The organism is Helcobacillus massiliensis (assembly GCF_033106145.1).
Lineage (GTDB): Bacteria > Actinomycetota > Actinomycetes > Actinomycetales > Dermabacteraceae > Helcobacillus > Helcobacillus massiliensis.
Genome location: NZ_CP136959.1, coordinates 1376206 through 1433876 on the forward strand (window position 1 = coordinate 1376206; position 57671 = coordinate 1433876).

51 protein-coding genes and 1 riboswitch (2 of these 52 only partly in view) are annotated in these 57671 nt (G+C 69.2%); of the genes, 25 read left to right on the forward strand and 26 right to left on the reverse strand.

Going from position 1 to position 57671, the window contains the following annotated elements; genetic code table 11:
- A protein-coding gene (deoD, locus tag R3I40_RS06370; protein WP_183374938.1) for a purine-nucleoside phosphorylase crosses the window boundary here: on the forward strand, positions 1-300 show its 3' end. Its footprint begins 423 nt before the window's first position; the window shows 300 of its 723 coding nt (coding positions 424-723); its start codon lies off the left edge, out of view; the stop codon is at positions 298-300.
- Between the two features lie 96 nt (positions 301-396).
- On the opposite strand, the gene R3I40_RS06375 is transcribed toward deoD, so the two are convergent.
- The 6 genes from R3I40_RS06375 to gcvT form a co-directional block, all read right to left on the reverse strand.
- The gene (locus R3I40_RS06375) at positions 397-681 is read right to left on the reverse strand and encodes a hypothetical protein (protein ID WP_221187102.1); all 285 of its coding nucleotides are present in this window, start codon (positions 679-681) and stop codon (positions 397-399) included.
- Positions 682-694: 13 nt separating this feature from the next.
- Positions 695-1543, reverse strand: coding sequence for a gamma-glutamyl-gamma-aminobutyrate hydrolase family protein (locus tag R3I40_RS06380; protein WP_239374182.1), 849 nt, complete (start codon positions 1541-1543; stop codon positions 695-697).
- A 193-nt stretch (positions 1544-1736) separates the two neighbouring features.
- Entirely contained in the window at positions 1737-2942 is a 1206-nt protein-coding gene (locus R3I40_RS06385; protein ID WP_285262166.1) for a cobalamin-independent methionine synthase II family protein, read from the reverse strand.
- Between the two features lie 92 nt (positions 2943-3034).
- Positions 3035-5995, reverse strand: a complete 2961-nt coding sequence (gcvP, locus tag R3I40_RS06390) for an aminomethyl-transferring glycine dehydrogenase (protein WP_285262165.1) — start codon at positions 5993-5995, stop codon at positions 3035-3037.
- Positions 5996-6014: 19 nt separating this feature from the next.
- Positions 6015-6380, reverse strand: coding sequence for a glycine cleavage system protein GcvH (gcvH, locus tag R3I40_RS06395; protein WP_221187103.1), 366 nt, complete (start codon positions 6378-6380; stop codon positions 6015-6017).
- A 47-nt stretch (positions 6381-6427) separates the two neighbouring features.
- Complete coding sequence (gcvT, locus tag R3I40_RS06400) at positions 6428-7555, reverse strand: glycine cleavage system aminomethyltransferase GcvT (RefSeq protein ID WP_183374948.1); 1128 nt, start codon at positions 7553-7555, stop codon at positions 6428-6430.
- A gap of 162 nt (positions 7556-7717) precedes the next feature.
- Between gcvT and R3I40_RS06405 the strand changes: the two genes are divergently transcribed.
- Positions 7718-8266: a GNAT family N-acetyltransferase gene (locus tag R3I40_RS06405; RefSeq protein WP_285262164.1), complete on the forward strand. Its 549-nt coding sequence runs from the start codon at positions 7718-7720 to the stop codon at positions 8264-8266.
- A gap of 6 nt (positions 8267-8272) precedes the next feature.
- Here the strand turns inward: R3I40_RS06405 and R3I40_RS06410 are convergent, their stop codons facing one another.
- The 5 genes from R3I40_RS06410 to R3I40_RS06430 form a co-directional block, all read right to left on the reverse strand.
- Positions 8273-9061 carry an SIR2 family NAD-dependent protein deacylase gene (locus R3I40_RS06410; protein ID WP_285262163.1) on the reverse strand — a complete coding sequence of 263 codons (789 nt, stop codon included), beginning with the start codon at positions 9059-9061 and terminating at the stop codon, positions 8273-8275.
- A 20-nt stretch (positions 9062-9081) separates the two neighbouring features.
- Positions 9082-9684, reverse strand: a complete 603-nt coding sequence (gene epsC / locus R3I40_RS06415) for a serine O-acetyltransferase EpsC (protein ID WP_183374954.1) — start codon at positions 9682-9684, stop codon at positions 9082-9084.
- Positions 9684-10613, reverse strand: a complete 930-nt coding sequence (gene cysK, locus R3I40_RS06420) for a cysteine synthase A (protein ID WP_183374956.1) — start codon at positions 10611-10613, stop codon at positions 9684-9686. The genes epsC and cysK overlap by 1 nt, the downstream gene beginning before the upstream one ends.
- Before the next feature lie 203 nt (positions 10614-10816).
- On the reverse strand, positions 10817-11917 hold the full coding sequence (gene trpS / locus R3I40_RS06425; RefSeq protein ID WP_396349463.1) for a tryptophan--tRNA ligase: 1101 nt from the start codon (positions 11915-11917) through the stop codon (positions 10817-10819).
- An 86-nt stretch (positions 11918-12003) separates the two neighbouring features.
- Complete coding sequence (locus tag R3I40_RS06430) at positions 12004-12999, reverse strand: LacI family DNA-binding transcriptional regulator (protein WP_285262162.1); 996 nt, start codon at positions 12997-12999, stop codon at positions 12004-12006.
- Positions 13000-13273: 274 nt separating this feature from the next.
- On the opposite strand from R3I40_RS06430, the gene R3I40_RS06435 reads away from it, so the two are divergent.
- The 10 genes from R3I40_RS06435 to R3I40_RS06480 all read left to right on the forward strand — a co-directional run bounded on the left by R3I40_RS06435 (position 13274) and on the right by R3I40_RS06480 (position 26579).
- A complete protein-coding gene (locus R3I40_RS06435; RefSeq protein ID WP_317699889.1) occupies positions 13274-14557 on the forward strand; it encodes a sugar ABC transporter substrate-binding protein in 1284 nt (427 codons plus the stop codon).
- Between the two features lie 100 nt (positions 14558-14657).
- Positions 14658-16235: an ABC transporter permease subunit gene (locus R3I40_RS06440; protein WP_259923438.1), complete on the forward strand. Its 1578-nt coding sequence runs from the start codon at positions 14658-14660 to the stop codon at positions 16233-16235.
- Positions 16236-16262: 27 nt separating this feature from the next.
- Complete coding sequence (locus R3I40_RS06445) at positions 16263-17168, forward strand: sugar ABC transporter permease (RefSeq protein ID WP_183374964.1); 906 nt, start codon at positions 16263-16265, stop codon at positions 17166-17168.
- Positions 17169-17175: 7 nt separating this feature from the next.
- On the forward strand, positions 17176-19125 hold the full coding sequence (locus R3I40_RS06450; protein WP_183374965.1) for a glycoside hydrolase family 13 protein: 1950 nt from the start codon (positions 17176-17178) through the stop codon (positions 19123-19125).
- Positions 19126-19165: 40 nt separating this feature from the next.
- A complete protein-coding gene (locus R3I40_RS06455) occupies positions 19166-20770 on the forward strand; it encodes a glycoside hydrolase family 13 protein (protein ID WP_259923439.1) in 1605 nt (534 codons plus the stop codon).
- A 24-nt stretch (positions 20771-20794) separates the two neighbouring features.
- Entirely contained in the window at positions 20795-22057 is a 1263-nt protein-coding gene (locus R3I40_RS06460; protein WP_259923440.1) for a carboxylate--amine ligase, read from the forward strand.
- A 54-nt stretch (positions 22058-22111) separates the two neighbouring features.
- On the forward strand, positions 22112-23413 hold the full coding sequence (locus tag R3I40_RS06465; protein ID WP_285262160.1) for a carboxylate--amine ligase: 1302 nt from the start codon (positions 22112-22114) through the stop codon (positions 23411-23413).
- A gap of 173 nt (positions 23414-23586) precedes the next feature.
- The gene (locus R3I40_RS06470) at positions 23587-24840 is read left to right on the forward strand and encodes a glycosyltransferase family 4 protein (RefSeq protein WP_285262159.1); all 1254 of its coding nucleotides are present in this window, start codon (positions 23587-23589) and stop codon (positions 24838-24840) included.
- Position 24841: 1 nt separating this feature from the next.
- Positions 24842-25498 (forward strand): TVP38/TMEM64 family protein, encoded by a 657-nt coding sequence (locus R3I40_RS06475; protein WP_285262158.1) that lies wholly within the window; start codon positions 24842-24844, stop codon positions 25496-25498.
- A gap of 25 nt (positions 25499-25523) precedes the next feature.
- A complete protein-coding gene (locus R3I40_RS06480) occupies positions 25524-26579 on the forward strand; it encodes a glycosyltransferase family 4 protein (protein ID WP_285262157.1) in 1056 nt (351 codons plus the stop codon).
- Positions 26580-26604: 25 nt separating this feature from the next.
- Here R3I40_RS06480 and R3I40_RS06485 read toward each other — a convergent pair whose 3' ends face one another.
- From R3I40_RS06485 to R3I40_RS06510, 6 genes are all read right to left on the reverse strand, one after another.
- Complete coding sequence (locus tag R3I40_RS06485) at positions 26605-27045, reverse strand: heat shock protein transcriptional repressor HspR (RefSeq protein WP_285262156.1); 441 nt, start codon at positions 27043-27045, stop codon at positions 26605-26607.
- An 11-nt stretch (positions 27046-27056) separates the two neighbouring features.
- Entirely contained in the window at positions 27057-28079 is a 1023-nt protein-coding gene (locus tag R3I40_RS06490) for a DnaJ C-terminal domain-containing protein (protein WP_285262155.1), read from the reverse strand.
- A 94-nt stretch (positions 28080-28173) separates the two neighbouring features.
- Positions 28174-28839, reverse strand: a complete 666-nt coding sequence (gene grpE / locus R3I40_RS06495) for a nucleotide exchange factor GrpE (protein WP_285262436.1) — start codon at positions 28837-28839, stop codon at positions 28174-28176.
- A complete protein-coding gene (gene dnaK, locus R3I40_RS06500) occupies positions 28836-30704 on the reverse strand; it encodes a molecular chaperone DnaK (protein ID WP_183374984.1) in 1869 nt (622 codons plus the stop codon). The genes grpE and dnaK overlap by 4 nt, the downstream gene beginning before the upstream one ends.
- Before the next feature lie 174 nt (positions 30705-30878).
- Entirely contained in the window at positions 30879-32168 is a 1290-nt protein-coding gene (locus R3I40_RS06505) for an APC family permease (RefSeq protein ID WP_285262435.1), read from the reverse strand.
- The gene (locus R3I40_RS06510; protein ID WP_183374988.1) at positions 32168-32626 is read right to left on the reverse strand and encodes a GNAT family N-acetyltransferase; all 459 of its coding nucleotides are present in this window, start codon (positions 32624-32626) and stop codon (positions 32168-32170) included. Before R3I40_RS06510 ends, R3I40_RS06505 begins: the two co-directional genes overlap by 1 nt.
- A gap of 60 nt (positions 32627-32686) precedes the next feature.
- On the opposite strand from R3I40_RS06510, the gene R3I40_RS06515 reads away from it, so the two are divergent.
- Positions 32687-33874 (forward strand): MFS transporter, encoded by a 1188-nt coding sequence (locus tag R3I40_RS06515; protein ID WP_285262434.1) that lies wholly within the window; start codon positions 32687-32689, stop codon positions 33872-33874.
- On the opposite strand, the gene R3I40_RS06520 is transcribed toward R3I40_RS06515, so the two are convergent.
- Positions 33867-35165, reverse strand: coding sequence for an MFS transporter (locus R3I40_RS06520; RefSeq protein WP_285262433.1), 1299 nt, complete (start codon positions 35163-35165; stop codon positions 33867-33869). The two genes, R3I40_RS06515 and R3I40_RS06520, sit on opposite strands and share 8 nt — an antisense overlap.
- A complete protein-coding gene (locus tag R3I40_RS06525; protein ID WP_285262432.1) occupies positions 35162-35623 on the reverse strand; it encodes a DUF1801 domain-containing protein in 462 nt (153 codons plus the stop codon). Before R3I40_RS06525 ends, R3I40_RS06520 begins: the two co-directional genes overlap by 4 nt.
- 133 nt (positions 35624-35756) lie before the next feature.
- On the opposite strand from R3I40_RS06525, the gene R3I40_RS06530 reads away from it, so the two are divergent.
- Positions 35757-36512 carry an ABC transporter ATP-binding protein gene (locus tag R3I40_RS06530; protein WP_183374996.1) on the forward strand — a complete coding sequence of 252 codons (756 nt, stop codon included), beginning with the start codon at positions 35757-35759 and terminating at the stop codon, positions 36510-36512.
- Between the two features lie 14 nt (positions 36513-36526).
- Positions 36527-39106: an FtsX-like permease family protein gene (locus R3I40_RS06535; protein WP_285262431.1), complete on the forward strand. Its 2580-nt coding sequence runs from the start codon at positions 36527-36529 to the stop codon at positions 39104-39106.
- A gap of 60 nt (positions 39107-39166) precedes the next feature.
- Here R3I40_RS06535 and R3I40_RS06540 read toward each other — a convergent pair whose 3' ends face one another.
- The gene (locus tag R3I40_RS06540; RefSeq protein WP_239374137.1) at positions 39167-40189 is read right to left on the reverse strand and encodes an ADP-ribosylglycohydrolase family protein; all 1023 of its coding nucleotides are present in this window, start codon (positions 40187-40189) and stop codon (positions 39167-39169) included.
- A 249-nt stretch (positions 40190-40438) separates the two neighbouring features.
- Between R3I40_RS06540 and R3I40_RS06545 the strand changes: the two genes are divergently transcribed.
- The 5 genes from R3I40_RS06545 (at position 40439) to R3I40_RS06565 (ending at position 46846) form a co-directional block, all read left to right on the forward strand.
- Positions 40439-41257, forward strand: a complete 819-nt coding sequence (locus tag R3I40_RS06545; RefSeq protein WP_183375002.1) for a hypothetical protein — start codon at positions 40439-40441, stop codon at positions 41255-41257.
- Positions 41258-41319: 62 nt separating this feature from the next.
- The gene (locus R3I40_RS06550) at positions 41320-43317 is read left to right on the forward strand and encodes a M13 family metallopeptidase (RefSeq protein ID WP_285262430.1); all 1998 of its coding nucleotides are present in this window, start codon (positions 41320-41322) and stop codon (positions 43315-43317) included.
- Complete coding sequence (locus R3I40_RS06555) at positions 43314-43886, forward strand: hypothetical protein (protein ID WP_239374134.1); 573 nt, start codon at positions 43314-43316, stop codon at positions 43884-43886. Before R3I40_RS06550 ends, R3I40_RS06555 begins: the two co-directional genes overlap by 4 nt.
- Before the next feature lie 59 nt (positions 43887-43945).
- Positions 43946-44050: riboswitch (TPP riboswitch) on the forward strand.
- Positions 44051-44103: 53 nt separating this feature from the next.
- Complete coding sequence (locus R3I40_RS06560) at positions 44104-44709, forward strand: ECF transporter S component (protein WP_183375008.1); 606 nt, start codon at positions 44104-44106, stop codon at positions 44707-44709.
- 13 nt (positions 44710-44722) lie between these two features.
- Complete coding sequence (locus R3I40_RS06565; RefSeq protein ID WP_285262429.1) at positions 44723-46846, forward strand: ATP-binding cassette domain-containing protein; 2124 nt, start codon at positions 44723-44725, stop codon at positions 46844-46846.
- Positions 46847-46867: 21 nt separating this feature from the next.
- Here the strand turns inward: R3I40_RS06565 and R3I40_RS06570 are convergent, their stop codons facing one another.
- A complete protein-coding gene (locus tag R3I40_RS06570; protein WP_285262428.1) occupies positions 46868-47479 on the reverse strand; it encodes a hypothetical protein in 612 nt (203 codons plus the stop codon).
- A 488-nt stretch (positions 47480-47967) separates the two neighbouring features.
- Positions 47968-48438 carry a DUF6318 family protein gene (locus R3I40_RS06575; protein ID WP_285262427.1) on the reverse strand — a complete coding sequence of 157 codons (471 nt, stop codon included), beginning with the start codon at positions 48436-48438 and terminating at the stop codon, positions 47968-47970.
- Between the two features lie 552 nt (positions 48439-48990).
- Here R3I40_RS06575 and R3I40_RS06580 point away from each other — a divergent pair.
- Both R3I40_RS06580 and R3I40_RS06585 read left to right on the forward strand, forming a co-directional pair.
- Positions 48991-50577 carry an HNH endonuclease gene (locus R3I40_RS06580; protein WP_285262426.1) on the forward strand — a complete coding sequence of 529 codons (1587 nt, stop codon included), beginning with the start codon at positions 48991-48993 and terminating at the stop codon, positions 50575-50577.
- Between the two features lie 97 nt (positions 50578-50674).
- Entirely contained in the window at positions 50675-51082 is a 408-nt protein-coding gene (locus R3I40_RS06585) for an ankyrin repeat domain-containing protein (protein ID WP_311199395.1), read from the forward strand.
- 22 nt (positions 51083-51104) lie between these two features.
- Here R3I40_RS06585 and R3I40_RS06590 read toward each other — a convergent pair whose 3' ends face one another.
- Genes R3I40_RS06590 through R3I40_RS06605 form a run of 4 tightly spaced genes read right to left on the reverse strand, consistent with a single transcriptional unit; the run spans position 51105 to position 53700 of the window.
- Positions 51105-51590 carry a GNAT family N-acetyltransferase gene (locus R3I40_RS06590; protein WP_285262425.1) on the reverse strand — a complete coding sequence of 162 codons (486 nt, stop codon included), beginning with the start codon at positions 51588-51590 and terminating at the stop codon, positions 51105-51107.
- Positions 51590-52594 (reverse strand): Fpg/Nei family DNA glycosylase, encoded by a 1005-nt coding sequence (locus R3I40_RS06595; RefSeq protein WP_285262424.1) that lies wholly within the window; start codon positions 52592-52594, stop codon positions 51590-51592. Before R3I40_RS06595 ends, R3I40_RS06590 begins: the two co-directional genes overlap by 1 nt.
- A 1-nt stretch (position 52595) precedes the next feature.
- Complete coding sequence (locus R3I40_RS06600; RefSeq protein WP_183375022.1) at positions 52596-53051, reverse strand: ribose-5-phosphate isomerase; 456 nt, start codon at positions 53049-53051, stop codon at positions 52596-52598.
- A gap of 43 nt (positions 53052-53094) precedes the next feature.
- Entirely contained in the window at positions 53095-53700 is a 606-nt protein-coding gene (locus R3I40_RS06605; protein WP_239374118.1) for a mycothiol-dependent nitroreductase Rv2466c family protein, read from the reverse strand.
- 107 nt (positions 53701-53807) lie between these two features.
- Here R3I40_RS06605 and R3I40_RS06610 point away from each other — a divergent pair, with 107 nt between their 5' ends.
- The 3 genes from R3I40_RS06610 to R3I40_RS06620 form a co-directional block, all read left to right on the forward strand.
- Entirely contained in the window at positions 53808-55565 is a 1758-nt protein-coding gene (locus R3I40_RS06610; protein ID WP_246370666.1) for an ABC transporter transmembrane domain-containing protein, read from the forward strand.
- Entirely contained in the window at positions 55562-57397 is a 1836-nt protein-coding gene (locus tag R3I40_RS06615; RefSeq protein ID WP_285262423.1) for an ABC transporter ATP-binding protein, read from the forward strand. Before R3I40_RS06610 ends, R3I40_RS06615 begins: the two co-directional genes overlap by 4 nt.
- Before the next feature lie 132 nt (positions 57398-57529).
- Positions 57530-57671, forward strand: partial view of a ribonuclease FAU-1 family protein gene (locus R3I40_RS06620; RefSeq protein ID WP_239374109.1) — the beginning only. The gene runs 527 nt beyond the window's last position; the window shows 142 of its 669 coding nt (coding positions 1-142); its start codon is at positions 57530-57532; its stop codon lies off the right edge, out of view.

Below are 57671 nucleotides of genomic sequence, written 5' to 3' on the forward strand. Positions count from 1 at the left end.
AATGAGCGCGGCCTGCCCGCGGTGGTGGGCGGCCTGTTCTCCTCCGACCAGTTCTACAACCCGCGCACCGACATCACCGCGACCCTCGCCGGCTACGGCGTGCTCGGCGTCGAGATGGAGGCATCGGCCCTGTACACCCTCGCCGCGCAGTTCGACCGCCGCGCCCTCTCCATCTGCACCGTGTCCGATCACCTCATCACCGGTGAGGAGACCAGTGCGCAGGAGCGGCAGGAGACCTTCTCCGACATGGTCGTCATGGCGCTGGATGCGCTGCACACCCTGGACGTCAGCACCCACTGAGCCGGTCGGGCACACGGAAGGGGCGGAGCCTCTTGGCTCCGCCCCTTCCGTCATCGAGGACTCAGCGCGGCGGCTGAGACAGCGCGCGACGCGTGGTCAGTCGAGCAGTTCCTCGGAATCGTTCTTGTGGCGCGGGATCACCGCGAAGGTGATGTACAGCGCGACCAGGCACATGGCCAGGCCGATGATGAAGTACCAGTTCCACACGGTGTAGAGGCTCAGCACCCACAGGCCGGCGGTGAACAGCAGGAACAGCGGGATGAACATCGCGAGCGACGAACCGAGGCTGTTGCCCTCACCGGTCTGGTTGGCTTCGCGCCTCTCGTCCACGGTGTGCGAGCCCTCGGCTCCCCGAACGTCCGAAGCGGCGTATGCGTTCATCGATCCTCCAAAATCACGGCTGTACCGTTACCATCTTAGGCGATGGAGCCACCGCGCGCGAACCTGACGTGATGCCCACGAAGCGAGCGAACAGTTCGGCGGCGTCCGCGCGCGTCTCCGGATGGAACTGGACGGCGAGGACCGGCGCACCGGAGGTCGACTGCACCGCATGCACAACCCCCGAGGCGTGGCGCGCCACCACGCGCAGCCCCCGCCCCAGGGCGTCGATCGCCTGGTGGTGGAACGCGCTGACGGTCGGTGCGGTGCCGAGCGCCAGCGCCACGTCGCTGTCCGCGTCGACCTCGATCGGCACCTCGGTGAGCTGCTGGTCACTGCGCGGGTACGCGAGATCCTCATCCGCGAGGTGCTGGATGAGGGTGCCGCCGCGCGCCACGTTGATGATCTGCAGGCCGCGGCAGATGCCGAGCACGGGGATGCCGTTCTCCTCGGCGGCCTGAGCGAGCTCGATCTCGAACGCGTCGCGCGCCTCGTCGGCGGCGAAGTCCGTCGGCAGAGCACCCGCGCCGTAGCGCGCGGGGTCGATGTCGGTGCCGCCGGTGATGACGATGCCGTCGAGGTCGGCGAGCTCGTCGGCGCTCCACACCTCACCGGGCGTCAGGATCACGGGCCGTCCGCCGGCTTCGCGGATGGCGGTGGTGTAGTTGGTGGTCACGGCGGTGGCCTCGTACCCGGCCCAGGCGCCGTCGGTGAGCGTGCGCGTGCCGGCGGTGATGCCGATGAGGGGCCGACGGGTGCGGCCGGTGGCGGTGTCCGCGCTGGGGGCGGCGGTGCTGCCGATGAAGGCGGACATGCGGATGGCGTCCTTGTGAGAAGCAGTGTCATGTGCAGCGATGTTGCTCATTGCGCCATCCTTTCCGTGTCATTCGGCGGTGCTCGGCGGCCCCGCAGTGGTGCTGTGCTCCCCCGCTGCCGCGAGGGTTCCCCCAGTTCACTGCACGGGACGGGTCCGTCACAATCTGCATGGCCGAATGTGAACACGTCGCGAACCGGGCCCGGGCGCGCCGTCAGCCGCACCCGGGCCGGGCTCGGTCTGCTCAGCCGCGGGAGGCGATCGCTGCGCCCTCGGTCAGCGACTCGAGCTTCGCCCAGGCGATGTCCGGGTGGATGCGGCCGCCGAACCCGCAGTCAGAGGATCCGATGACGCGCTCCGGTCCCACGATGTCGGCGAAGCGGCGCAGGCGCTGCGCCACGAGTTCCGGATGCTCCACCACGTTGGTGGCGTGCGAGACCACGCCGGGCATGATGACGCGGCCCGCGGGCAGCTCGATGTCCTTCCACACCACCCATTCGTGCTCATGGCGCACATTGCCGGCCTCGAAGCTGAAGTACTTCGCGTTGATCTGCAGCATCAGCTCCGCGATGTGGCGGAACTCGATGTCGGTGGTGTGGGGGCCGTGCCAGGAGCCCCAGCAGAGGTGGAAGCGCACCTGCTCCTGCGGGATCCCCTCCAGTGCCCGGTTGATCGCATCGACCCGCTTCTGGGTGAACGCGAGGTAGTCCTCGATGGTGGGTTCGGGGTTGATCTGGTCCCAGTTCTCCGCGATCGACGGATCATCGATCTGCAGCAGAAGTCCGGAGTCCGCGATCGCGCGGTACTCCTCGCGCATGACCTGCACCCACGCCTCGATGAACGCGTCCTCATCGCCGTAGTGGTCATCGGCGATGCGGGCACCGGAGCCCGGTGAGAGGGAGGAGAGGAAGCCCTGGTCGTACCCTGCGGCGTCGAGCGCGGAGCGGAAGTTGCGGGTGTCCGCCGCGGCGAACTCCCGGCCGAGGTCGGTGTAGCTGATGGCGGAGGTGGCGGCCGGGAACACCTTCTGTGCGCCGACCGTGATGCCGGACTCCGGGTCGTTGTAGGCGTCGGCGAAGCGGACCCAGTCGCGGCGGTCGGGGAACGAGGTGAGGCGGATGCGGCCCGGTTCGGAGCGCTTGGGCTCACTGTGCTGGTGGTCCTCGCCCGTGATCTCCAGGCCGGCGGTGCGGCCGAAGATGTACGACCACCAGGAGCCGTAGTTGACGCCGGTGGACATGTCCTTGCCGTATTCGCCGTCTCCGGGAATGGAGATGCCGATGTCCTTCTGGCGCTGCACCACCGAGGCGACGGCGTCGCGCAGCGTCTCGGCGAACTCGTCCGTGATGACGGGGGTGATCCCGTCGGCCTCGAGGGGCCGTTCAGCGTTGGCGGTGATCAGTTCGGGGGTGCGGGGAAGGGAGCCCGCGTGCGTTGTCTCGATGGTCATGTCGCCACAGTAGCGGGACGGCATGACGCCCCGTGAACCGGAGTTCACGGGGCGTCATGATCAGTCACATCTCAGCGGCTGAGCCGCGGCGATCACTCGCCGCCGACGGTGCCGGAGAAGTCACCCCAGGTGGGGACGAGGTTGCGGTCGCCGAAGGCCTGCTCGATGCGGCGCACAACCGGCCAGTACTTGGCCTGGATGCGCATGGCGCGGTTCGAGTGGCAGCCCTTGACGTCCTCGCTGTTGTCCACGCCCGGGTAGACGGCGACCTCGCGGGAGTACGGGTGCTCCCACTCGGATGCCGATGCGCACTCAGCGGTGTGCGGAGCGTTGACCAGCGGGTTGTCGTCCTTCGGCCACTCGCCGGAGAGGACCTTCTCAGCCTCGTCGTACATGGCGAGCATAGCGTCGGCGAAGCGATCGAGCTCCTGCAGGTCCTCGGACTCCGTCGGCTCCACCATGAACGTGCCCGCAACCGGGAAGCTCATGGTCGGAGCGTGGAAGCCGTAGTCGATGAGGCGCTTGGCCATATCGTCCACGGTGATGCCCGTGCGGGCGGTGAACGGACGCAGGTCCACGATGCACTCGTGGGCCACGAGGCCGTTCTCACCCGTGTACAGGATCTCGAACTTCTCGCTGAGGCGCTTCGCCAGGTAGTTCGCGCCGAGCACGGCGGAGCTGGTGGCGTGGCGGATGCCCTCGGCGCCCATCATGCGGATGTACGCCCAGGAGATCGGCAGGATCGACGCGGAGCCGTACGGTGCCTGCGACACCGGAGCGCCGCCGTGCACCTGCTCGCCTTCGCCCACCACCGGATGCTCCGGCTTCTGGATCTGCGGGTGACCCGGCAGGAACGGAGCGAGGTGCGCCTTGGCTGCGACCGGACCGACGCCCGGGCCGCCGCCGCCGTGCGGGATGCAGAAGGTCTTGTGCAGGTTCAGGTGCGAGACGTCGCCGCCGAACTCGCCCGGGCGGGCGACCTGCAGCAGCGCGGTTGCGTTCGCACCGTCGACGTACACCTGACCGCCGGCATCGTGCACCAGCTGGCAGATGGTGCGGACCTCGGACTCGTACACGCCGTGCGTGGACGGGTAGGTGATCATGATCGCGGCGAGCTCATCGCCGTGGTCCTTGATCTTCTGCTTGAGGTCGTCGACGTCGATGTTGCCGTTGGCGTCCGAGGCGACGACCACCACGCGCATGCCGACGATCGCAGCCGAAGCGGCGTTCGTGCCGTGCGCGGAGGACGGCACGACGCAGACGTCGCGCTGCGATTCGCCGCGCGAGTTGTGGTACGCCTTGATCGCCAGCAGACCGGCGACCTCACCCTGGGAGCCGGCGTTCGGCTGCAGGGAGACGGTGTCGTAGCCGGTGAGGTCGGCGAGCCACTCCTCCAGCTGAGTGATCATCTCGAGGTAGCCCTCCACGTCCTCGACGGGCGCGAACGGGTGGACGGAGTTGAACTCCGGCCAGGTGATCGCAGCCATCTCGGTGGCGGAGTTGAGCTTCATCGTGCAGGAGCCCAGCGGGATCATGCCGCGGTCCAGGCCGTAGTCGCGGTCCGAGAGACGACGCAGGTAGCGCATCATCGCGGTCTCGGAGTGGAACGACTGGAAGACCGGGTGCTGCAGGAAGGAGGTCTCGCGCACGAGGCCGCCCCATGCGTCGCCGCTCTTCACGGCGCCGTCCTCGATCTCGCCCTTGGCGGAGCCGAACTCGCCGAACACGCCGGCGATGGCCTTCAGGTCCTCGGCGGTGACGGTCTCGTCCAGCGACAGCTGCACGGTGTCATCGTCGACGACGTGGATGAGCATCTCGGCCTTCTTGAAGGCCTCGTAGATGTCCTTGGCCCTGCCCGGTGCCTCGATGCGCAGGGTGTCGAAGAACGCTTCGTGCTTCAGGGTGAAGCCGGCGTCCTTCAGCCATGCGGCGAGGGTCGCGGTGCGGTCGGCGGTCTGACGCGCCAGGGCGGTCAGGCCGTCCGGGCCGTGGTAGACGGCGTACATCGATGCCATCACCGCGAGGAGTACCTGCGCGGTGGTGATGTTCGAGGTCGCCTTCTCACGACGGATGTGCTGCTCGCGGGTCTGCAGGGACAGACGGTACGCGGGGTTGCCGTCGGCGTCCTTGGAGATGCCCACCAGGCGGCCCGGCAGCTGGCGCTTGAGGTCGTCGTTGACGGCCACGAACGCGGCGTGCGGACCACCGAAGCCGAGCGGAACACCGAAGCGCTGGGAGGTGCCCATGACGACATCGGCGCCCATCTCGCCCGGGGACTTCAGCAGCGTCAGAGCGAGCAGGTCCGCTGCCACGATGACAACGGCCTTGGACTTCTTGAGCTCGGCGATGACCTCGGTGGCGTCCCAGACCCGGCCGGAAGCGCCCGGGTACTGGATCAGGGCACCGAAGAAGTCGCCCTCGGGTGCACCGTCGTTCGCGAAGTCCACGTACTTGAGCTCGAAGCCGAGGATGTCGGCACGGCCCTCGAGGACGTAGCGGGTGGTCGGCAGGACGTCCGCGTCCACGAGGAACACGTTGGACTTCTGGCGACGGTTCTGACGACGGGCGAGCATCATGCTCTCAGCGGCCGCGGAGGCCTCGTCGAGCATCGATGCGTTGGACAGATCCATGCCGGTGAGGTCGGCGATCATCGTCTGGAAGTTCATCAGCGACTCCAGACGACCCTGGGAGATCTCCGGCTGGTACGGCGTGTAGGCCGTGTACCAGCCCGGGTTCTCCAGGATGTTGCGCTGGATGACCGACGGCGTGTGTGTGCCGTAGTAGCCCAGGCCGATCAGCGAGCGCTTCGCGTTGTTCTTCTTCGCGAAGCCGCGCAGCTCCTCGAGGGTCGCGGACTCGGTCGCTGCCTCCGGCAGGATCGAGTCGGGCTCCTCACCGAGGTAGATCGTGCTGGGCACGGCCTTCTCCATGAGCTCCGAGAGCGACGAGACGCCGAGCGCCTTGAGCATGTGCTCCTGGTCGTTCGCGGTGGTGCCCACGTGGCGGCGGACAAACGAATGCTGGCCGTAGATGGCCTCGTTCATATCAGACATCAGTTGAGAGTGGCCCCTATCAGGACTGGGTGAGCTTGTCGTACTCGTCCTTGGACATGAGGTCATCGGGAAGGGATTCGACCTTCACCTTGATGAGCCATGCCGCACCGAACGGATCTTCGTTGACCTTCTCGGGTTCGTCGACGACGTCCTCGTTGATCTCGATGACCTCACCGGTGACCGGGGAGAAGAGGTCGGAGACGCTCTTGGTGGACTCGATCTCGCCCATCTCGGTGTGCGCCTCGACGCTGTCGCCCACCTCGGGCAGGTCAACGTAGACGACGTCGCCCAGCTGGTCAGCGGCGAAATCGGTCACGCCGACGACGACGGTGTCGCCCTCTTCGCGAACCCATTCGTGGTCCTTGGAAAACTTGAGATCAGACATGGTCATTTCCTTTCAATTGTGGAAAAGAGTGGAAAGCTCTGGAGGGATTACTTCTCGCGGGAGTAGAACGGGAGGTTGACCACCGTGGCGGGCAGGGTCTTGCCGCGGACGTCGATCTCCAGCTTGGTGCCCGGCTCGGCGAACTTCGGATCCACGTAGCCCAGGGCGATCGGGTAGCCGAGGGTCGGCGAGAGTGCGCCGGAGCTCACGTGGCCGATCTCGGTGCCGGACTCGTCCTTGATGCTGTAGCCGGCGCGCGCTGCGCGACGGCCCTCAGCGGTCATGCCCACGAGGACGGGCATGTCGCTGAAGTCCTTGCCTTCGAGGGCCTCGCGGCCGACGAAGTCGTCCTTCGACTTGAACGCAACCACGCGACCGAGACCGGCCTGCGCGGGGAAGAGGTCCTCGGACAGCTCGTTGCCGTACAGCGGCATACCGGCCTCGAGGCGGAGGGAGTCGCGGCAGGCGAGACCGCACGGGAGGATGCCCTCGCCGCCGATGGTCTCCATGGCCTTCCACAGGTCCACGGCGCTCTCGTTCGGGACGTACAGCTCGAAGCCGTCCTCACCGGTGTAGCCGGTGCGGGCGATCAGCAGGCGCTTGCCCTGGTAGGTGCCCTCGAGGATGCGGTAGTACTTGAGCTCGGCGAGCTCGTCGAGGTCGACCTCGACCTCGTCGGACTTCGCAAACTCCTCGACGATGTCGGCGGACTTCGGGCCCTGCACGGCGACCAGTGCGGTCTGCTCGGACTGGTCCTCGACCTTGACGTCGAAGCCTTCTGCGCGCTTGACGAGCTGCTCGGCGTCCACGAGGCGGTTGCCGGCGTTGGGGACGGTCATGAACTCGTCCTCGCTGAGGCGGTAGACGATGAGGTCGTCGATGATGCCGCCCTGGTCATTGAGCAGCAGGGTGTACTTCGCGCGGCCGATCTGCATGCTGGAGAGCTTGCCGGCGAGGGCGTAGTCGAGGGCCTCCCCGGCCTGCGGGCCGGTGAAGAACACTTCGCCCATGTGGGAGAGGTCGAACTGACCGGCCGAGTCGCGGACCGCAGCGTGCTCCGCCTTGTCGGAGGTGTAGCGCACGGGCATGTTCCAGCCGGCGAAGTCGGTGAACGACGCTCCCAGCTCCTGGTGGACTTCCTGGAGGGGTGTGCGAAGAAGCTCATCAGCGGACATTAAGACTCCTAGATCTGCGCAATGCGCGTACAACACATTGTTCCATCGATCCCGGTCCCGAGAATTCGCACAACCTGCGACCAGCGCTGGACCGGGCTGCTGGCGCCACTCTACTAGGGATTCCTGGACCGGCCGTCCTGCCGCCTGGCCTAGGCTGACGGCGTGAAGACTGAGGGTACGAACGTATGGCCCGTCCGCTTGACAACGGACCGGCTGTCGATCAGGGAGCCGTCGGAGCGCGACCGCCCCGCCCTCATCGAGCTGATCACCGCTGATCGCGCCCGCGACTACCTCGGCGGCGCCGTCGGCTTCGCCTCCCGGCAGGCCCTGGAGCTCTCGCCTCTCGGCCTGACCTGGGGCCGATGGGTGATCGCGGCAACATCTGCCGACGGAGTCGAGGATCACACTGACGATGCACCGGCGGACCGCATGCTGGGCATCGTCACCCTCAGCTACGACCGCGAAGAGCTGGAGCTGACGTACGCGCTGCTGCCGAACTGCGTCGGGTTCGGATACGCCGCGGAGGCGTGCCGCGCTGTTCTCGACTGGGCGGCGGAGAACCTGCCGGATGAGCACGTGATCGCGGTGACCGCCTCGCGCAACAAACGCAGCGTGGCGCTGCTGAAGCGCCTCGGCTTCACGACCCGGAAGGGACTGACGGAGTTCGGCGAGCAGTGCCTGCTGATGGAGCGACCCCTGGCGCTGGACTGACCGGAATCAGAACGGCTCGAGGAAGGGGTTGCGCCGCTCCTTGTCGCGCAGCTGCGCCCAGCGCGGCAGCACCGTGTGGGCGTCCTCGGCGATGACGTGATCGAACACGGCGCTGACGCTGGAGGCCGTGGCGTGCGGGTCGATGCACACGGTGACGGCGCCGCAGGAGCGGGCCAGCGGAGCCAGCAGCGCGGCCGGCGCGACCGTGTGGGAGGTGCCGACGGCGAGGAACACATCACAGCTGCGCGCGGCGCGCTCGGCCGCCTCGATGACGGCGACGTCCAGCATTTCGCCGAACAGCACCACGTCCGGTCGGGTGCGCGCACCGCACAGGGGGCAGGCCGACGGGGCCCCGTACCGCTCGGGCAGATCCCGCGGGACGGCGCCCGCTTCCCCGGCGACGAGGTCGGCGCGCCACGGGCAGTCGTCGTTCAGGCAGCGGGCATGGGCGGCGCTGCCGTGGAGTTCGGCGACATCGCGGCTGCCGGCGACCTGATGGAGGCCGTCCACGTTCTGGGTGAGGACCTGCGCGCCGATCCGGGCGAGCGCCCGGTGGCCGGGCGTGGGGCCGATGACCGCGGCGGTCTCGAACACGCCGCCCCACACTTGCCACAGATGATCGAGGCTGTCCGGCAGGGCGGCGACGTCCATGGACGCCTCCAGCAGCGGGTCCTCCTCCCAGAGGCCGCCCGGGCCGCGGAATGTGCGCAGGCCGGCCGCCGCGCTGAGGCCCGCCCCGGTGAGGGCGACCACGCGGCGGTGATGGGGGCGGAGTTCGAAGGCACGCGTCTGCACACCCCCATGCTAGCGCCCGCTCAGATGAGGATCGCGGGATCGGTTCCGGCGGACTCCTCGCGGTGAACGGTCGGATCCAGCGGGCGTGAGCGGGCTGGGATTCCGACAGCGGAGGACTCCGTCGGCACGTCGCTGACCACCACGGCGTTCGCGCCGATCCGTGACCGCGCGCCGATCTCGACGGGGCCGAGGATGCGCGCACCCGCGCCGACGATCACGCCGTCCCCCACGGTGGGGTGGCGCTTGGTCTGCTCGAGGGAGCGCCCGCCGAGCGTGACCTGGTGGTAGAGCATGACGTCGTCGCCGACCTCGGCGGTCTCGCCGATGACGACCCCCATGCCGTGGTCGATGAAGAAGCGCCGCCCGATCCGCGCACCCGGGTGGATCTCCACACCGGTGGCGGCGCGGCTCACCTGCGACAGGGCGCGGGCGGCGAAGCGCAGGCGGGGCCGCTGCCAGAGCCGGTGGGAGATGCGGTGGGTCCAGACCGCGTGCAGCCCGGGGTACAGCAGGGCGATCTCGAGGTCGCTGCGTGCGGCGGGGTCGCGCTCGCGCGCGCCCTGCAGGTCCTCGCGGAGCTGCTCGCGCACGGCGGTCAGGGAGCGGGCGGCGCGGCGGATCATCAGTCGAGGTACTCCGAGAACAGCGGGGTGGACAGGTACCGCTCGCCGAAGCTGGGGATCATCACGACGATGAGCTTGCCGGCCATGTCATCGCGGGAGCCGAGCTCGATGGCCGCTTCGACGGCGGCGCCGGAGGAGATGCCGACGAGCAGGCCTTCGGAGCGGGCGACGCTGCGGGCGCGCTCCATGGCCTTCTCGCCTTCGACGGCGATGACCTCGTCGTACACCTCGGTGTCGAGCACCTCGGGCACGAAGTTCGCGCCGAGACCCTGGATCTTGTGGGGGCCGGCGCTGCCGCCGGACAGCAGCGGCGACTCGGCGGGCTCCACAGCGACGATGCGGACGTCCGGCTTGCGCTCCTTGAGCACCTGGCCGACGCCGGTGATGGTGCCGCCGGTGCCGACGCCGGCGACGAGCGCGTCCACGGTTCCGTCGGTGTCGCGCCAGATCTCCTCCGCCGTCGTGGCGCGATGGATCTCGCGGTTGGCCTGGTTGGCGAACTGGCGCACGAGGACGCCGCCGGTCTCCTCGGCGAGCTCTTCGGCCCTCTGAACGGCGCCCTTCATGCCGCCGGCGGGCTCGGTGAGTTCGATCTGGGCGCCGAAGGCACGCAGCAGCGCCCGGCGCTCCTTGGACATCGAGGCGGGCATGGTGAGGATGACGCGGTAGCCGCGGGAGGAGCCGATCATGGCCAGGGCGATGCCGGTGTTGCCGGAGGTGGCTTCGATGATGGTGCCGCCGGGCGTGAGCTGCCCGGACTCCTCCGCAGCGTTGATCATCGCCGCGCCGATGCGGTCCTTGACGGATGCGCCGGGGTTGGAGAACTCGATCTTGGCGACCACGGTGGCCCGGACGGCATCGGGCAGGTGGTTGAGGCGGACGAGCGGGGTGTTGCCGACGAGGTCGGAGACGCTGGAATGGATGCGCACGCGGATCAGCTCCTGTTCTGGGTGGGTGGGTGGATGAGTGCCGACGGATGCACCGCCTTCACTTTTGGTCACCCTAAGTTGCTCTTATGGCTCCATCCTATGCCGCCGTCCCTGAGCGACCAGCGCTGCACCCTCGGAAACGACGGCGGGGCGCCGCAGCGTCGATGCTGCAGCGCCCCACCACGGAGTTCGTCCTGGCTCGGTCAGTAGGCCATGCCCATGAAGTCCCGCACCCGATCCAGCGTGCGAACCGCCTGATCACGCGCCTTTTCATTACCGGCGCGCAGCACCTCGAGGAGGTAGTCGGGGCTCTGCTCGAGCTCTGCGCGGCGTGCCCGCAGCGGCGCCAGATGCTCGTTGAGAGCTTCGGCACACATGACCTTCAGCGTGCCGGCCCCCTTGTCGCCGATCTCGTCAGCGATCTCCTGGGGACTGCGCCCGGTGCACTCGCTGGTGATGGTCAGCAGGTTCGCCACCTCGGGGCGGGCGTCGGGGTCGTAGGTGATGGTGCGGTCCGAATCGGTCTTGGCGCGTTTGATCTGCTTCTCGGTCTCCTTGGCGGTCATCGAGAGCATGACGGTATTGCCGCGGGACTTCGACATCTTGTCGCCGTCGAGGCCGAGGATGATCGGCGCCTTGGAGAGCAGCGCGTCCGGTTCGGTGAAGAACTTCTCGCCGCCGGCGAAGCGCTCGTTGAAGCGACGGGCGATGACCCGGGTCTGTTCGATGTGGGGCAGCTGATCCTTGCCCACGGGCACGAGGTTGCCGTGGCAGAAGAGGATGTCGGCGGCCTGATGGACCGGATAGGTGAGCAGCAGTCCGCCCATGTGGCTCTTCCCTGCGGCGGCGAGCTCGGACTTCACGGTGGGGTTGCGCTCGAGCTCCGGCTGGGTGACCAGAGCGAGGAACGGCAGCACGAGCTGGTTGAGCTCGGGGATCGCGGAGTGGGCGAAGATCGTGGACTTCTCGGGGTCGATGCCGGCTGCGAGGTAGTCGGTCAGCAGCTGGGTGACGCTGCCGCGGATGTCGCCGACGAGGTCGCGATCGGTGATGACCTGCAGGTCCGCCACCAGGATCCAGGACTCCACACCGGCGTTCTGGAGCCGAACGCGGTTGCGCAGCGTGCCGAAGTAGTGGCCGATGTGCAGGGCGCCGGTGGGGCGGTCACCGGTCAGCATGCGGAAGACCGACGGGTCCTTCTCCAGCTGCTGCTCGATCTGCTCGTTGCGGCGCAGCGCAGCGGCGTAGGTGCCGCTGGGGATCTCGGCGATGGTCGGGGACGTAGAAGCGGTGTTCGTGTTCACCCCTCTACCGTACCGAATGCGCGCACCGGATCCGCCGCCCGCTCCCCCGCAGCGAGGCTGCCGGCGCACCGCTGAAGGATCGGCCGTCAGCGGGGCGCAGCGGTGGAGGCGCGGACCACGAGTTCGGGGCGGGCCGCGAAGGCGGAGGAAGGGGCCCGACGGGTGCGCCCCTCAGAGGCGAGGACGTGCCGCACGGCCGTGCGGACCATCAGGGCGACCGGCTGCCGGATGGTGGTGATCGCCGGGGCGTGCGTGCGGGCGGTGGGGATGTCGTCGTAGCCGACGACTGAGAGGTCCCGCGGGACGCTGAGGCCGCGGTCGGCGGCGGCGGCGACGGCACCGACGGCCATGACGTCCGAGCCGCAGATGATGGCCGTGCAGTCCTTGTCCAGCAGTTCGCTCGCGGACTGGTAGCCGCCGGCGTAGGAGAAGTCGGTGTAGGAGATGGGGCTGCGGCCGGAGCAGTCGGCCGTCTGCGCGCTGAAGGCGGCGGTCTTGCGGCGCACCGGCCAGGTGTGCTCATCGCCGACGGCGAGGCCGATGCGCTCATGGCCGAGCTCGCGCAGGTGGGTGAGCGCGAGGCTGATCGCGAATTCGTCATCCGCGGTGATGAAGGCGGCCTGCAGGTCCGGCAGTTCGCCGTTGACGAGGCTGAACGCGACGCCGCGCTCCATCGCTGCCCGGTAGTGGTCGTGGCTGTGCGCGGAGTCGGCATGCAGACCCGAGACCACGATGATGCCGCGGGAACCGGCGCGCACGAGGCGATCGAAGATCCGCTCCTCGTCCTCTGGGCTGCGGGCACCGGCGCCGATGAGGACGTCTGCGTCGGCGCGGGCGGCTTCCTGCTCGACTGCGTCGGCGAACATCGGGAAGATCGGATTGTCCAGCACGGGCAGCACCACGCCGATGAGCGGACGGGAGTCCTGCAGGGCCACATCGCTGTAGCGGCCGAGCTCGCGGGCGATCTGCAGCACCTTCTCGCGCGTGGCCGAGTTGACGCCGGGCTTTCCTGCAAGAACACGGGACACGGTTGCTTCACTGACGTGCGCTTGCGCTGCGATGTCGATCAGTCGCGCTTTCATTGCTGCTGCTTTCTTCGCCACCCGCGGCCCGATTCCCGTGCAGGAGCACGAGTGGGAACGGTCCAGAGGGGTGGACGAACGTCCTTGTTCGGGAGTCGGCGACTCCTCATTCAATGCAACTTTCTTGCATCTTGCAGTCTCATTCTTGCATACGCGGACCCCTCGGCCTACCGTGAAGCAACGGGAGTGGCCCGCCACCCCCGCGACGGATGCCCGCCACCACGGTTCCCCATCGGACCGCACAGCGAGCAGCCACCATTCGAAGGAGAACACGGTGCTGATCCGTCGTCATACATTCCTGGCCATGGGCGCCGCCACCCTCGGCGCCGCCACCCTCGCCGCCTGCGGCGGAGGCTCCACCGAGAAGAAGGGCGCCGACTCCGGCGCGTCCGATGCCGGCGGTGCCGAGGGCGCAGCCCCGGCCGTCCCCAAGAACGCCGACCTCGTCATCTGGGCGGACGAGAAGAAGGCCGCCGCCCTGCAGGAGCCCGCGAAGGCATGGGGCGAGTCCCAGGGCCTGAAGGTCGCCGTGCAGACCGTCGCCGACGAGCTGCAGAGCTCTTTCATCACCGCCAACCAGGCCGGCAACGGCCCGGACCTGCTGCTCGGCGCCCACGACTGGATCGGCAACCTCGTGCAGAACGGCGCGGTCTCCCCCGTTCAGCTGCCGGCAGAAGCCAAGAAGGCCCTGGCACCCGTCGGCCTCGACGCCGTCACCTACGACGGCCAGACCTACGGCATGCCGTACGCCGTGGAGTGCATTGCGCTGTTCGCCAACAAGAAGCTCACCGACAAGCCGAGCCCGGCCACGTTTGAGGAGCTCGTCGAGGCCGGCAAGGCCGGCGGCGCCGACACCCCGCTCTCCCTGCCCGTCGGCGAAGAGGGCGATCCCTACGCCATGCACCCGCTGTACACCTCCGCGGGCGGCTACCTGTTCGGAGAGAAGGCCGACGGCGGCCTCAACCCCGAGGACGTCGGCGTCGGCAAGGACGGCTCCGTCTCCGCCGGTGAGAAGATGCAGCAGCTCGGCAAGGAGGGCGTGCTGAAGACCTCCATCACCAACGACAACGCCATCTCGCTGTTCACCGACGGCAAGGCCGCCTACCTGATCTCCGGCCCGTGGGCGCTCGCGGACATCAAGAAGGCGAAGATCGACTTCGAGCTCTCCCCCATTCCCGGCTTCGAAGGCCTGGAGGAGGCCCGCCCGTTCGCCGGCGTGAACGCGTTCTACGTCGCCTCCAAGGGCAAGAACGCCGCGTTCGCCAGCCAGTTCGTCAACGCCGTCGCCGCCTCCCCGGACCTGGTGGAGCAGATGTTCGCGAAGAACGAGCTGCCGCCGGTGAACCTGGAGCTGCAGAAGAAGCTCGCTGATAAGCACCCGGAGGTCGTGAAGTTCGCGCAGTTCTCCGAGAAGGCTGAGCCGATGCCGTCGATCCCGCAGATGGCGGCCGTGTGGAAGCCGCTCGGCATCGCTGAGGCCAACATCATCGGCGGCGCCGACCCGAAGTCCTCCATGGAGGGCGCCGGCAAGGCCATCACCGATTCGATCAAGGGCTGATCCCTGACCGGCGGCTGATGGTCCCGTCCGCATCCGCGCGCGGGACCATCAGCCGTCCGACCGCCATCCGTCGTCCGAAGCATCAAGGAAGATCCGCGAGATGACCGACACCTCCGCCCCCGCCCACCGGCAGCGCACCACCTCCACCGCCGCCCTGGTGGTGAAGATCCTGTTCCTGGGCTCCGTCGCCGCCGCTGCCGTGTGGCTGATCCCCCTGCTGATCGGTCTGAAGGCCTGGCTGTGGCTGACCTTCACCGTGCTGACGGTGGCGGCGATCTTCGCGCTCTACACCACCAAGCGCTTCATCCCCGGCAAGTACATCTTCCCCGGCACCTTCTTCCTGGTGGTCTTCCTCATCACGCCGATCATCCTGACGGTCGGCTACTCGTTCACGAACTACGGCGACGGGTCCCGCGGCACCAAGCAGGAGGCCATCAACTCGATCACCGGCAACTCCGTGCAGCAGGTGGAGGGCGCGTCCCGCTATACGCTCACGGTCGGCACGAAGGGCGCCGCGGAGGGGCCGTACACGTTCTTCCTCGTGGACCAGAGCACCGGTGAGGCCTTCACCGGCAGCGCCGAGCAGCCGCTCGAGCCGGTCGAGGAGGACGCGGTCTCGATCTCCTCGGGCCGCGTCACGGAGGCCGACGGCTTCACCCTGCTGAAGCCGCGCGAGGTCAACGACCACTTCCGTGAGATCAGTGAGGTCGCCGTCACCGTTGACGACACCACCGCGGTGCGCATCCTCGACGCCGGCACTGCGTTCCAGGGCACGAAGGTGCTCCAGTACGACGAAGCGAAGGACCAGATCGTCAACACCGCCACCGGTGAGGTCTTCACCGTCGGGGAGGTGGGCGGCGAGCAGGTGTTCGTGGATGCCGACGGCAAGCGCGCCTTCTCCCAGTCCTGGCTGCAGGGCGTCGGGTTCGACAACTACACCCGCCTGTTCACCAACGGCAGCGTGGGCGCCCAGTTCCTCAAGGCGTTCGCATGGACCCTCGTGTTCGCCGCCGGCTCGGTCATCACCACGTTCGCGCTCGGCCTGGCCCTCGCACTCGCCCTCAACGACGAACGGATCCGGGGTCGCCGCCTGTACCGGTCGTTCCTGCTGCTGCCGTACGCGGTGCCCGGCTTCATCGCTCTGCTGATCTGGTCGAACTTCTACAACCAGGACTACGGGCTGATCAACCAGCTCACCGGCCTGCACATCAACTGGCTGGGCGACCCCACCTGGGCGAAGGTCGCGATCCTGCTGACCAACCTGTGGATGGGCTTCCCGTACATGTTCATCGTCTGCACCGGCGCGCTGCAGTCGATCCCGTCGGACGTGAAGGAGGCCGCCCGCATTGACGGCGCCTCCTCGCTGCAGACCACCGTCAAGGTGATCACCCCGCTGCTGCTGGTGTCGATCGCGCCGCTGCTGGTGGCCTCGTTCGCCTTCAACTTCAACAACTTCAACGCCATTGAGCTGCTCACCGGCGGCGGCCCGTTCCCCGACAACGAGTTCACCCGAGGCGGCACCGACATCCTGATCTCGATGGTGTACCGCATCGCCTTCGGCGGTTCCGGAGCGGACTTCGGCTTCGCCTCCGCCGTGTCCGTGGTCCTCTTCGCGATCACCGGTCTGCTGGCGGCGTTCCAGTTCCGGTTCACGAAGTTCCTCGAAGACGTCAACTGACCGGCCGCAGCACAAGGACTGACACCGATGAGCACCTCCATCACCACCCCCACCGACGACCCGGCTCCGCGCAACCGCATGAGCGCGGGCCGCTGGTTCCGCGAGGTCGGCTGGCGCCACCTGGTCGGCATCGCCGCCCTGGTCTTCGCCGCCATCCCGATCCTGTACGTCATCTCCGCGTCCCTGAACCCGCTGGGAACCGTGTCCTCCACGAACCTGATTCCGCGGGCGTTCAGCCTCGACCACTTCCGCGAGCTGCTGTCCGGTTCCCGCGGCCCGTTCCTGCGCTGGTACCTCAACACCGCAATCGTGTGCGGCGTGGTGGCCCTCACCCAGGTGAGCCTGTCGGTGCTGGCGAGCTATGCATTCTCCCGCCTGCGCTTCGCGGGCCGGCGCGGCGGCATGCTGGCGCTGCTGCTGATCATGATGTTCCCGGCGATCCTGTCGATGATCGCGATCTACACGATGATCTCCGACCTCGGCGAGGCGATCCCGTTCCTCGGCCTGGACTCCCTGCCCGGCTACATCGTGGTGCTGCTGGGCGGCTCCCTCGGGCAGGTGTGGCTGATCAAGGGCTTCTTCGACACCATCCCCCGGGAACTGGATGAGGCGGCGATCATCGACGGCGCCACCCACTGGCAGACCTTCACCCGCATCCTGCTGCCCACGCTGACCCCGATCCTGGCGACCACGTTCCTGCTGTCGCTGGTCGGCGTGATGAGCGACTTCCTCCTCGGGTCGATCTTCCTCACCAGTGACGAGAACAAGACCCTCGCCGTGGGTCTCTACGGCATGCTCGCCGGTGACCGCTCCAACAACCTGGGCGTGTTCGCCGCCGGCGCGGTGCTGACGATGATCCCGGTGATCGTCCTCTACCAGTTCCTGCAGAAGTACATCGTGGGCGGCTCCACCTCCGGCGCCGTCAAGGGCTGAGCACGCATTGACCGCACCGTTCACCCCCACGGCGCCCGGCCTCGACCTGTTCGCCGCCGAGCCGTTCCACGACTCCGGTCCGCTGTGCACCTCCGCGTCCGCCCCGGCGCTCGGCGACACCGTCGAGGTCCGTCTGTGGGTGCCGGACCTGTGGCATGCGAGCGCGGTCGCCCTGCGGCAGGTCCGCGACGGCGAACCCGTCGCCACCGCGCTCGAGCGGGGCCCCGCTGACGGCGCCGGGCACTGGTTCACCGGCGAGGTGCTCGTCCACAACCCGGTCACCCGCTACCGGTTCTGCGTGGTCGGCTCCCAGGACCCGTCGGCCCCCTCCCCGCTGCCGTACGCGTGGGTGACCGCCGCCGGGGTGCGCGACCACGACGTCACCGACGCCGAGGACTTCACCCTCATCGCCCACACCCCCGCTCCCGACTGGGTCGCCGACGCGATCGTCTACCAGATCTTCCCGGACCGCTTCGCCCGCGCCGCCCACTCCCCCACCACAGCCGACGGCCTCCCCGATCTCGACCTGCCCGACTGGGCGGAGCCGATGCGCTGGTCCGATCCCGCCTCGGAGGACGGCCACCGCAACGGCGTCCAGCTGTTCGGCGGTGACCTCGACGGCATCATCGAGCACCTCGACCACATCCAGGGCCTCGGCGCGGACACGGTCTACCTGACGCCGATCTTCCCCGCCGGCTCCGTGCACCGCTACGACGCCTCCGCGTTCGAGCGCGTCGACCCGCTGCTCGGCGGCGACGACGCCCTCGCACGGCTCAGCGCCGCCCTGCACGAGCGCGGCATGCGCCTCATCCTCGACCTCACCACGAACCACACGGGCGATCGGCACGCCTGGTTCCAGGCGGCGCTCGCCGACCCCACCGCCCCGGAGCGGGACTTCTACCTGTTCTCCGGCGACGGCGACGACTACGTCGGCTGGCTCGGCGTCCCCAGCCTGCCGAAGCTCGACCACCGCGCACCCGCGATGCGCCGCGCACTCTATGAGGGCGCCGACTCCGTCACCGCGCACTGGCTCGCCGAGCCGTTCAGCGCCGACGGGTGGCGCATCGACGTGGCGAACATGACCGGCCGCCACGGCGCCCAGGACCTCGCGCACGAGGTGGCCCGCACCATGCGCCGCACCCTCGGCCGGCAGCACTGGCTGATCGCCGAGCACGGCCACGACGCCACGCGCGACCTCGACGGCGACGGCTGGCACGGAACCATGAACTACGCCGGCTTCACCCGCCCCCTCTGGGCGTGGCTCGCCGACCCCGACTCGGACCTCAACTGGCTCGGTCTGCCGATGAGCATCCCCCGCCTGCCAGGCGGCGCAGCCACCCGCACGCTGCGCGGTGTGAACGCCCAGATGCCGTATCCGTCACGGCTGCATTCGCAGAACCTGCTGTCCAGCCACGACACGCCCCGCATCCGCACGGTCACCGGTGACGCCGGCCGCACCCGGGTGGCGCTCGGACTGCTCGCCTGCCTGCCCGGCGTCCCCACCCTGTTCGCCGGCGACGAGCTGGGCCTGCACGGGCTGAACGGCGAGCACTCCCGCACTCCGATGCCGTGGGACCTGATCGACGGCTCCGGGCCCGCGAGCGCCGTCACCGCGATCGACCACGACGCCCTCACCACCGTCCAGCGCTCCTTTGCGGCCCGCGCCGCCTCGCCCGCCCTGCGCCGCGGCGGCATCCGCTGGATCGCGGCCACCGCCGACGCGCTCGTGTTCGTCCGCACTCACCCGGAGGGCAGCGTGCTGATCCATGCGGCCCGCACCGCCCATGACGCGATCGAGGTCCCCACCGATCTGCTGCTGGGGACGGTGCGCGCCCAGAATCCGTCGGCCGCCCTCCTGCACGTGGGCGGAGCCGCCTGGGCCGACGGGGCCGGTGTCCTCCGCCTGAGCGCCGAGGGGCCCGGGCTGAGCGCGCTCCCCCTCACCGACCTGACCTGAACCGACGACCATCCACCCCCCCCAGAGAAGGAGGACTGCAATGTCGAACGAATGGTGGCGCAGCGCCGTGGTGTACCAGGTGTACCCGCGGTCGTTCGCCGACGGCAACGGCGACGGCATGGGCGACCTGCCCGGCATCACCGCGCGTCTGGAGCACATCCGGGACCTGGGCGCGGACGCGATCTGGCTGTCCCCGTTCTACACCTCGCCGCAGCACGACGCCGGCTATGACGTCGCGGACTTCACCGACGTCGACCCCCGCTTCGGTACCCTCGAGGACGCCGATGCCCTGATCGCCCGGGCCCATGAGCTCGGCATCCGGGTGATCGTGGACATCGTCCCCAACCACTCGTCCTCCGAGCACCCCCTGTTCAGGGCCGCGCTGGACGCGGAGCCCGGCTCCCCGGAGCGCGAGATGTACATCTTCCGCGACGGCAGGGGCGAGCATGGCGAGGAGCCGCCGAACAACTGGCAGTCGATCTTCCACGGCAGCGCCTGGACCCGCGAGGAGAAGCACGGCCAGTGGTACCTGCACCTGTTCGACACCTCCCAGCCGGACTTCAACTGGACCAACCGCGCCGTGCGCGACATGTTCGAAGGCGTTCTGCGGTTCTGGCTCGACCGGGGCGTCGACGGCTTCCGCGTGGACGTCGCCCACGGCATGATCAAGCCGGACGGCCTGCCGGACGAGTCCGAGGAGCACCGTCAGCTCATGGCCGGCGACCCCGACGTGGTCCCCGTCTACTTCGACCAGGACGGGGTCCACGAGATCTACCGCGAGTGGCGCCGTGTGCTCGACGAGTACGAGGGCGACCGCATGATGGTGGCGGAGGCATGGGTGCCGAAGAACCGTCAGCACCTGTACATCCGGCCCGACGAGATGCACCAGATCTTCAACTTCGGCTTCCTCGGCGCTGGCTGGAGCGTGGACACCATCACCGAGGCCATCATGACGCCGCTGACCTTCGCGAAGGAGGTCGGCTCCCCCAGCACCTGGGTGCTGTCCAACCATGACGTGATCCGTCACGCGACCCGCTACGGCTTCGAGCACGGCTACCGCTTCGGTGAGGGTCTGTCCCGCGAGGAGAAGCCGGACCTGGAGCTGGGTCTGCGTCGCGCCCGCGGCGCCACCGCCCTTATGCTGGCTCTGCCCGGCTCCGCCTACCTGTACCAGGGCGAGGAGATGGGGCTGCCGGAGGTCGCGGAGATCCCCGACGAGCTGCGCGAGGACCCTGCGCACAAGCGGGCCGGCGTGCCGGGCCGCGACGGCTGCCGTGTGCCACTGGCGTGGGAGAAGGACTCCCCCGCCTACGGCTTCTCCTCGACGGGGAAGGCGTGGCTGCCGCAGCCGGACTTCTACGGTGAGCGCGCCGCGGACCAGCAGGACGGGGTGGAGGGCTCCACACTGGAGTTCTACCGCACTGCGATCGCGCAGCGCCGCGCCCTGGGCCTGGCGACCGGTGACCTGGTGATGAACGAGAGCCCGCATGAGGGCGTGCTGTCGCTCACCAACGCTGGTGTCACGGTGCTGGTGAACACCACGGATCAGGACCATGACCTGCCGGAGGGTGCTGAGGTACTGCTGGCCTCCCACCCGGATGCGCAGACCCGGCTGGCGGCCAACAGCACCGTGTGGCTGCGTTGAGCGGCTGTTGGTAGTCTCCCGTTCATGCGCTCTCACACACCGGCGGAGCCGCGTGATGACTTCGATGTGGTCATCCTCGGCGCGGGCCTGAACTCCCTGAACCTTGCGATCGCCTTCCACGCCCAGTACGGGATGCGCTCCACCTTCGTGATGCGCTCCTCGGTGGCGATGAACGAGAAGACGGTCACAGCGGATGCGGTGGCGCTGCCGTTGGGGACATCGGATGAGGAGTTCGCTGAGGCGCTCGTCGAGCTGGCCCGCAGGCGTCCTGCGGGCCGGCCGGCCCTGCTGCTGACCAACGATGACACGCTGATCGCGTTCATCGACCGTTTCCGGGAACAGCTGGAGCCGCACTACCTGCTCACGCAGATCCCGCGGAGCCTGCTCGATCAGCTGGCGGACAAGGCGGAGTTCGCGGAGATCTGCGCGGGGCTGGACATCCCCACCCCGCCGACTGTGACCGTGGACTTCTCCCGCGCCGGTCAGGAGGGGTGGAACGGGCACGAGGAGCTGCCGTGGCAGTTCCCCGTGGTGGCGAAGCCCGCCCGCACCAGCGACTACGCCCACGTCGACTTCCCCGGGAAGCGCAAGGTGTTCATGCTGGAGTCCGAGCAGGAGCGCCGCGATCTCGTGGAGTCGCTGACGAACGCCGGATTCCGCGGCCGGTTCCTGTTCCAGGAGCTGATCGAGGGCGACGACACTACGCTGCGGTCGATCACGGCCTACCGGTCCACACGCGGCCGCGTCACGCTGCTGTGCGCGGCGCAGGTGCTGCTGGGGGAGCACACGCCGGAGGCGCTGGGCCGTCCCGCGGCGATGATCACCGGGTCGTTCCCGGAGCTGACGGCGCAGGCGGAGCGGTTCCTGGACCATGTGGACTACGTCGGGTTCGCGAACTTCGATCTGAAGGTGGATCCGCGCACCGGCGAGGCGTACTTCCTGGAGATCAACCCGCGCATCGGCCGCAACAACTACTACGTGACGGGCGCGGGCGAGCCGGTGTCGCGCCACATCGTGGCGGACCGCATCGACGGGGTCGACCTCGATCAGGTCGTCGTTGACCGCGAGGTGCTCTATTCGATCGTGCCGCGCCTGTGGGTGCGGCGCTACATCCGTGACCGCCACCTGCGGCGCCGCTTCGACCGCATTGCGCGGCGCGCTCTGCGCAACCCGTTCCGCTACGGCCCGGAGCGCCTGTGGATCAAGGCGTACTCAGTGGTGTCCGGGGCGAACTTCGTGCGCAAGTACCTGCGCGTGTATCCGCGGCCGACGGATTCCGGTTTCTGATCCCGCGCCGCCCTGTGCCACGCTTCTTCTCTCCGATCGAAAGCTTCGTCTGCCATGACCCGTTCCTCCGCCCTTCCGGCTTCGCCTTCGCCGGCTGACCACTCCGACACCGAGCATGTGCAGCTGGTGCTGCTGGGCGGTGACATCGGCGTCTACGCGATCGCGCGCGCGTTCCACGAAGCGTTCGGCACTCACGCCACGGTGATCACACGCAGCGTGGCGGGACCGGTCGCGGACTCCTCGATCCTGCAGGCCCGCAGTCTGGGTGCCGAGGCCGGAGAGTCGGAGCTGCTCGAAGCCGCTCTGGAGACCGGGCGCCTGGCCACCGCGCAGCGGGCGCGGACGGGAGGTCCGAAGCCGTTCCTGCTGGCGAACGCGGACTGGCTGATTGCGCTGATCGTCCGCAACCGGGAAGCGCTGAGTGAGCACTATCTGCTGCCGGTGCTGCCGGAGGACCTGCTGGAGCAGGTGGCGGATAAGGCTGAGTTCGCGAGGCTGTGCGCCGAGGTGGAGATGACCACTCCGACCACGGTGATCGTGGACTTCACCGACGGTGCTCTGCCGGCGGTGCCGGAAGTGGAGCATCTGGGCTGGCCGCTGGTGGCCAAGCCGTCCCGCTCCTCGGCGTATGCGCATGTGAAGTTCCCCGGGAAGCGGAAGGTGTTCGAGGTCGCCGACCTCGCGCAGCTGGAGGATCTGGTCCGTCGCCTGCATGAGGCGGGGTTCCGGGACCGCTTCGTGCTGCAGGAGATGATCCCGGGCGATGACACGGCGATGCGGTCGGTGACGGCGTATGTGGATCAGCGCGGGGCGGTCACGCTGATGGGCGGAGCGCATGTGCTGCTGGAGGAGCACACGCCGGGCGCCCTGGGGAATCCGGCGGCGATGATCACGCAGGACATGCCCGAGCTGTTCGCTCAGGCGGAGCGGTTCCTGACGCATGTGGGCTACCGCGGGTACGCGAACTTCGATGTGAAGGTGGATCCGCGCGATGGGCAGCCGAAGTTCTTCGAGGTGAACCCGCGGGTGGGCCGCAACAACGTCTACATGACGGCGGCGGGCGCCAATATTGCGCTGCCGGCTGTGGCGGACCATCTGCAGCAGCGCAGCATCGAGCAGATCCGCCCCACCCGGGAGATCCTCTACTCGATCATCCCGAGAACCCTGCTGTGGCGCTACGTCACGGACCCGTCTCTGCGGTCACGCGCGAAGGCGATCGCGAAGCGTGCCACGGTCCACCCGCTGCTGTACCGTCCCGAGGGCCTGAAGCGCCGCGCCTACGTCGCGGCGGCGATGGCGAACCAGGTGAAGAAGTTCGCCCAGCACTACCGGTCGCCGTCGGCCGACGGCTTCTGACCCCGTCCGGGCCACTCCGGGGAATCTCCGGGGCGTCGCACCGGCGCGCCGCCGACTGCTGCCCGTAGCCTGGCAGGGATGGAACCGAGCCGTGCTGCCGCCGTCCTCAAGTCGGATCAGCTCGCGACTTTCCGACGATGGTCGCGGCCGCGCGGATCAGTGACGATGGGGGCATGAGGATGGAACGACCGCTGAAGGTGCTGATCACCACCGACTGGTACGAGCCCGTGGTGAACGGAGTGGTGGCCAGTGTGCTCACCCTGAAGAAGCAGCTGGAGCTGCTGGGCTGCGATGTCCGCGTCCTCACGCTGTCCGGGTCCGTCCGCTCCACCATCGAGAACGGGGTGTACCGTCTCGGGTCCGTGTCCGCGTCCCTGTTCTACGACCATGCACGCCTGGCGGTCCGCTCGAACCGCAGGATTCGCCGCGAGCTCGAGCAGTGGCGTCCCGATGTCATCCATTCCCAGTGCGAGTTCTCCACGCACCTGTGGGCGAAGCGCCTGGCGAAGAGCCTCCGCATCCCCGTGGTGCACACCTACCACACGATCTACGAGGACTACACGCACTACTATTCGCCCTCGCGCACCATGGGCAAGAAGATGGTGTCCTCCTTCAGCCGCAAGGTGTGCACGGCGATGGACGCCGTCATCGTCCCGACCGGCAAGGTCGCCGATCTGCTGCAGGGCTACGGCATCACCACCCCGATCTCCGTGATCCCCACGGGCCTGGACCTCACGCACTTCCGTCCCGCCGCCACGATTGCGGAGCGGGAGCAGAGCGTGCGCCTGCGCGCTGAGCTCGGCATCCCCGCCCACCACCGCGTCCTCATCTCCGTGTGCCGCCTGGCGAAGGAGAAGAACGTGGACGAGGTCATCGCGTCCTTCGCCGCGTCCGGTGCAGAGAACACCACTCTCGTGCTCGTGGGCGATGGCCCGTACCGGCCGGAGCTCGAACGCCTTGTGGAGCGCCTGGATGTGCAGGAGTCGGTGCGATTCGCCGGCTTCGTGGCCCCGTCGGCCGTCCCCGAGTACTACCGGATGGCGGACGTCTTCGTCTCCGCCTCCCTCAGTGAGACGCAGGGGCTCACCTACATCGAGGCGCAGGCGTGCGGGCTGCCGCTGCTGTGCCGCGAGGATCCATCCCTGGAGCAGGTCGTCGTCCCCGGCCGGACAGGGTGGACGTTCACCTCGGCCGACGGGTTCCGCCGCGGGCTCGATGCCATCACCTCCAGCTCCGCCGTCATGCGGGCGATGGGTGATGAGGGCGCGTCCCATGCGGCTGCCGTGTTCAGTGCCCGGGCGTTCGGCCTCGCCGTGCTCGGCGTGTACCGCCGGGTGCTGGGCCTGCCGTCGGTGGAGCAGATCGCCGAGGAGATGCTTCTCACCGATCTCATGACCGGGCGCGAGCTCGAGCTGCAGGCCGCCTGACGTGTCGCACGCAGCCGAGACCGCAGCCGGTGGTCCCGCTGAACTGACGCGCGCTCAGCAGAGAGTGAAGGAGCACTCCGCTGCGATCCGGTGGGCCTCGCGCATCCTTCCGCTCATCGGCCTGGCGGTCTGCGCCGGCTTCGTCATCGCCGGGCTGAAGAGCGGGGTGCTGTCCTCGCAGGACGACCTGCGCGCCTTCATCTCTTCCCTCGGATTCTGGGGCCCGCTGGTGTTCGGCTTCGCGTCCTTCGCCTCCGTGGTGTTCCCCATCGTGCCCGGCGGCCTCCTCGTGCTCGCAGCCCCCGTGCTGTTCGGGCCGGTCACGGGCACCATCATCAACTGGGTCGCGGTGTGCGCCGGGTCGCTGCTGAACTTCATCATCGCCCGTCACATCGGCCTGGCCCTGATCGAGACGCTGTTCAGCGAGAAGCTGGTGGAGAAGTACCTCGGGTGGACCCGGCACCGGAACTTCGCTCGGGCCTTCGCGATCGCCATCGTGCTCCCCGTCGCCCCCGACGACCTGCTGTGCTATCTCGCCGGCACCACGAAGATGCGGTTCTCCGCGTACGCGATCATCATCCTGTTGGGCAAGATCCCCACCCTGCTCGCCTACGGCCTCGGCATCAGCGCGCTGCTCGCCACGGTCGTCCCCTGGTGACCCGCCCCTGACCGAAGGACCCTCAGTGAAGCCCACAATCCACGCCTTCTCCAAAGCCGATTCCGTTGCCGGCCAGGGAGTGGGCTCCGCCTACCTGGAGCAGGTGCAGCTGATCGAGCGGGAGCTGTCCGACCAGTTCGACATCCTCGGCCGGGCCCGGCTGCGCGGCGGCTTCGGCGACATCAACCACTTCCACTCCATCAACCCGGAGTACTTCGCGGCGATGATCCCGGCGGCGCGGCGCGGCGCAACGGTCGCGCACGTCCACTTCATCCCGGAGACCGTGAACGATTCGATCCGGATGCCGCGGCCTGCCCGCGCCGTGTTCGACCGGTACATGCTCGCGTTCTACCGGCGCGCCCAGCACCTGGTGACCGTGAACCCCTGGTTCATCACGAAGCTCGCCGACGACTACGGCATGGACCCGCAGGGGATCACGTTCATCCCGAACTTCGTCTCCGCGGATGACTTCCACCCCCTCGCGGCGGACGATCCCCGCATTGCCGCGATGCGCACGCGCTTCGGGGTGCCGACGGGCCGGCCCGTGGTGCTGTGCGCGGGCCAGCTGCAGGTCCGCAAGGGCTTCTTCGACTTCCTCGCCGTGGCGCGCGCCCTGCCGCACGTGCAGTTCCTGTGGGCCGGTGATTTCTCCTTCGGCCGCATCACCGCCGGGCACTCGGAGATCACCCGGGCGATGCGCGAGCTGCCAGCGAACGTGAACCTGGTGGGGCTGGTGCCGCGGGGCGAGATGAACGTCCTGTTCAACCTGGCCGACGCCTTCTTCCTGCCGTCCTTCGAGGAACTGTTCCCGATGACGATCCTGGAGGCGATGGCGGCGCACACGCCCGTGGTGGTGCGCGACCTCGTCTACTACGACGGCGTCCTGCACGACTATGCGGCGCGGATCGACGCCGCGCCCGGTGAGATCGACCGGTTCGTTCAGCAGCTGCAGCGCATCCTCGAACCAGGCGCGGTTCGCGATGCCGCCGTGGCGGATGCGCGCCGCGGCGCCGAGTTCTACAACCGCGACTCCGTGGCCCGCCAGTGGCGGGACTTCTACACGGCGCTGCTGCCCGCCTGAGGCGCGGTCCCCGTCGGCCCCGGTGTCATACCCGCGGGCCGCGCTGGCCGCGGTAGAGCACGAGCGCTCCCCCGCGTCGACGCTCCGGCGGACGCTCACCACGGCGGATCGGCGTCACCTCACCGTCGGCGGAGCCGGTGAACACGCGCGACTTCTGCCCCTGCAGGCGCATGATCGCCTCCGCGGCGCGCTCCAACTGGCCCTGCAGCTCCTCCACCTGGCGCTCCAGCTCCATGATCCGCTTGATGCCGGCGAGGTTGATGCCCTCCTCCTGGCTGAGCCGCTGCACTTCGCGCAGCTGGGCGATGTTCCAGGCGGAGTAGCGGCGGCCCCGGCCCCGCGTCCGCTGCGGGGACACGATGCCGAGGCGATCGTAGGTCCGCAGCGTCTGCGGGTGCATGCCGGACAGTTCAGCGGCCACGGAGATGACGAACACTCCCTTGTGCTGATCCAGTCCCTGCGGCATGGTCCGTCACCTCATTCCGCGGCGGCGTCGAACAGGCCGGCGCGGGGGTTCTGCTCCTCCGTCGCCTTCCCGAACAGACGCAGCGCCTTCTCGGCGTCGTCGCTGAGCTCGATGGGCACGGCGATGCTGAGGGTGACGAGCAGGTCGCCGGTGCCGGACTTCGTGGTGATGCCCTTGCCCTTGGCGCGCAGCACGCGTCCGCTCGGGGTGTTCTGCGGGACGCGCAGCTTCACCGAGCCGCCCTCGAGCAGCGGCACCTCGATGGTGGTGCCGAACACCGCCTCCGGCAGCGTCACCGGCACGGTGACGCGCAGGTTCGAGCCGTCCATCGTGAACAGAGGATGGGCGGCGACGTCCGCGATGATGATGAGGTCACCGCTCTCACCGCCGTAGGGGCTGGGGTGGCCCTTGCCGCGCAGGCGGATCTTCTGGCCGTCCCGCACCCCCGCGGGGATGCGGGTCTTCACGGTGCGGCCGCCGACGGGGATCGAGATCTGCGTGCCGAGCGCGGCATCGCGGAACGACAGGCGCGCCCGCGCCTGCTGGTCCTCGCCCTTCGGCGCCTGCTGACCGTGGCCTCCACCGAATCCGCCGCTGAAGCCTCCGCCGCCGAAGGGGCTGAAGCCTCCCTGCCCGCCGGCCTGGGCGCCACCGAACGCACCGAGGATGTCCTCGATGTTGATGCCGCCGGCCTGCCCACCGCCGGGTCGGCCGCCGCCGGCGAAGGCGGAGAAGATGTCTTCGAAGCCGCCCGCTCCGCCGGCGCCGCCGGGCCCGGATGCGAAGCGGGCTCCGCCGGCTCCCATGGCGCGGATGGCGTCGTACTGCTTGCGCTGTTCAGGATCGTTGAGGATCGAATAGGCCTCGCCGATCTCCTTGAACTTCGCCTCGGTCTGCTTGTCGCCCGGGTTGCGGTCCGGGTGGTACTTCTTGGCGAGCTTGCGGTAGGCCTTCTTGATGTCGGACGCACTGGCGTCCTGCGACACACCGAGGACCTTGTAGAAGTCCTTGCTCAGCCAGTCCTGCTGGGACACTGTGCCTCCTGAAGAGTGGAAAGTCGTGGAATGGGAAGCGGGCGGCGGGAATCCGGTGGGACTCCCGCCGCCCGCTCCTGTGGGGACTCGGGGCTCAGCCCTGAGTTCCGACGCGTGCGGGTCGCAGCACGCGCTCGTTCATCCGGTAGCCCGGCTGCATGACGACCTTCAGCGTGGTGCTCTCAGCACCCTCCTGATCCTCATGCATGAGTGCCTCGTGCATCTGCGGGTCGAACTCCTCGCCCTCCTTGCCGAACCGCTGCAGACCGTGCTGGGCCAGTGCGGACTCGAGCTTGGCGGCGATGGAGGCGAACGGCGTGCCCTCCGGGAGATCACCGTGCTGGCGGGCCAGCTCGATGTCGTCCATGACGCCGAGGACGGAGTTCAGCACGTTCGCCACGGCGTTCTGCTTGGACACCTCGGCGTTCTGCTGGATGCGGCGGCGCGAGTTGACGTACTCGGCCTGTTCGCGCTTCAGCTCCTCCTCCAGTTCGGCGACGCGTTCGCGCAGCTGGTCCGCTTCTGCGACGGACGACTCGTAGAGCCGCCCCGCCTCGGCGGAGAGGTCGTCGACCTCGCCGTCGCCGGCAGCGCCCTGCTCGTCGGCGGCGTCCGGCTGGGCGGTGGGGGCCTCGGCGGCACCGTCCTGCGGGGCAGTGGAGGTGCCGTCCGAGGTCACCTTGCGCTTGTCAGTGAAGCTGAAGGGCGCGTTCTGGCGCTCGGGCTCGTCGCCTGCGCGCTGGTCGTCCTGCTGGCTCACTTGTTCTCCTCGTCCTCATCGTCGACGATCTCGGCGTCCACGACGTCCTCATCGGAGGACTCGCCTGCGGCATCGGCACCGGCAGCGCCCTCGGCGCCGTCGGCCGCCTGGGCCTGGCTGTAGATCGCGGTGCCCACGGCCTGCAGAGCCTCGTTCAGCTTCGTCTGCGCGGCCTCGAGCTCGTCAGCCTTGGCGTCCTCCTTGGCGAGGACCTCCTTGGCCTCCTTGATCGCGTCCTCAGCGGCGGTCTTGTCCGCATCGGAGACCTTGTCGCCGTTGTCCTTGAGCAGCTTCTCGCCCTGGTAGGCGGTCTGCTCGAGGCCGTTGCGGGCGTCGGCGGTCTTGCGGCGCTCGGCGTCCTCCGCGGCGTGTGCCTCGGCGTCCTTCACCATGCGGTCGATCTCCTCATCGGAGAGGCCGGAGCCGCCGGTGATCTGGATGGACTGCTCGTTGCCCGTGCCGCGGTCCTTGGCGGTCACGTGGACGATGCCGTTGGAGTCGATGTCGAAGGTGACTTCGATCTGCGGCATGCCGCGCGGCGCCGGTGCGATGCCGGTCAGCTCGAAGGTGCCGAGCAGCTTGTTGTCGCGGGTGAACTGGCGCTCGCCCTGGAACACCTGGATGGCCACGGACGGCTGGTTGTCCTCAGCGGTGGAGAACACCTCGGAGGTCTTCGTCGGGATCGCGGAGTTGCGCTCGATGAGCTTGGTCATCACACCGCCCTTGGTCTCGATGCCGAGGGACAGCGGGGTGACGTCCATGAGCAGGACGTCCTTGCGGTCGCCCTTGATGACGCCGGCCTGCAGGGCTGCGCCCATCGCCACAACCTCATCAGGGTTGACGCCCTTGTTCGGCTCCTTGCCGCCGGTGAGCTCCTTGACGACCTCGGTCACGGCCGGCATGCGGGTGGAGCCGCCGACCAGGACCACGTGGTCGATATCGGAGACGGACACGCCGGCGTCCTTGATGACCTGGTGGAACGGTGCCTTGGTGCGGTCGAGCAGGTCCGAGGTCATGTCCTCGAACTGTGCGCGGGAGAGGGTCTCGTCCAGGTGGACGGGGCCGTTCTCACTCATCGACACGTACTGCAGGGAGATGTTGGTCGAGGAGGAGGAGCTCAGCTCCTTCTTCGCCTGCTCCGCTGCTTCCTTCAGGCGCTGCAGGGCGATGCGGTCCTTGGAGAGGTCCACACCCTCCTTGTTCTTCACCTGCTGGGTCAGCCAGTCGACGATCTTCTGGTCCCAGTCGTCGCCGCCGAGGCGGTTGTCACCGGCGGTGGCGACCACCTGGATGGCGGAGCCGTCCTCGTCCTTGGAGATCTCGAGGAGGGAGACGTCGAAGGTGCCGCCGCCGAGGTCGAACACGAGGATGCGCTCGTCGTCCTTGCCCTTCTCGAGGCCGTAGGTGAGGGCCGCGGCCGTGGGCTCGTTGATGATGCGCAGAACGTTCAGGCCGGCGATCTGACCGGCGTCCTTCGTGGCCTGGCGCTCGGAGTCGTTGAAGTACGCGGGGACGGTGATGACCGCGTCGGTCACCTGGTCACCGAGGTAGGACTCGGCGTCGCGCTTGAGCTTGCCGAGGATGCGCGCGGAGATCTCCTGCGCGGTGTACTTCTTGTCGTCGACCTCCGTGCTCCAGTCGGTGCCCATGTGGCGCTTCACAGAGGCGATGGTGCGGTCCACGTTGGTGACCGCCTGGCGCTTGGCCAGCTCGCCGACGAGGACTTCGCCCTGCTTGGAGAACGCGACCACCGACGGGGTGGTGCGGGCGCCTTCGGCGTTCGCGATGACCTGGGGCTCGCCGCCCTCGAGGACTGCGACGCAGGAGTTCGTGGTTCCGAGGTCGATACCAACAACACGTGACATAAGTTCTGATCCTTCTTCCTGCCGGACCTGCCGGCCATTGAGTCACTGCGGCTCAAGAACAGTCCCAGTCAAACGACCCGCTTCTCGGGTTGTCAATCAGCGTGGCACTGAAGTTGAGTTCACTAGGCTCAACCTTCGCCGATCGGCTTTCATTCCCGGCCCGATCCGACTGTGTCAGCGATCACAGGGCCGGCGCTTCCGAGCGCCGATCGCGAACACGACCACCCCGACCGCGATCAGCAGCAGCGCCGCGATGATCGAGGTCAGCGGCAGGAACACGACCAGCAGAACGCACCCCACCAGCCCGATCGCCGGAATCGCCTTCGTGCCCGCCGCCTCCCGCTTCGTCAGCGTCAGCGCTGACGCATTCGCCACCGCGTAGTACAGCAGCACTCCGAATGAGGAGAACCCGATCGCGTGGCGCAGATCCGCCACCAGCAGCGCTGCGCACACCACGACGCCCACCGCGATCTCCGCGCGGTGGGGCACCCCGAAGCGCGGATGCACCGCCGCCAGCGCGCCCGGCAGGCGGCCGTCGCGGGCCATGGCGAACGCGGTGCGGGAGATCCCGAGGATCAGGCCCAGCAGGGAGCCGACGGATCCCACCACCATCGCCGCCGCCATCACCCACACCAGCCAGGTGCCTCCGAGTGCCCGCGCCGCATCGACCAGCGGCGCCGGCGACTGCGCGAGGGGCTCCGCCCCCAGCGCCCGCAGCACCGTCACCGCAACCAGGGCGTACACGAGAAGTGCGATCCCCAGCGCCGTGATGATGGCCCGCGGGATCGTCGACTCCGGTTCGCGGACCTCCTCGCCGAGCGTCGCAATGCGCGCGTACCCGGCGAACGCGAAGAACAGCAGACCGGCCGCACCGAGGATCCCGACGACGCCGCCTGCGCCCTCAGGAGCGTCGGAGCCGAGGGACAGCAGGGCCCCGTCGGCCCCGCCCCCGCCGAGCGCCGCCAGCAGCCCGGCGGCGACCAGCGCCGCAAGCGCCGCCAGCACGACGGCGACGATGGCACGGGTCAGCAGGGCGGACTTCTGCACGCCCCGCGTGTTCAGAACCGTCAGCGCGATGACCGCCGCGGCCGCGATGGGCCGGGCGGCATCGGGAGCGATGGCCGAGCCGATGGTGAGGGCCATCGCGGCGGCCGAGGCGCTCTTGCCGATGAGGAAGCACCAGCCGGCGAGGAAGCCGGGCAGTGCTCCGAGCCGCTCAGTGCCGTACACGTAGGCGCCGCCCGCACGCGGGTGGAGCGCGGCGAGGCGCGCTGTTGAGGTGGCATTGGCGTAGGCGATGACGGCCGCGATCGCCAGCGCGATCAGCAGGCCGCTCCCGGCGCTGGCGGCGGCCGGAGCGAGCGCGGCGAAGATCCCCGCACCGATCATGGAGCCGAGGCCGATGGTGACGGCGTCGACCATGCCGAGGCGCCGCCGAAGATCAGAGGATTCCACGGCCGCCATCACGGCACCGCCGGGTGGGCGCTCGGCTTCTCCAGGATCAGCTGCTGCTCTCCCTCCGCCGCGGTCCTCCTGCCCGTGTCCACGTATCCGCAGCGCTGGTACAGCGCGGCGGCGCTCAGGTTGTCCGCGGCGACCTGCAGGCGGATCGCACCGGCGGCGGCGAGCTCGGCCTCCGCAGCGATCGCGGCCTCCGCAGCGGCGAGCAGCTGCGTGCCGATGCCGCGGCCCTGGTGCGCCGCCAGCACCTCCAGGTGGCGGAGGAGCGGCACCGCCCCCGCGGTCACGATCTCCACCATGCCGACGGGTCCCGGGTCGTGCGCCACGAGGACGCGGGAGCGCCCGGCGTCCTGCAGCAGAATCCAGTACGGGGCCGCCTCGGCCCAGTCGGGGTGCGCGGCGGCGAACGGGAGGAGGGTGTCGATGCTCAGCGGAGCGATGGTGACGGGGCTGATCAGCACAGTGTGATCCTACGTGGACGGGGATGGCTGAGTCGCACGGTTCCGTGGGAGCGTGGCGGGATGTTCACCCCCTCGCCGTCTCTGGCCCGCCTGGGCATCTCCGCTCAGTTCCTCACCAACGGGGCGCTGCTCGCCTCGCTGATGCCGCGCCTGCCGGAGGTGAAGGACCGCTTCGCCCTCGATGACGACGCGTTCGGCTTCCTCGTCATCGCCGTCGCCGTCGGCGCCCTCATCGCCGCCCCAGCCGCCGGCGCAGTGATCCGGCGCGCAGGCGCCCTGCCGACCATGGTGGTCGGGTCGGTGCTGGTGGGGGTCCTGGTGACAGCGGCGGCGGGTGCGCCCACGGCGATGCTGTTCGTCCTCGCGATGATGGCCGCTGGCGCCGCCGACGCCGTCGTCGACACGGCGCAGAACCTGCAGGGCCTCGCCGTGCAGCGCTGGAAGGACTCCACCATCCTCGGCTCCCTGCACGCCGCCTGGTCGATCGGTGCGACGCTCGGCGGCGCGATCGGCACCTGGGCCGCCGCAGCCTCCGTGCCCCTCATGATCCACATGGGCATCAACTCGTGCATCTGGGTGCTCGTGGTGGTGGCGGCCGCGGCCGCAGCCCGCACACCTGAGCGCTTCGTGCGCGACGCCGACGCCGAGGACGCGCCGGCCGGTGCCGCATCGACGCGCCGTCCTGCGGGGCCCGCGGTGATCACCCTGCTGGCCCTGTCGCTGCTGGCGATCGCCGGCACCATGGTGGAGGACGTCGCGAACAACTGGTCCGCCCTGTTCACCGGACGCGAGCTCGGCGCCTCCCCCGGGCTCGCCGGCCTCGCGTTCACCCTGACGCTCACCGCGCAGGTCGTGGGGCGCTTCGCCACCGACCCGATCAGCAACCGGGTCGGCATGCACATGGCGGCCGTGGGCGGTGGTGTCCTCATCGCCGCGGGCGGGCTCACCGCCGCCCTCGCCCCCTCCCCCGCCGTCGGCATCGCCGGATTCATGCTGATGGGGCTGGGCTGCGGCCCGCTCGTGCCGGCGGCGCTCGCCGGCGCCGACGCGATCCCCGGCCTCCGGCACGGCACCGGTGTCACGGTGCTGTCGTGGTCGATGCGGATCGGGATGCTCGCGACGTCGCCGATCATCGGCCTGGTGTCCGTGTCGGCGGGTCTGAGGATCGGTCTGCTGGTCACCGTCGCGGGCGGCCTCGTGGGTGCGGCGGTCGCGTTCCACCAGGGCCGACGGGTGCGCCTCAGCTGAGCGGCTCCTCCTCCCGGCGGGCGGCCGGTCCGGCGAGCGCGGCGGCCGCCACCAGCAGTCCGGCCGCGCCGAGCACGACGGCCGGCGCCACCAGTGGCCCCAGAGCGCGGTCGAGCAGCGGCATGTACAGCATCGTCAGGGACGGCAGCACGATCGAAGCGGAGTAGGCCGTGCCGTAGCCGCGGGAGCGGACCGCTGCGGAGAACGATTCGGAGATGTAGGCGCCCATCGGGCCGTACACCGGGACCGTCACCATCTGCAGCAGGACCACCGGCGCCAGCGCCGCGCCCAGCGTGCCCGTGCCCATTGCCCACATCCACACGGCCGGTGCCAGCACCGCCGAACCGACGCCCCACAGCGTCAGGAAGCGGCGGCGCCCCAGCAGCGTGGAGGCGTGCCCCGCGAACGCCATCGCCACGGCCTGGCCGAGGGAGGCGGCGAGCATGATCAGGGCGATGTCATCCGCCTCGAGGCCCGGCCCGCCCTCGGCCGAGAGGCGGCCCACGATCACGATCACGGTCATCTGGGTCATCAGCCACAGGCCGCTCATGAGGACGAACAGCTGCCAGAACGGCTTCGCCCACCGGCCGGCCACCACGTCCCAGAGCCGCAGGCGCGCCGCCGCCGTCGACGACGCGGCGCCCGTCGCATCGACCACGAACCTGCGGTAGAACAGCAGCATGCCGACGCTGAGGGCGGAGGCGAGCAGGAAGATGATGCGCCAGCCCCACTGCGCGTAGGCGGCCGGGCCGAGGCCCTGCAGCGCGAGCGCCGTGAACGCCGCGATCGACGCCTGCGCCAGCGGCGCCATCGCCATGATCAGCCCGGAGTTCAGGCCGCGGCGGCGCGGCGCCGACCATTCCATCGCCAGTGGGATCGCGGCGCTGTACTCGCCGGCGATGGCGATGCCGAGCAGGAAGCGCAGCGCGATCAGCGCGACCAGTGTCCCCACCCCGAGGGTGGCGTGTCCGGGCACGAGGGCGATCAGCAGCGAGCAGAGCGCGGTGCCGCCGATCGCGATCTGGGTGGTGGCGGTGCGGGAGACGCGGTCGGCGATGCTGCCGAACACGGCGGCGCCGACGGGGCGGCCGATCAGTGTGGCGGCCATGACGAGCGCGGCGGCGAGCTCGATGCGGTCCGACCCAATCAGGGTGGGCAGCGCCGGGGCGAGCGCCACCACCGGCACGAAGATGTGCAGCTGGTCGATGAGGTTGCCGACGATGCCGCCGGCGACGGCCCGCCGTGCGCGCTCGGCCGCCGTCCCGGCGGGCCGCGTGGGGGTCTCGGTCACTGGGCGAAAGCGGTGCGGACCAGCTCGGCGATGCGTGCGCGCACGTCCTCGGTGACCTCGCTGATCGCGTAGACGGTGGGCCACATCGCGCCCTCGTCGAGCTGCGCGCCGTCGTTGAAGCCGAGCGTGCAGTAGCGGGTGCCGAACTTCGAGGCGGGCTGCACGAACGCGATCACGGGCCCGTCGAGGTGGTAGGCGGGGAACCCGTACCAGGTCTTGGCGCGCACGTCCTCGACCTCGGCGAACACGATCTCGTGGACGGCTTCGGCGATGGCGCGGTCGCTCTCCGGCAGGGCGGCGATCGCGTCGGTGCAGGCGGTCAGCTCCGCGGCGCGCTTCGCCGCGGCCCTCTCCGCGCGGGTCCCGCCCTTCTTCGCGGCGGCCGCAAAAGCCTTCCGCTCGGCGTCTGCTTGCGTCATGGCTGCGCGCTCGGCGGCGCTGAACGTTTCGTCCGCCATGCTCCCAGCGTATCTGACAGCTACAACCATCGGATGACCGGGCATCGTCGGGTCGCTCCCAGCGATTGATGCCGCAGGGAACCGCCGCGGCGGATGATCGTGGTGAACCGATTCCCCGAGCGAAGGAAACGCCATGTCCTCGACTGCACCAGTGAACGCGCCGGACCCGTCGGCCGATGCCTCCCCCACCGCTCAGGTGACCGCCACCGGACTGCGGAAGTCCTACGGCGAGGGCGATGCCGAGGTCCGCGCCCTCGACGACGTCACCCTCCGGATCGAGCGGGGGTGCTTCACCGCCATCATGGGCGCGTCCGGCTCCGGCAAGTCGACCCTGCTGCACATGCTCGCCGGACTCGACCGCCTCGACACCGGCAGCGTCGTCATCGACGGCATCGACATCACCGGCCTCAGCGACTCGCAGCTCACGAAGCTGCGCCGCGAGCGCGTCGGCTTCGTGTTCCAGTCGTTCAACCTGCTGCCGATGCTGACCTGTGAGCAGAACATCCTGCTGCCGCTGGAGCTGGCGGGGCAGAAGCCGGACCGCGCCTGGATGGACACCGTGGTGGACCGGTTCGGTCTGCGCGAGCGCCTCACCCACCTGCCGAGCCAGATGTCCGGCGGTCAGGTGCAGCGCACCGCGATCGCCCGCGCACTGGTGACCCGCCCGTCGGTGCTGTTCGCCGATGAGCCCACCGGCAACCTCGACTCCGCCACCACCGATGAGGTGCTGGACTTCCTGCGCACCAGCGTGGAGGAGTTCGGCCAGACCGTCGTCATGGTCACGCATGAGCGCGACGCCGCTGAGCGCGCCGACCGCATCATCACCCTGGCCGACGGCCGCATCATCGCCGACGAGGCCGTGCCGCACGCATCGGCCGCGACGAAGTGAGAGGAGCCGCCGTCATGAAGCGCAGTCGTCTGCGTCTGCAGCCCGCGCACCGGCAGGCCGCAGCAGTCGTCACCGTCACCCTCGCCACCGCGTTCGTGTCCCTTGTGATCCTCGCGATCACGTTCGTGTCCGGCATCATCACCGCTCAGGTGGAGGGCCAGTACGCCGGCACCGACGTGATCGTCCAGCCCACGGTCGACGACGAGACCGGCGTGGCCGGCCAGATCGCGCCCGCCGATGTCGAGAAGACCGATGGGGTCAGGGCCGCCTGGCCGGTGCCGGAGAACCTGCTGGGCAAGCTCGTCGCCGATGAGTCGAAGATCGACGATCAGAACCCGTTCGCCACTCCCGGGGCGTTCGTCGATGTGCAGGTCGCGCCTCCCGGCGCCGACAGCGACACGCGCCTGAACTCCGGGTCGATGCCGTCCTCGCCGTCCGAGGTCCTCATCGACACCGCCATCGCCGAGGACAACGACCTCGCGGTGGGCGATGAGCTGGTGCTGCAGAAGGTGACCGACGGCAAGCCGGTCCGCCTCACGGTCGCCGGTATCCAGGACACCCCCAAGAGCGCCCTGCTCGGCGCCTCCCCGCTGGTGATGACCAGCGAGGGCGCAGCGACCCTCGCCGGGGACCCCGTGGAGTTCGGCGGCCCCGCGATCTACGCCCAGGTCGAGGACGGCACCGACCCGGCCCAGGTGGTGAAGCAGCTGCAGGCCGACGGGTTCGACGCCACCACCACCGAGCAGGTCATCAAGGACATGAACTCCGCCGTGCTCGTCATGGTCGCGTCCCTGACCGTGGCGCTCGGCTCGTTCGTCGCGATCGCCGTGGTGACCGCCGCTCTGGTGGTGGCGAATACGTTCGCCGTGACCGTTGCGCAGCGCCGCCGTTCCTTCGCGCTGCTGCGCGCACTCGGCGCCACCCGCGGCCAGGTGGTGCGGCTCGTGCTGAAGGACTCCGCCCTCGTCGGCCTGGTCGGTGCCGTCATCGGCGTGGTGCTCGCGTACCTGGCCGGCACCGGTGTGCTGAACCTGCTGCGCATCACCTCCTCCACCGCGTTCCCGCCGCTGCCGCCCCTGTCCATCCTCGCGATCATCGTCCCGATCGTGCTGGGCGTTCTGCTGACGGTGGCCGCGGGGCTCGTTCCGGCGATCTCCGCCACGAAGGTGCGCCCCGTGGAGGCGCTGCGCCCGATCGAAGCGGCGGCCGGCAAGGGCGCGGGGGTGATCCGCACGTTCGTCGCCGTGCTGCTCGTCGCAGCGGGCGCGGCTCTGCTCGCCGCAGGCTGGTTCCTGGCCCTGCGCAACGATTCGCCCGATGCGGCTGTCACCGCGGTGCCGATGCTCGTGGCGATCCTCGGCACCATCGTCATGATGATCGGCGTCATCGCCGGTGTGCTGGTCGTGGTGCCCGCCATCATGCGCCTGTTCCGCGCAGTGCTCGGTCGCATCGGCGGCGTTCCCGGGCGGTTCGCCGCTCTGAACGCCGGCCGGCACCCGCGCCGCAGCGCCGCCACCATCACCGCCCTGGTCATCGGCACCACGCTGATGGCGACGATGAGCGTGGGCGCGAACACCGCGGAGCGCACCCTGATCACCGAGCTGAACTCCTCCTCCCCGTTCGACGTGATCGCCTCCTCGGCCGCCTTCACGGACTCCAGTGCGAAGCGGACGCAGGCGGTCGACGGAGTCGAGACCGCGGTGCAGGGCGTCAGCGTCGATGTGAAGGCGCCGAACGGCGAGATGATGACCATCCTCGGCTTCGACCGGGATGAGATCGAGCGCGTCAGCGTCCTCGACGGCCTCGCCGACGACGTCCGCGACAACGAGGTCCTCGTCGGCAAGGACCGCGCGGAGAGCTTCGGCCTGAAGAACGGCGACACCCTCACCGCACCCGACGGCACGAAGGTCAGGGTCCGCGTGAACGAGTCGCTCAGCCTCACGCTCACCACCGAGGAGACCGTCCAGCACTTCTCGACCTCGCCCGAAACGGCGGTGGCTGCGCGGCTCGCGGAGCGCTCGGATCCGCAGCGGAAGCAGACGGATGCGCCCACCATACTGACGGAGGTCGGCTCCGTCCTCGACCCGCAGGCCCAGGACGGTGACGACGGCGCCGATGAGGAGAACCCCGCGGGTCTGGGACTGGACATGCCGGGTGTTCAGCGCGACATGTTCACCACCGCCGTCAACGGTCTGCTGATGTTCGCCACCGGCATGCTGGCTGTTGCGGTCCTCGTGGCTCTGGTCGGGGTGATGAACACGCTCTCGCTCAGCGTGGTGGAGCGACGCGGCGAGAACGCCCTGCTGCGCGCTCTCGGCACCTCGAAGGGACAGATCCGGGCGATGCTCGCCTGGGAGGGCGTCATCATGGCCCTGGTCGGTGCCGCGATCGGTCTCCTGCTCGGAACCGTGTTCGGTGTGGTCGGCGCCCGCACCGTGGTGCCGGCGAGCGTCCCGTTCGTCATCGGCATCCCGTGGGTGACCCTGCTGGCCGTTGTCGTGCTGGCGATCCTCGCGGGTCTGCTCGCCTCGGTGATCCCGGCGCGGTCCGCCGCGAAGGTCTCCCCCGCTGAGGCCCTCGCCGCCGCGGACTGACCTGCCGCCGGATCGGCCCCGCACGCAGAAGGCCCCCGCATCAGCGGGGGCCTTCTGGTGTCAGGTCGTGGTCTGCAGGGCGAGGATGTGGTCCATCAGCTCCTCGAGGTCCCGCGCCGTGTACTCGGGCCAGCCGTGCACGCGCCGCAGCCACATCGGGTCGACCGCCCGTGAGCCGAGCACTGCTCCCACGAGGGAACCGGCGATGCAGGCGACGGTGTCGGTGTCGAAGCCGGCGCGGATCGCGTTGTCGAGCACGGTCGAGACGTAGGCGCGCTGCTCGTACTTGTCCTCCGGCACGTCCCCGGCGGCGAAGATCGCGGAGCACGCGGCCTGCAGCGCATGCACCACCCAGCCGTTGCGGTTGAAGAAGGTGCTGGGGGCGCTCGCGGCGTCGTCGATCCGCTTCAGCCACAGAGTGCGCCGCTCCTCGGGGATCTGGTCGATCCCCGCGTGCAGGTTGAGCTCCCCGGTGAGGATGCCGTGGCGGATGGCGTGCGCCCAGATGACGCCCGCGTCGTCGGTCTCCGGGTCCACGTGGGTCAGCGAGCTCACGGCCAGAACGGAGCGCGTCAGGTGCTCCTTCGGGGCGAACAGGCAGGTGGTGACCACGGCGTAGGTGCGCATGAGGGCGCCGTTGCCGGCTCCCTGCCCGTCGGTGTCGTAGATCGACTGGGCGGAGCAGCGGAAGTCGTGGGCGCTCGGGACGGCGCGGCCGTCGGAGGAGGCGTTCTCCACAGCGCGGGTGATGACCTTCGACGTGAGCACCCCGATGTCGGGGGTGTTCAGCGACCAGCGGTACCAGCCGGCGGCGATCTGGTCGAGGGCCTCCGTGCTGGTGAGGTCCGGGCCGATCTTCGGATCGGCAGCCACTCCGAGGATCACCACGCTCATGGAGGTGTCGTCGGTCCATTCCCCCGGTTCCCAGTTCAGCATGCCGCCGCCGATCATGTCGACGTCCTCGGAGGAGGAGATGGGCGGCTGGAACTCGTAGGGAGCTCCGAGAGCGTCGCCGGTGGCGGCGGTCAGGATGGAGCCGAGGGCGCGTTCCCGCAGCTCCTCGGTGAGCTCACTGGGCGTCACGGCGCTCCTTCCTGGTGTCGACCTGCGAGGGCATCAGCGGCGAGACGGCCGCGGCTCCGTCGCCGTCGGCACCCCTGCTGATCAGGGAAATCGTCCCACATAAGGCTCCGCGGCCGCAGGGAATTCGATCCGAAAAGACATGGAGTTCACGTCGACCGCTGACGAAAGCCTCACAGCCCCGTCGGCACCCCTCGAGAGCCGCCGCATCCCGACGGTATCCTGAACGCCGACCTGCAAGAAGGAGAATCCGTGTCAGCCAACACCGCCGCCGACCACACCGTGGACCCCGCGACGAACGCCTGCTCCTGCGGCAGCGACCACGACCACGGGCCGACCGGTTCTGACGTGGTGCAGGGCCTCGGCAAGGGCTTCGCGGTCCTCTCCCTCGCAGTGCCCGCCCTCGCGATCGTCCTGATCGCCGGCTCCCTCATCCTCACCCCGTCCAGCCCGCTCGTGCTCCTGCTCGGCATCGGCATGGGCCTGGGCCACCTCGCCTCCCTCATCGCGCTCAGCGCCGTGGCGAGCCGAGTCGCGGGCGACCTCGCGAACTCCCCCGTGCTGCTGGTGGCGCGCGTCGGCTTCGAGGAGGCGCTGCGCCTCGCGGTGGTCCTGCTCGGCCTCGTCCTGTTCGTCGGCGAGGGCCCCGGCCCGCTCGGCCTGTGGATCGGCGTGGGCGCGATGACCGTGTGGGCGGTACTGACCACCGCCCAGCTGGTGATGAGCCGCCGACGGATCCTCCGCCCCGGCGACTGGTCGAAGAACACGGTGCTGTCCGTCCTCAACGACAAGCTGTCGGTGCGCCGCGCCATGACCATGCGCTTCGTGGACATCGCCGCCGTGCTGATCTTCCAGCTCGCCGCCACCGTCCTCGTGGCCGCCGCCCCGATCATGGCCGGCGCGGCGTTCATCCTGTCGGTCGCCTCCGGGTTCTCCACCCTGGTGGTGCAGCGCTACAGCGCTGAGAGGCGCGCCCGCTCACCGTGGCTGTACGCCCCGATCGTCATCTCCGTGCTCACCCTCCTGCTGGCGATCGCACTCGTGCTCGTGCCCGCGACGATCGGCGTGTGATCTCGGCCTCTCACCGCTGGTAGCGTGGGTCACTGCATCCCACCCCACGAAGGAGAGAGTGCATGAGCACGCCCACGTCCGGTCTCGACCTGTCCCAGCGGGACCCCTCCATCCGCATCCAGGATGACCTGTTCGGCCACGTCAACGGCGCCTGGCTCGCCGCCCACGAGATCGCAGAGGACAAGTCCGGCGACAGCGAATTCACCCGCCTCCGGGACCTCTCCGAGGAGCGCGTCCACGCCCTCGCCCAGCGGCTCGCCGCCGACCAGGCCGACCGCGGAACCATCGAGTCCGATGCCGACAAGGTGGGCGCCCTGTTCACCCAGTTCATGGATGAGGACGCGGCCAACCGCGCCGGCGCCGAGCCGCTGGAGGAGTTCGTCGGCCGCATCCTCGCTGCTGACTCCCGCTCGGCCCTCACCGAGGTCGCCGCCCGCCCCGAGTCCGCCACCGCCGTCATCGCGGTCGGAGTGTGGCACGACGCCGACGACTCCTCCCGCAACCAGGCGCAGGTGTTCCAGTCCGGCCTCGGCCTGCCCGACGAGTCCTTCTACCGCCAGGAGCAGTACGCCCCGATCGTCGAGGCGTACACCGATGTCCTCGCCCGCTTCGCCGACCTCTCATCCCTGCCGGGCCGCGCCGGCCTGCCCGACGGTGACGCCCGTGCCCTCGCCGAGACCGTGGTCGACCTGGAGAAGCGGATCGCCGCTCACCACGTCGACGTGGTGCGCCTGCGGGACCGCGAGAAGTCCACGAACCGGATGGACGCCGATCAGCGCGCCGCCGCATTCCCCGCCTTCGACTGGGATGCCCACTTCAGCGGTCTCGGCGTCGACCTCGCCGAGCTGACCGACATCAACGTCGGCCAGCCGGAGTACCTGCAGGGCGTCAGCACACTGTGGGCGGACGAACCGCTGGAGAACCTGCGCGCGTGGCTGGCGCTGCACTTCGTCGTCGCATCCGCGCCGTATCTGTCGGATGAGTTCGTCGCCGCGCACCACGAGTTCTTCGGCACCACCCTGACCGGTGTCCCGCAGCTGAAGGAGCGGTGGAAGCGCGGCGTCGCATTCGTGGAGGACGCTCTCGGTGAGGCGATCGGTGAGATGTACGTGGCCGAGCACTTCCCGCCGGAGGCGAAGCAGCGGATGGAGGAACTGGTGGACGCCCTCATCGACGCCTACCGCCGCTCCATCACCGATCTGGAGTGGATGACCCCCGCAACCCGCGAGAAGGCCCTGGAGAAGCTCACGCAGTTCACGCCGAAGATCGGCTACCCGGCGACGTGGCGCCGCTACGACGAGCTGGAGATCGACGACCGTTCCCTGCTGCATCAGCGCCTTGCCGTCGCCCGCCATGAGCACGCCCACCAGATGGCGAAGCTCGCCCAGCCGGTGGACCCGGACGAGTGGCACATGACCCCGCAGACGGTCAACGCCTACTACAACCCGGGTGCGAACGAGATCGTGTTCCCCGCCGCCATCCTCCAGGCCCCGTACTTCGACATGGACGCCGACGACGCCGTCAACTTCGGCGGAATCGGTGCCGTCATCGGCCACGAGATCGGCCACGGATTCGACGACCAGGGATCCAAGTACGACGGACGAGGCAACCTCCGCTCCTGGTGGACGGAGGAGGACCGCACGGAGTTCGAGAACCGCACCCGCGCCCTCATCGACGACTACTCCGCGATGTCCCCGCGCGACCTCGACGACGAGCACACCGTCAACGGCGCCTTCACCATCGGTGAGAACATCGGCGACCTCGGCGGACTCTCGATCGCCCTGGACGCCTACCGCCACCTCGCCGGCGACACCGCCGACGAGACGGGGGCCGACGGATTCACAGGCATCCAGCGGGTCTTCCTCGCCTGGGCGGTCATCTGGCGCGCCAAGTACCGCGAAGCCGAGGCGATCCGTCGTCTCGCGATCGACCCGCACTCGCCCGCCGAGTTCCGCACCAACGGCGTGGTGCGGCACATGGACGAGTTCCATGACGCGTTCGGCGTCACGGAGTCCGATTCCTTGTTCCTCGCTCCTGAGAAGCGCGTGTCGATCTGGTGAGCAAGAACCTGTTCCACAAGGGCCGGATCACCCCCGGCCCCGTCGGCTGGACCCGCATCGCAGCACCGCTGGTGATCGCCCTGGTCGCGGTCCCCCTGGTGCTGTGGATGCGGGGCGCCGAGGCGCTCCTCGTCGCGGCCGCGTTCATCGTGCTGTTCACGGCGCTGGCGGTGCGGGAATGGATGAACCAGTCCCTCACCTTCATCGTGGACCCCGAGGGGATCACCGTGTCGCGCGGCGGCTTCTGGCCCGCCCGCACCTGGCCCGCCGAGGAGTTCCGCACCGTACAGATCCGCCGCATCCCCGGCGACCAGGTCGGCACCCAGGTGGGCGGCTTCGGTCTGCGGCGCGGCCGCGTGCTGCGCGCCCAGATGTCCGCCATCGAGGAGGTCGACGGCCTGCGCCGTTTGACAGCGGTCGACGAGCGGCAGGACGCCGAATGCGCCGTCACCAAGGGCGGGCGGATCGTCGAAGTGGCCGGGCATCGGGGCCGCAGCTTCCTGCTGTCCCCCGTCGACCCGGACGCGGCGGCGCACACGCTCGCGCAGGTGATCCGGGCGAAGCGCTGAACCCGTCGGCCCCGCCGATTGGCCCCCTCCCGCCGGGAGCGCCTACACTCGTGGCCGTCATTGTCAGACAGGGGAGCACCGAGCGGTGCTGAGAGTGCGCAGGCGCGCAGACCCTCGAACCTGATCCGGTTAGCACCGGCGAAGGAAGTCGGGACGATCTCCCGGTGGCGGCGAACAGCGCACCCACCGGCCCTTTCCGCTGGGAAAGGAGACCACGATGACCACCACCCCCACCGCCCCCGAGCGCGGCTGGCGCACCATCGACATCCTCGTCACGGTGCTGATCGGCGTCGCCTTCGGTGTGGCCTTCATGGGATATTCCCTGTTCTACACCGCGATCGGTCCGGTCACGGCGCTGTTCCGCCCCGCCGAAGGCATCCTGACGGGCATCTGGTGCCTGCCGGCGATCCTCGCGCTGCTGATCGTCCGCAAACCGGGCGCCGCGCTCGGCGCGGAGATGATCGCCGCGATCCTGGAGGCCCTGCTCGGCTCCCACTTCGGCATCGGCGCCGTCATCTCCGGCGCTGCTCAGGGCCTCGGCATGGAGATCGGGTTCGCCGTGTTCGGCTACCGCCGCTTCGGCTGGGCACCCGCCGCCCTCGGCGCATGCCTGTCGGTGTTCTTCGAATGGATCTACGAGATCATCGCGTACTTCCCCGAGTGGGACGTGTTCTTCAAGGGCATGTACCTGGTGTTCTTCCTGATCTCCGGGCTGGTCCTGACCGCTGGGCTGGGCCTTCTGCTGACCCGTCTGCTGGCATCCACCGGTGCGATCAACCGCTTCGCTCCCGGACGGGAGCACGCCGAGCGCACCGCGGTCTGACATGCCCGCCGCCGTGACCCCGACCGATTCCGCCCTCGCACTGCGCGGCCTCACCTTCACCCCGGTGGGCCGCCGCTCCCCCACGCTCACCGATGTCACGCTCAGCATCCCCGCTGGGCAGCGCGTGCTGCTGGCGGGCGCGTCGGGGTCCGGCAAATCGACCCTGCTGCGGGCCCTCGCGGGCCTCCTGGCCGACGGGGACACCACCGGTGAGGTGCCGCCCGAGCCAGCGGACGCGTCCCGCCGCGCCCTCATGGTGCAGAACCCGGCGCACGCGATCGTCGCCGCGAACGCCGGGCTGGACATCGCCTTCGCACCGGAGAACGAACAGGTGCCGCCCGCGGACATGCCGGAGACGGTGGAGCGGGCGCGCGCCCTCGCGCAGTTCGATGCGCCGTTGCACACCGACCCGTTCGCCCTGTCCGGCGGCCAGCAGCAGCGCCTGTCACTCGCGGGTACTCTCGCGGTGACCAGTGCGGTGATGCTGATGGATGAGCCGCTGTCGATGGTGGATGAGGCGACGGCCCGCGAAATCCGCGCCTCCATCCTCTCCGCCGCCGACGCCACCGGGCGCACCCTCGTCATCGCGGATCACCGCCTGGACGCCTGGTGGGATGAGATGGACCGCGTGATCGTCCTCGGTCCGGGCGGCCGCATCCTCGCGGACGACGCACCGGAGCGGATCGACCTGCACCAGCCGGAGCTGCTGTGCGAGCTCGGTCTCGCGATCGAGCCGTGCAGTGCTCCTCCCGCCCCAGCCTCGCCTGCCGCTCCTCCGGCGGCATCTGCTCTTCACGACCGGCCCCCCGCGCACTCATCGGCCCCTGTCCTGGACGTCAACGGCGCCCTCGCTGAATCCGATCTTCTCGCTGAGACCGTCCACGTCACTGCTCATCCCGGCGACCTGGTGGTGCTGACCGGCCCGAGCGGCGTTGGGAAGTCCACCCTGCTGCGCCGCCTCATCGACGAGGGGCCGTGCTCCTTCCTACCGCAGAATCCGGAGATCTCGTTCTGCGCGTCGACAGTCCTCGGCGAGGCGATGACGACGCCCGGCGTCACCGAGGCGGCGGCACGTGCTGCCCTGGAGCAGGTGCGGATCGGCCACCTGGCGCAGGCGAATCCGTTCACCCTGTCGGGCGGGGAGCAGCGACGCCTCGCGTTCGCCGCCGCCACGGCATCGGACCGACCCGTTCTCCTGCTCGATGAGCCGACGGTGGGGCTCGACCCCCTCGCCCGCCGTGACGTGCTGGACATGATCCGCGCCCAGCGCGACGCCGGGGTCGCCGTCATCGCGGCCACGCACGATCCGGGTCTGGTCGCGGAGGCGGAGCGGGAGGTGCCGCTGGTCCCGTCGGCCTCCCGCTCCGATATGCATCGCCGACCGGCCGACGGGGCTGCCTCCGCGCCGATTCCGCGGGTGCGCCGCTCGCCGGTCGTGCCCGCCGACGGCATGAATCCCCTGGTCATCATCGCCGTGGCGCTGGCTGCGGCGATCGGGTCGTTCGCTGTGGATTCACTGCTGGTGGGTGCGGTGGCGGCATCGTTAACGCTGCTGGTGGTGCCGCTCGCGGCGCGGACGCCGAAACGGCTGGGGCTGCGCCTGCTGCCGGTGTCGTTGGCGGCGCTGTCCCTCGCCTGGTCGACGTTGCTTCTGTCCGGCCGACCCTGGGGTGAGGCGGCGACGTGGGCGCTCGCCGCCTCGGAGGCGCTGCGCCTGTTCGCGTTCGTGGCCCCGGGTGCTGTGCTGGCGGAGGCTGTGGATCCGACTCGGCTCGGGCAGGCGCTCGCCCAGCATCTGCGGATGCCTGCGCGGGCGATGGCGGCGATGACCGCGGGGCTGGTCCGGGTGGGGCACATCCGGGCCCAATGGTCGGAGATCCTGCTGATCCGACGGGTGCGCGGAATCCACCGACGGAACCCCGTGGCCCTGTATGCGGGGGCGACCCTCACCCTGCTGGTGTGGACACTGCGGGGTGCGGAGACTCAGGCTGTGGCGATGGATGCACGTGGCTTCGCGGAGGCGAAGGACCGCACCTGGGCACACCGCTCGCGGTTCCATCGGATCGACGCGGTGGGGCTGGTGCTGGTGCTGGTCTTCGCGCTCGTTCCGCTCGCTGCGCGCCTCCTGCTCGGCTGATCTGGAGGAGCCGCCGCCGGCTCATCCGCGCCGGGCACCGCGTTCGCGGATTCGGTCGAGGCGCTTCTTCTCATAGCGGTCGTTCATGGCCTCGGTCAGGTCGCGATGCTCAGCCGCTGGGTCCTGTCGGCCGAGGTTCTCAGCGGTGCGCGGCGGCACCTCGATCGGCTTCGCCTCGTAGTTCTCACCCGTGAGCCGGGCCCGCAGCGACTTCGAATAGAACCAGCCAGGGTCGGAATCGAGCGTGACCGTGCCGTCGATCGGGATCTCCTCACCGCCGTCGATGGAATAGCTGCCGGAGTAGGTGGTGCGGATCGTGACCTGGTACCAGCCCTGGAACCGGTAGTAATGGAAGATCGCGCCCGGCCCCTTCGTCGTCGGCGCCCCACCCGGGAACGTGGTGGTGAGGGTGTTGCCGTCGCCGAGGTCCCATTCGTAGGACTCAGCGCGCGCAGTGATCGTCACTTCGTGGCCGAGGATGGTCTGGGTGTGCGTCTGCACCTCGTCGCCCTTGGCCCAGTACGTGATCGGGATCCGCACCGGAACGTAGTCGAAACCGGGCGCCCGCATGCCTGTGGGCGGCGTGATGACCAGTTCACCGAACCCGGTGGCGTTCGCCTGCACCGTCGGCATCGCCTCGGCTTCCTGCGCCGCGGGTTTCGCCGGCTCAGCCGGTTTCGCGGTGCACGGGCGCATCCCTTCGGGTACTGGTGATCCGCGCCGGCGGTAGGCGACGGACTGTGCACCAGTCGCCGAATCCTCGAGACAGGTCAGTTCCGCAACACCGCAGGAGGAGACCATGCCAGGGATGCAGTCCGTACCGTCGATCGTCCCCTGCAGAGCCATGAACCGCGGAGGGCGGGCATGGGGCCTCTGAGGTCGGTTTGTTTTTTCACCGCTCGACGTATGACGGTGGCCGCCGACTTTGTGGGTACTCTTCGATTTGGACTGGCCATGTTGGCCTGCTTGTGGTCCCCGGCGGTCGAGGAGTACCTCCATTGAATCTTGGCCGGACCTGCTCTGCCAGTGGTCGGCATTTTCCTGTTCGCTGGAGATAGGAACGCTCCCATGAGCAACAATGAGCGCTAGAGCGAGGTACGCGGAGCCAGCAGTCGGGATAATCATCGGTCGAGCCTCCGCGATGCGATCGCAGTGAGTTTCCAGTGGCCGTCGCTCCACGTCGCTGACGACACTGTCGCGAACTGTGCTCCTTCGATCTCCTGGCCTGCGTTATCGCCAGTCAGCACGGCTCCTGGCGTCACGGTGTACTCGAGGTAGGCTCCTGCCTCTTCATCGGTCCGGACATAATTAGTGCTAAGAATCTGTGCGCGTCTTTGCGACTTGTAATTACCTGAACTGGTTGCCTCCACCGCGCTGTCTCTTGCTTCAACACACGCGCTGCATTGGGAATCGTCAGTCACGAGGTTGACTGCGCTTGGGTCGCCGGTGGCTTCTAGGTAATACATAGCGTCGACAAAGTAGTGGAGCGTAGCGACTTCCCCCTCATCCGTCTCCTCGTAGAACCCGGGGTAGTCCTTAGGGTCCGGTGCCCTGAGGCTGCGGTTCTCGGGCGGAAGCTTGCTCTTGTCCACGGCAGCATCCGTCGACCCCTCAGACCCACCACCATCGGACGCAGGCGCGGCAGTATCGTCACCGCCCCCGTCGGACGCCGCAGCGCTGCTGCTCGGCTGGGGCTTCGGGGTGATCTTCGGCGGCTCATCCTTCGGCGCGCAGCCCGCCGCGCCGACCGCCAGCAGCAGCGCCGCTGACGTGGCCGTGAAGGAACGATGCAGGGTTCGAGGGGACATCATCGTCTCCTTGGGGAGGGAACAGTCATGCCCACGACCCAACCAGCTCACCAGCACCCGCGGGCGTGAATCACAGAAATTGTGGACAGACCGTGACCTCTCGCAGTCCTCGTCGACCTCACGCCGTCACTGGGGACGATCACTTCTCCACCGCGAAAATCCGGCAGAAACCAGCCCTGACCAGCAGGAACAGACCCCCCGACTTTAAATGTCGCACCCCTCTCCTACGCTGACGGCACGACCGGAACCCCACGGAACAGACGTCCACACAGCACAGACCGGCGGTTCCCTCGCCGGAGGACCACTCGACTATCAGCGAAAGGAGGCGACTCAGCGATGGCGATCGATCTCGGTCCCCTGCACGAGCTCCCGCGCTCAACCAACCCCACACTGGACCGCATACATTCCGCTGCGCTCGCTCTCGCTGAGGAGATCTCCACTCTGCACGACGAGCTCATGGCCGAGCCGCTGACCCACGCCGAAGAATACGGACCCGCCACCACCGTGGTCGCTGCTGCGCGTGATCAGATCACCCTTCTCATGGGTTCTCTGGCTGCTCAGGCCACAGCGGCCACCGTCGCAGAGAACCCGCCCCACCCCAGCGACTCCGCCGCGGCTGCCCTGGCGAAACGCCAGATCGCGACTCGGGCCGCCGCCCATGAGATCGGCACATGGATGCGCCAGTCCCACCACAGGGCCCGCCGTCTCATCGCCGCTCACGCTCTGATGAACACCTCCATGCCGAAGCTGCGTGACGCCGTTGCCGCCGGCAGGATCGACCACGAATCCGCCCTCGCCATCACGGGCGAAGCCGCGCTCGCGCCCACGCTTCAGCACCAACAGCGCCTCGATGACGTTCTCGCTGAGGACGCCGCACAGCTGTCAGCGGCCGGAACTCGTGCGTGGCGCAATCAGGCGCGGCGCCGCATAGCCGATCTGGATCCGCAGGTCCTCCGCGACCGGACCCGACGCGCCCACCACAATCGGCGCGTCACCATCCACGACGCCGACGACGGCACCAGCATCATCCGCGCCGTCCTCCCCCGCCTGACCGCCCACCGTGCCTTCACCGCACTCGAAGCCGCCGCGAACGCGCTCATCCGCGAACGGAACAATGAGCCGTGCCCTGACGTCGGGGGCATCGGGGGCGCCGACGGGGACCCGATCAGCAGAACCAGCGCATCACAGCAGGTTGCGGGCACGACAGGAATGAAACGTTTCCAATTGACGCATCATCAGGCGATGGCGGATGCCTTCGCCCAGATCATCACCGGAGACCGGCCCGCATCGCCGACCAGTCTCACCCTCAACATCGTTATGACGGACCGGCAGCTGCTCGAGCCGGACAAGGGCGGGCCCGCACTGATCGACGGCTACAACCCCGTCCCGCTCGAGGAACTCGTCAGCGCGATCCGAAGGAACCCGGACACCGCCTGGATCCGCCGGCTGTTCACCCACCCCACAAGCGGGCAGCTCATCCACATGGAACAGAAGAAGCGCCGATTCACCGGCGCCATGGCCGAATTCATCCGCATGCGCGCCGGTGGCATCTGCGAAGCGCCCTACTGCAACGGCACCGCCACCCACACTGACCACATTCACCCCGCCACCCGCGGAGGACCGACCAGCATCAGCAACGGCGCCGCGCTCGACGCCTCCGACAACCTCACCAAGTCGGACCACATCCACAAGGCCCGTCCCACACCGAGGGGTGACGGTCTGACGTGGGCGAACACCGTCGGCACCATCACCACCCACTACCCGAGCTACAGCCCAGCAGCACCAATCCACCGAAGTCCGGCCGGAGCCACCAGCACTCCGGCGACGGGACACGAACGGACCCGCAGCACCCCGCTGCGCCGAAGATTCATAACGGCGTGCGACTATCTCCCACCGCCGCGCACCATGCGGATGATCCAGTGACCCTTCGCAGTCGATTCACCGCGTCCCCGCGCGCAGACAGAGGGGACACTCGGGATTACGCGGGAGCCCATGAATGGTCCCCGATAGGCTGGGATGCGTGAACACCGACTTCTCTGAGAACTCCATGCCAGATGCCGACGCCGTCGAACTCGCCAACGCCATCATGGACGCTGCCCGCGCCGGTGAACTGGAACTGCTGCGCCCCGCGCTCGACGCCGGCGCTCCCCTCGATATGCAGAACGCCAACGGCGACACCATGATCATGCTCGCCGCCTACCACGGCCACACCGACCTCGTGCGCGAACTCATCGAACGCGGGGCCGACGTGGACCGCCAGAACGATCGCGGTCAGACCCCCATCGCCGGCGCCGTGTTCAAGAACGACATCGACACCGTGAGAGCACTCAAAGACGGCGGCGCCGACCTCGACGCCGGGAACCCGTCGGCCCGCGCCACCGCCGAATTCTTCCAGCGCACCGACATGACGGAGCTGTTCAACTCCTGACCCCCGCGGCGGCGACGCGGCCTCAGCGGTGCCGGAACTCCATCGGCACGTGGTCGATGCCGGCTTCCATGAAGTGATCGCCCGTGGTCACGTACCCCATGCCGAGGTACCACTGCTCCAGGTAGGACTGCGCGTCGATCTTCACCACGCGGTCTGCGTCGATCTGCTCCGTCAGATCGAGGCCCGCCCGCATCACGCGGCCGCCCAGGCCCAGCCTCCGCGCGTCCTTGCTGACCGCGAGACGCCCGACGCGAAGATTCGCGCCATCATCCAGGACACGAAGATGCGCCAGCGGAATACCGTCGCGCTCACACCACACGAGGCGGGTGCCGTCCTCAGTCTCGCGACCATCCAGATCCGCGTCCGTGGCGCCCTGCTCCATCGTGAACACGTCCTGCCTCAGCTTCGCCAGCCGGTAGAGCATCACCGGGTCGATGTCCCGGATGTGAGCGGCATGCATCGTGATGCCCTCCGGAAGGTCAGCATCCAGGGTGATCAGGGTCGACATCAAACAGCTCCTTCGGGCTCGGCCCACGGGCCGGCGGGATGGTCAAGGATCCAACGGGCGGCGTTGACGCGCCGGCGCTGGCAGCGGGGACACCAGAACACGGTGCGGCCCTGCATCATCGCGGTGCGGATCGTCGCATCGCAGATGCGGCACGGCAGGTTCTGCCGGTGGTACACGTAGAACGACTCCTCCCGCGGCACCGCATCCGGGTGGCCGTCATCGTTCTGGTAGGTCGGGACGGACCGCTCCTGGATCGCGGCGTGAATCGCCCGATGCTCCGGCTGCGTGGTGACGATGCGGCCGGTGCGCCGCCCGTAGCGGATCAGCGGCACCAGGTCGTCCCAGATCGCGCGAATCGCGGGTCGCGACAGGTCCCGGCCGGGCACATAGGGGTCCAGGCGAGCCCTGAACAGCAGCTCGGCGCGGTAGATGTTGCCGATGCCGGCGACGACCTGCTGGTTCATCAGCAGCGCACCGATCGTGGTCCGCGAGCGCTTCACCACGTCCACGAACACGTCGGGATCGGCATCAGCGCGCAGCGGGTCCGGGCCGAGCCGGGCCGTGACCTCAGCGCGGCCGGCGGAGTCGACGATCCGGCACTGGTTCGGGCCGGTGAGATCGGCGAGGCCGTGGTGGCCGGTGATGCGCAGGCGCACGTTCTGTCCCGGCTGGATCAGCCGCCAGTCCGTGCCCTCCTCATGGATGCGGTTGCGGGGCGCACCGATCGCGTGCGCGATCGCGAAATCGGCGTCGCCGGCGAACGTCCACGACCCGTACAGTCCCAGGTGGATGTGGACGAACAGGGTGGGGTCGGTGTCCGCGTCGGGCGAGAACGGCAGGAAGAGGTGCTTGCCGAACGCGTCGGCCGGGTGGAGGTGCCAGCCGTCCAGCTGGGCCGCCTCCTCCGCGAACCGGCCCTGCGGCGACGACAGCCGCACCCGGGTGTCCCCGAATGCGGCTGTGATCGCGCGGGCCAGTCGATGGATCGAATGGCCTTCGGGCATCTCAGTAGGCGCCGGTGGTTTCGAACGTCGCGATCTTCTCGATGCGGCGCACGTGACGCTCATCGCCGCTGAACGGCTCGGCGAGGAAGAGGTCGATCAGGTGCTCCAGTTCGTCCTCCGTGTGCTGGCGGGCACCGACGGAGATCACGTTGGCGTCGTTGTGCTGGCGGGCGAGCTTGGCGGTGTCCTCGTTCCAGACGAGGGCGGCGCGCACGCCCTTCACCTTGTTCGCGGCGATCTGCTCACCATTGCCGGAGCCGCCGATGACGATGCCGAAGCTGCCGGGCGCGGCGACCACGGCTTCGCCGACTGCGGTGCAGAACGGCGGGTAGTCGTCGAGGGCGTCGTAGGTGTGGGCGCCGTGGTCGGTGACCTCGTGGCCCTTCGCCTTCAGTGCCTCGACCAGGCGGTTCTTGAGTTCGAAGCCGGCGTGGTCGGTGCCGATGTGGACCTGCATGGACGGTGCTCCTTGGGTGTGGTGGGGGTGGGGGCCGACGGGGTCAGGAGAAGTCGAGGGGGTCGCGCTTGCGCTTGAGCTCCGCGAAGCCGTTGATCTCCGCCATCGTGGCCATGGCGTCGAGCAGCCGGCCGGCTTCTTCGCCGCGCGGGGCGCGGGAGAGGACGGGACCGAAGTAGGCGGTACCGGAGCCGAAGGAGATGACGGGGGTGCCGACGTCATCGCCCACGAGGTCCTGTGCCCGCTTCTGTGCGGCGCGCAGCGCGTCGTCGTTCGTGTCGGTGTCCATCGCATCGGCGAGGTCCGTCGGCAGGCCGGCCTCCTCGAGCGCCTCGACGGCGACGCGGCGGTAGTCGTCCTTCTGGTCCTGGACGTGGAAGCGTGTGCCCCAGGCGGTGTACCAGGTGGAGAAGGCGTCCTGGCCGTGCTGCTCGTCGATGGCGAGCTGCAGGCGGGCAGGGCCCCACGCCTTCCGCATCGCCTCCATGTAGTCGGGGTCGAGGTCGCGTCCTTCGTTGAGGACGGACAGGCTCATCGGCTGGAAGCGGATCCGGACGTCCCGCACCTCAGCGGCGTTGAGCGCCCAGCGGCTGGTCAGCCAGGCGAACGGGCAGGTCGGGTCAACGAAGACGTCGACGATCTGGGCCATGGACTGGTTCCTCCTCGAATCGTGCAGTCAGCCCCTCCATTGTGTCAGAGCCCGGCCGCTGGGAAATCCACTTGCCACCAGGCGACCGGGGCGGTTGGATCGAGGTCATGACTTCTCCGACTGCGGCGCACGTGCGCACTCTGCGCACCATCATCGCTCGACACCCCGCGAAGGTGACCGCCGCAGTCGCCGCCTCCATCGTCACGGAAACCCTCGAGATGAGCGTTCCGATCATCTTCGGCTTCGCCGTGGACCGCGGCATCCTCGGCGGCGACCTCACCCTCCTGCTGCAGCTCGCGGCGCTGGCGGTGCTGGTGCGCCTCGTGGCGATGGCGGCATGGTCGTTCAGCTTCCACTGGGCGATGCAGCTGCGGATGGCGGAGCAGCACAACCTGCGGGTCGCGCTGACCGCCGCGGCGCTGCACCCCGGTTCGCGGCCGGTGGACCGGCCCGCCGGTGAGGTGCTGTCGATCGCGACAAGCGACGCCGACAATGCGCCCGACTTCTTCGACATGATCGGGTGGGCGCTGCCCGCCGCGATCGCCGTGCTCGGCGCCGGCGCGTGGATGGCGTTCGTGTCACCGTGGCTGGGGCTGGCGGTGCTGATCGGGATCCTGCTGGAGATCGTCGGCCTGAGGGTGGTGACGCCGGTGCTGTCCCGCAAGTACGACGACCAGCAGTCCCGCGCCGCCGACGCCGCCTCCACCGCAACCGACCTCGTGCACGGCCTGCGGGTGCTGCAGGGCCTCGGTGTGCAGCACCGGGCCCGGCTCAACTACCGGGCGTCGTCCCGGGTCGCGCTGCGGGCGGCGCTGACGAACGCTCGGTTCTCCGGTGTCGCCAACGGGATGATGATCCTGGTGTCCACGCTGATGATCGCGTCGGTGGTGGTGCTCGCGGCGTCTCTGACGCTCAGCGGCGCTATCACCGTCGGCGCCCTGATCGCGGTGGTGTCGCTGATCCGCACCATGTCGGGAATGATGCACGGCCTGTCCGGTGTGCCCGTGTGGTGGGCGTCGATCTCCACATCCGCGAAGCGCATCGACCGCCTGATGGCGGACTTCGGCCGCACCCACGAGGACCCCGTGATCCGCGAGGCGATCGCCGCGTCGCCGGCCGTTGGCGAAGCGGCGCCGGTGACGCGCGGCAACGGGCCGCGTCGGGACGGCGTCGGCCCCCTCGCCCTGGAGCTGCCGGACGGCTGCATCGAGGTGGCCGACGGGGAGGTCGTCGGTGTTGTTGCACCGACTGCGCGGGACGCCCACACCGTCCTGACGGCGCTCGCCGGAACGGCTGGGGACGCGTCGGCGTCGCTCGGTGGGGAGGCGATCACGCCGGGCACGCTGCAGGAGCGCCGACGGGACCTGCTGATCGAACCGCACACCGTGGACCTCTTCGACGGCACGCTGCGCGAACAGCTCGCGACCCGCGCCCCCGAGAAGAGCGTCGACCACCTCGACGACGGGGACGCGTGGGCGCGCAGCGCACTGGAGGCGGCGGGGGCCCTCGATCTGCTGGGGATCCTGTCCGACGGGTTCGACACCCGCATCCAGGACCGCGGCTCGAACCTGTCGGGCGGGCAGCGGCAGCGCCTTGCGCTCGCCCGCGCCGTCGCCGCTGATCCGCCGGCGCTGGTGCTGCACGACCCCACGACCGCGGTCGACGCGGTGACCGAGCAGAACATCGGGGAAGCGCTCGCCGCCGCGCGGCGCGTCCCGGACCGGCTGACCCTGATCCTCACGCGCGCCCCGTCCCTGCTGGTGCAGGCGGACAGGGTGGTGTTCCTCGCGCCGACGGGTGCGGTCAGCGGCACGCACTTCGACCTGATGGAACGGGACGACTATGCGGAGGTGGTGAAGCGATGACCATGCCGACCAACGAGGCCAGCGAACGGGAGCTCGACCTCATCACCTCGATGCGGGAGGAGGACGATGTCGCCCGGCAGCTGTCCCGCCATGCCGAACTGCTGCCGATCGCGACCGGCCGGCAGACCCTTCGCTTCCTGCTGACGCGCCTGGGGTCGATGCGCCTCGCGTTCGTGCTGATGGTGCTGACGGTGCTCGCCGCCGCGATCGCCGGGGCCGCGGTGCCTCGCCTCATCGGCACCGTCGTCGATGTGGTGACCGCGCCCGAGGGCGGCCGCATGGAGGGCGTGTGGGTGCTCGCCGCGGTGATGGTCGGCGTCGGGGTGCTGCAGGCGGTGTGCTCTGCACTCGGGCAGGCGCAGGTGTCCGCGCTCGGGCAGCGTCTCCTGGCGGGGATGCGCGAGGACGTCATCGATCGCGCCCTCGACCTGCCGGCGCAGACGATGGAGCGGGCCGGGATCGGCGATGCCCTCTCCCGTGTCGCCGACGACGTCGCCGTCACCGCGAAGGCCGTCACGAACATCGTCCCGTGGATCATCACCGTCACCTTCCAGATCACGATCACGCTGGTGGCGCTGGCGATGCTGTCGCCGTACCTGCTGCTGGTGGTGGTGGCGATCCTGCCGTTCTACATCGCGGCGCTGCGCTGGTTCCTTCCGCGCACGAACCGCATCTACCGGGTGGAGCGGATCGCGCTGGGGGCGCGAGCGCAGGGCCTGCTGTCCGCCATCAACGGTGTGCCGACGGTCCACGCCTACGAGATCGAGCAGCGCGAGACGCGGCATGTCGCGGCGCTGTCGCGCTCCGCCTATTCGCTGAAGATGCGGATCATGAACCTGGTGATCTCGGTGGCCTGGATCATGACAGTGCCGGAGCTGCTGGCGATCACCCTGGTGCTGGTCCTGGGCTTCTTCCTGGTGAACTCCGTCGGGGTGCCGGTCGGGGTGGTGGCGTCGGCCGGGATCTACATTCTGACCCTGCTGTGGCCGCTGCAGTCGCTGATCTTCTCCCTGGATGATGCGCAGTCGGCGGCGGCGTCGCTGATGCGGATGGTGGGCGTGATCGTCTCCATCGACCCCGCGGTCTCCCCCGGGCCGGAAGAGCCGGCCGACGGGTCCGTGGAGCTGACGGGGATCGCGCACTCCTACGGGCAGCGCCGCGTTCTGGAGCCGATCGACCTCACGATCGAGGAGGGCGAGACGATCGCACTGGTGGGCGCCTCCGGTGCGGGGAAGTCCACCCTCGCGTCGATCATCGCGGGCACGCTGCGGCCCAGTGAGGGGACGGTGCGCCATGGCGGCGCCGATCTCTCGCGGGCGCAGCTGGACGCAGTGCGGGCGCATGCAGTGATCGTCAGCCAGGACGTGCACGTCTTCCACGGCACCCTCGCCGACGACCTGCGCCTCGCAGCGCCCGACGCGAGCGAGGAGGACCTGTGGGCGGCGCTGGGAACCGTCGGCGCGGACTCCTGGGCGGAGCTCCTCCCCCACCGGCTCGACACCGCGGTCGGGGAGAAGGGCGAGCGGCTGAGCGCGGAGCAGGCGCAGCAGCTGGCGCTCGCGCGCGTCGCGCTGAAGGACCCGGCGATCCTCGTGATGGACGAGGCGACCGCCGACGAGGGGTCCTCGGGTGCCCGGGTGCTGGAGCGCGCAGCGCTCGCTGTGGCCGAGGGCCGCACCACCGTCATCGTGGCGCACCGCCTCTCCCAGGCGATGCACGCCGATCGGATCCTCGTGATGGCGGACGGGCACGTGATCGAGTCCGGGTCGCATGCGGATCTGCTCGCGGCGGATGGTCAGTACGCGCGGCTGTGGGCGGCCTGGAGCCGGTGAGCGTTCAGGCGCTCCCGCGTGTGATCCGCTAGGCTCGACCCATACTCGATTCCCCCTCACGAGCGGAATCCACACCCGCGCCTCGGCCGGTCGCGCGTGTGCTCGTGGGGCTGACCAGGCCAGGAAAACGTGATGTCCCAGAAGCGATGGTCCCCCGGGGACCACGTGACCTGGACGTACTACACGCACGCGCACGACACCATCACCGTTCGGCCCGGCACGGTCGTCCTGGATGATGATCGCGGCATCGTGGTGTGGATCGCTCCGGGCACCG

Coding starts and splice junctions, on each gene's coding strand:
- R3I40_RS06465 (WP_285262160.1), top strand. CDS start 22,112: ATGACCCGTTCCTCCGCCCTTCCGGCTTCGCCTTCGCCGGCTGACCAC.
- R3I40_RS06430 (WP_285262162.1), bottom strand. CDS start 12,999: ATGAAAGCGCGACTGATCGACATCGCAGCGCAAGCGCACGTCAGTGAA.
- R3I40_RS06530 (WP_183374996.1), top strand. CDS start 35,757: ATGTCCTCGACTGCACCAGTGAACGCGCCGGACCCGTCGGCCGATGCC.
- R3I40_RS06455 (WP_259923439.1), top strand. CDS start 19,166: ATGTCGAACGAATGGTGGCGCAGCGCCGTGGTGTACCAGGTGTACCCG.
- R3I40_RS06580 (WP_285262426.1), top strand. CDS start 48,991: ATGGCGATCGATCTCGGTCCCCTGCACGAGCTCCCGCGCTCAACCAAC.
- R3I40_RS06590 (WP_285262425.1), bottom strand. CDS start 51,590: ATGTCGACCCTGATCACCCTGGATGCTGACCTTCCGGAGGGCATCACG.
- gcvH (WP_221187103.1), bottom strand. CDS start 6,380: ATGTCTGATCTCAAGTTTTCCAAGGACCACGAATGGGTTCGCGAAGAG.
- R3I40_RS06605 (WP_239374118.1), bottom strand. CDS start 53,700: ATGGCCCAGATCGTCGACGTCTTCGTTGACCCGACCTGCCCGTTCGCC.
- R3I40_RS06570 (WP_285262428.1), bottom strand. CDS start 47,479: ATGCCGACGGTGCAGGCGAACGCCACCGGGTTCGGTGAACTGGTCATC.
- R3I40_RS06615 (WP_285262423.1), top strand. CDS start 55,562: ATGACCATGCCGACCAACGAGGCCAGCGAACGGGAGCTCGACCTCATC.
- R3I40_RS06610 (WP_246370666.1), top strand. CDS start 53,808: ATGACTTCTCCGACTGCGGCGCACGTGCGCACTCTGCGCACCATCATC.
- R3I40_RS06460 (WP_259923440.1), top strand. CDS start 20,795: ATGCGCTCTCACACACCGGCGGAGCCGCGTGATGACTTCGATGTGGTC.
- gcvP (WP_285262165.1), bottom strand. CDS start 5,995: ATGTCTGATATGAACGAGGCCATCTACGGCCAGCATTCGTTTGTCCGC.
- R3I40_RS06560 (WP_183375008.1), top strand. CDS start 44,104: ATGACCACCACCCCCACCGCCCCCGAGCGCGGCTGGCGCACCATCGAC.
- R3I40_RS06440 (WP_259923438.1), top strand. CDS start 14,658: ATGACCGACACCTCCGCCCCCGCCCACCGGCAGCGCACCACCTCCACC.
- R3I40_RS06550 (WP_285262430.1), top strand. CDS start 41,320: ATGAGCACGCCCACGTCCGGTCTCGACCTGTCCCAGCGGGACCCCTCC.
- R3I40_RS06600 (WP_183375022.1), bottom strand. CDS start 53,051: ATGCAGGTCCACATCGGCACCGACCACGCCGGCTTCGAACTCAAGAAC.
- R3I40_RS06385 (WP_285262166.1), bottom strand. CDS start 2,942: ATGACCATCGAGACAACGCACGCGGGCTCCCTTCCCCGCACCCCCGAA.
- R3I40_RS06525 (WP_285262432.1), bottom strand. CDS start 35,623: ATGGCGGACGAAACGTTCAGCGCCGCCGAGCGCGCAGCCATGACGCAA.
- R3I40_RS06445 (WP_183374964.1), top strand. CDS start 16,263: ATGAGCACCTCCATCACCACCCCCACCGACGACCCGGCTCCGCGCAAC.
- epsC (WP_183374954.1), bottom strand. CDS start 9,684: ATGATCCGCCGCGCCGCCCGCTCCCTGACCGCCGTGCGCGAGCAGCTC.
- dnaK (WP_183374984.1), bottom strand. CDS start 30,704: ATGTCACGTGTTGTTGGTATCGACCTCGGAACCACGAACTCCTGCGTC.
- R3I40_RS06470 (WP_285262159.1), top strand. CDS start 23,587: ATGAGGATGGAACGACCGCTGAAGGTGCTGATCACCACCGACTGGTAC.
- R3I40_RS06535 (WP_285262431.1), top strand. CDS start 36,527: ATGAAGCGCAGTCGTCTGCGTCTGCAGCCCGCGCACCGGCAGGCCGCA.
- gcvT (WP_183374948.1), bottom strand. CDS start 7,555: ATGTCCGCTGATGAGCTTCTTCGCACACCCCTCCAGGAAGTCCACCAG.
- R3I40_RS06375 (WP_221187102.1), bottom strand. CDS start 681: ATGAACGCATACGCCGCTTCGGACGTTCGGGGAGCCGAGGGCTCGCAC.
- R3I40_RS06485 (WP_285262156.1), bottom strand. CDS start 27,045: ATGCCGCAGGGACTGGATCAGCACAAGGGAGTGTTCGTCATCTCCGTG.
- R3I40_RS06515 (WP_285262434.1), top strand. CDS start 32,687: ATGTTCACCCCCTCGCCGTCTCTGGCCCGCCTGGGCATCTCCGCTCAG.
- R3I40_RS06380 (WP_239374182.1), bottom strand. CDS start 1,543: ATGAGCAACATCGCTGCACATGACACTGCTTCTCACAAGGACGCCATC.
- R3I40_RS06505 (WP_285262435.1), bottom strand. CDS start 32,168: ATGGCGGCCGTGGAATCCTCTGATCTTCGGCGGCGCCTCGGCATGGTC.
- R3I40_RS06595 (WP_285262424.1), bottom strand. CDS start 52,594: ATGCCCGAAGGCCATTCGATCCATCGACTGGCCCGCGCGATCACAGCC.